Source organism: Autumnicola aciditolerans, assembly GCF_041679265.1.
Taxonomy (GTDB): Bacteria; Bacteroidota; Bacteroidia; order Flavobacteriales; family Flavobacteriaceae; genus Autumnicola.
In genome coordinates, this window is the sequence record NZ_JBGFSM010000007.1 from 171951 (window position 1) to 229621 (window position 57671).

At 40.6% G+C, this 57671-nt stretch carries 49 protein-coding genes (2 of these 49 cut by a window edge); 35 read left to right on the forward strand and 14 right to left on the reverse strand.

Annotated features, from left to right (window positions below; translation table 11 throughout):
• The 3 genes in view from AB8M93_RS09570 to AB8M93_RS09580 are tightly spaced (at most 3 nt apart) and all read right to left on the reverse strand, a layout consistent with a single transcriptional unit that may run on beyond the window.
• Positions 1-904, reverse strand: partial view of a succinylglutamate desuccinylase/aspartoacylase family protein gene (locus AB8M93_RS09570; protein WP_373057351.1) — the 5' portion only. 104 nt of this gene lie to the left of the window's left edge; only the first 904 of its 1008 coding nucleotides appear in the window; it begins with the start codon at positions 902-904; its stop codon lies off the left edge, out of view.
• 3 nt (positions 905-907) lie between these two features.
• Positions 908-1780 carry a 30S ribosomal protein S6--L-glutamate ligase gene (gene rimK, locus AB8M93_RS09575; RefSeq protein ID WP_373057352.1) on the reverse strand — a complete coding sequence of 291 codons (873 nt, stop codon included), beginning with the start codon at positions 1778-1780 and terminating at the stop codon, positions 908-910.
• Positions 1752-2201: an ATP-dependent zinc protease family protein gene (locus AB8M93_RS09580; protein WP_373057353.1), complete on the reverse strand. Its 450-nt coding sequence runs from the start codon at positions 2199-2201 to the stop codon at positions 1752-1754. Before AB8M93_RS09580 ends, rimK begins: the two co-directional genes overlap by 29 nt.
• Before the next feature lie 325 nt (positions 2202-2526).
• Between AB8M93_RS09580 and AB8M93_RS09585 the strand changes: the two genes are divergently transcribed.
• From AB8M93_RS09585 to AB8M93_RS09655, 15 genes are all read left to right on the forward strand, one after another.
• A complete protein-coding gene (locus AB8M93_RS09585; protein ID WP_373057354.1) occupies positions 2527-3072 on the forward strand; it encodes a gluconate 2-dehydrogenase subunit 3 family protein in 546 nt (181 codons plus the stop codon).
• Between the two features lie 2 nt (positions 3073-3074).
• Entirely contained in the window at positions 3075-4784 is a 1710-nt protein-coding gene (locus tag AB8M93_RS09590; RefSeq protein ID WP_373057355.1) for a GMC oxidoreductase, read from the forward strand.
• Between the two features lie 128 nt (positions 4785-4912).
• On the forward strand, positions 4913-6709 hold the full coding sequence (uvrC, locus tag AB8M93_RS09595) for an excinuclease ABC subunit UvrC (RefSeq protein WP_373057356.1): 1797 nt from the start codon (positions 4913-4915) through the stop codon (positions 6707-6709).
• A complete protein-coding gene (locus AB8M93_RS09600; RefSeq protein ID WP_373057357.1) occupies positions 6706-8925 on the forward strand; it encodes a patatin-like phospholipase family protein in 2220 nt (739 codons plus the stop codon). The genes uvrC and AB8M93_RS09600 overlap by 4 nt, the downstream gene beginning before the upstream one ends.
• A 151-nt stretch (positions 8926-9076) precedes the next feature.
• Positions 9077-10243 carry a homogentisate 1,2-dioxygenase gene (locus AB8M93_RS09605; protein ID WP_373057358.1) on the forward strand — a complete coding sequence of 389 codons (1167 nt, stop codon included), beginning with the start codon at positions 9077-9079 and terminating at the stop codon, positions 10241-10243.
• A gap of 45 nt (positions 10244-10288) precedes the next feature.
• Positions 10289-10522, forward strand: coding sequence for a four helix bundle protein (locus AB8M93_RS09610; RefSeq protein ID WP_373057359.1), 234 nt, complete (start codon positions 10289-10291; stop codon positions 10520-10522).
• Between the two features lie 173 nt (positions 10523-10695).
• Positions 10696-11838 (forward strand): 4-hydroxyphenylpyruvate dioxygenase, encoded by a 1143-nt coding sequence (hppD, locus tag AB8M93_RS09615; protein ID WP_373057360.1) that lies wholly within the window; start codon positions 10696-10698, stop codon positions 11836-11838.
• Positions 11839-12147: 309 nt separating this feature from the next.
• The gene (locus tag AB8M93_RS09620; RefSeq protein WP_373057361.1) at positions 12148-12927 is read left to right on the forward strand and encodes a DUF3108 domain-containing protein; all 780 of its coding nucleotides are present in this window, start codon (positions 12148-12150) and stop codon (positions 12925-12927) included.
• An 8-nt stretch (positions 12928-12935) separates the two neighbouring features.
• The gene (locus AB8M93_RS09625) at positions 12936-13895 is read left to right on the forward strand and encodes a tryptophan 2,3-dioxygenase family protein (protein WP_373057362.1); all 960 of its coding nucleotides are present in this window, start codon (positions 12936-12938) and stop codon (positions 13893-13895) included.
• 9 nt (positions 13896-13904) lie between these two features.
• Positions 13905-15137, forward strand: a complete 1233-nt coding sequence (locus AB8M93_RS09630; protein ID WP_373057363.1) for a M23 family metallopeptidase — start codon at positions 13905-13907, stop codon at positions 15135-15137.
• An 83-nt stretch (positions 15138-15220) separates the two neighbouring features.
• Positions 15221-16852: a glucose-6-phosphate isomerase gene (gene pgi / locus AB8M93_RS09635; protein WP_373057364.1), complete on the forward strand. Its 1632-nt coding sequence runs from the start codon at positions 15221-15223 to the stop codon at positions 16850-16852.
• A gap of 189 nt (positions 16853-17041) precedes the next feature.
• Positions 17042-19657, forward strand: coding sequence for a TonB-dependent receptor (locus AB8M93_RS09640; RefSeq protein WP_373057365.1), 2616 nt, complete (start codon positions 17042-17044; stop codon positions 19655-19657).
• 11 nt (positions 19658-19668) lie between these two features.
• Positions 19669-21384 carry a nuclear transport factor 2 family protein gene (locus tag AB8M93_RS09645; protein WP_373057366.1) on the forward strand — a complete coding sequence of 572 codons (1716 nt, stop codon included), beginning with the start codon at positions 19669-19671 and terminating at the stop codon, positions 21382-21384.
• An 86-nt stretch (positions 21385-21470) separates the two neighbouring features.
• Complete coding sequence (locus AB8M93_RS09650) at positions 21471-23117, forward strand: Ig-like domain-containing protein (protein ID WP_373057367.1); 1647 nt, start codon at positions 21471-21473, stop codon at positions 23115-23117.
• Positions 23118-23210: 93 nt separating this feature from the next.
• Complete coding sequence (locus AB8M93_RS09655) at positions 23211-23648, forward strand: hypothetical protein (RefSeq protein WP_373057368.1); 438 nt, start codon at positions 23211-23213, stop codon at positions 23646-23648.
• A gap of 103 nt (positions 23649-23751) precedes the next feature.
• On the opposite strand, the gene AB8M93_RS09660 is transcribed toward AB8M93_RS09655, so the two are convergent.
• Complete coding sequence (locus AB8M93_RS09660; protein WP_373057369.1) at positions 23752-24849, reverse strand: endonuclease/exonuclease/phosphatase family protein; 1098 nt, start codon at positions 24847-24849, stop codon at positions 23752-23754.
• Between the two features lie 88 nt (positions 24850-24937).
• Here AB8M93_RS09660 and AB8M93_RS09665 point away from each other — a divergent pair, with 88 nt between their 5' ends.
• From AB8M93_RS09665 to AB8M93_RS09680, 4 genes are all read left to right on the forward strand, one after another.
• Entirely contained in the window at positions 24938-27763 is a 2826-nt protein-coding gene (locus tag AB8M93_RS09665) for a carboxypeptidase-like regulatory domain-containing protein (RefSeq protein ID WP_373057370.1), read from the forward strand.
• Between the two features lie 403 nt (positions 27764-28166).
• Entirely contained in the window at positions 28167-28439 is a 273-nt protein-coding gene (locus AB8M93_RS09670) for a hypothetical protein (RefSeq protein ID WP_373057371.1), read from the forward strand.
• A gap of 12 nt (positions 28440-28451) precedes the next feature.
• The gene (locus AB8M93_RS09675) at positions 28452-29945 is read left to right on the forward strand and encodes a DUF5689 domain-containing protein (RefSeq protein ID WP_373057372.1); all 1494 of its coding nucleotides are present in this window, start codon (positions 28452-28454) and stop codon (positions 29943-29945) included.
• A 112-nt stretch (positions 29946-30057) separates the two neighbouring features.
• Complete coding sequence (locus AB8M93_RS09680) at positions 30058-30282, forward strand: hypothetical protein (protein ID WP_373057373.1); 225 nt, start codon at positions 30058-30060, stop codon at positions 30280-30282.
• 15 nt (positions 30283-30297) lie between these two features.
• Here AB8M93_RS09680 and AB8M93_RS09685 read toward each other — a convergent pair whose 3' ends face one another.
• Together AB8M93_RS09685 and mfd are read right to left on the reverse strand one after the other, a co-directional pair.
• On the reverse strand, positions 30298-31557 hold the full coding sequence (locus tag AB8M93_RS09685; protein WP_373057374.1) for a DUF389 domain-containing protein: 1260 nt from the start codon (positions 31555-31557) through the stop codon (positions 30298-30300).
• Positions 31558-31916: 359 nt separating this feature from the next.
• On the reverse strand, positions 31917-35327 hold the full coding sequence (mfd, locus tag AB8M93_RS09690; protein ID WP_373057433.1) for a transcription-repair coupling factor: 3411 nt from the start codon (positions 35325-35327) through the stop codon (positions 31917-31919).
• A 136-nt stretch (positions 35328-35463) separates the two neighbouring features.
• Here mfd and AB8M93_RS09695 point away from each other — a divergent pair, with 136 nt between their 5' ends.
• From AB8M93_RS09695 to AB8M93_RS09705, 3 genes are read left to right on the forward strand one after another with little or no spacing between them, the layout of a single operon-like run.
• Positions 35464-35889 (forward strand): DoxX family protein, encoded by a 426-nt coding sequence (locus tag AB8M93_RS09695; protein WP_373057375.1) that lies wholly within the window; start codon positions 35464-35466, stop codon positions 35887-35889.
• A complete protein-coding gene (locus AB8M93_RS09700) occupies positions 35867-36643 on the forward strand; it encodes an SDR family NAD(P)-dependent oxidoreductase (RefSeq protein ID WP_373057376.1) in 777 nt (258 codons plus the stop codon). The genes AB8M93_RS09695 and AB8M93_RS09700 overlap by 23 nt, the downstream gene beginning before the upstream one ends.
• A 4-nt stretch (positions 36644-36647) precedes the next feature.
• Positions 36648-38000 (forward strand): dihydrolipoyl dehydrogenase family protein, encoded by a 1353-nt coding sequence (locus tag AB8M93_RS09705; protein WP_373057377.1) that lies wholly within the window; start codon positions 36648-36650, stop codon positions 37998-38000.
• A 167-nt stretch (positions 38001-38167) separates the two neighbouring features.
• Here AB8M93_RS09705 and AB8M93_RS09710 read toward each other — a convergent pair whose 3' ends face one another.
• The 6 genes from AB8M93_RS09710 to AB8M93_RS09735 all read right to left on the reverse strand — a co-directional run bounded on the left by AB8M93_RS09710 (position 38168) and on the right by AB8M93_RS09735 (position 44377).
• Positions 38168-38953 (reverse strand): tryptophan-rich sensory protein, encoded by a 786-nt coding sequence (locus AB8M93_RS09710; protein ID WP_373057378.1) that lies wholly within the window; start codon positions 38951-38953, stop codon positions 38168-38170.
• A gap of 14 nt (positions 38954-38967) precedes the next feature.
• The gene (gene pdeM / locus AB8M93_RS09715) at positions 38968-39597 is read right to left on the reverse strand and encodes a ligase-associated DNA damage response endonuclease PdeM (protein WP_373057379.1); all 630 of its coding nucleotides are present in this window, start codon (positions 39595-39597) and stop codon (positions 38968-38970) included.
• A 49-nt stretch (positions 39598-39646) separates the two neighbouring features.
• The gene (locus tag AB8M93_RS09720) at positions 39647-40801 is read right to left on the reverse strand and encodes a methionine aminotransferase (protein ID WP_373057380.1); all 1155 of its coding nucleotides are present in this window, start codon (positions 40799-40801) and stop codon (positions 39647-39649) included.
• Between the two features lie 79 nt (positions 40802-40880).
• Positions 40881-41627 carry a succinate dehydrogenase/fumarate reductase iron-sulfur subunit gene (locus AB8M93_RS09725; protein WP_373057381.1) on the reverse strand — a complete coding sequence of 249 codons (747 nt, stop codon included), beginning with the start codon at positions 41625-41627 and terminating at the stop codon, positions 40881-40883.
• 71 nt (positions 41628-41698) lie between these two features.
• The gene (locus AB8M93_RS09730; protein WP_373057382.1) at positions 41699-43702 is read right to left on the reverse strand and encodes a fumarate reductase/succinate dehydrogenase flavoprotein subunit; all 2004 of its coding nucleotides are present in this window, start codon (positions 43700-43702) and stop codon (positions 41699-41701) included.
• Positions 43703-43714: 12 nt separating this feature from the next.
• Entirely contained in the window at positions 43715-44377 is a 663-nt protein-coding gene (locus AB8M93_RS09735; protein WP_373057383.1) for a succinate dehydrogenase cytochrome b subunit, read from the reverse strand.
• A gap of 275 nt (positions 44378-44652) precedes the next feature.
• On the opposite strand from AB8M93_RS09735, the gene AB8M93_RS09740 reads away from it, so the two are divergent.
• A complete protein-coding gene (locus tag AB8M93_RS09740) occupies positions 44653-45573 on the forward strand; it encodes a DnaJ C-terminal domain-containing protein (RefSeq protein WP_373057384.1) in 921 nt (306 codons plus the stop codon).
• The gene (locus AB8M93_RS09745) at positions 45570-45860 is read left to right on the forward strand and encodes a chaperone modulator CbpM (RefSeq protein WP_373057385.1); all 291 of its coding nucleotides are present in this window, start codon (positions 45570-45572) and stop codon (positions 45858-45860) included. Before AB8M93_RS09740 ends, AB8M93_RS09745 begins: the two co-directional genes overlap by 4 nt.
• A 2-nt stretch (positions 45861-45862) precedes the next feature.
• On the opposite strand, the gene AB8M93_RS09750 is transcribed toward AB8M93_RS09745, so the two are convergent.
• The gene (locus AB8M93_RS09750) at positions 45863-48709 is read right to left on the reverse strand and encodes a beta propeller repeat protein (RefSeq protein ID WP_373057386.1); all 2847 of its coding nucleotides are present in this window, start codon (positions 48707-48709) and stop codon (positions 45863-45865) included.
• A 123-nt stretch (positions 48710-48832) separates the two neighbouring features.
• Between AB8M93_RS09750 and AB8M93_RS09755 the strand changes: the two genes are divergently transcribed.
• From AB8M93_RS09755 to AB8M93_RS09770, 4 genes are all read left to right on the forward strand, one after another.
• Positions 48833-50125, forward strand: a complete 1293-nt coding sequence (locus AB8M93_RS09755) for an aminopeptidase P family protein (RefSeq protein ID WP_373057387.1) — start codon at positions 48833-48835, stop codon at positions 50123-50125.
• Positions 50126-50198: 73 nt separating this feature from the next.
• Positions 50199-50534: an alpha/beta fold hydrolase gene (locus tag AB8M93_RS09760; RefSeq protein ID WP_373057388.1), complete on the forward strand. Its 336-nt coding sequence runs from the start codon at positions 50199-50201 to the stop codon at positions 50532-50534.
• A gap of 71 nt (positions 50535-50605) precedes the next feature.
• Positions 50606-50968 carry a hypothetical protein gene (locus AB8M93_RS09765; protein WP_373057389.1) on the forward strand — a complete coding sequence of 121 codons (363 nt, stop codon included), beginning with the start codon at positions 50606-50608 and terminating at the stop codon, positions 50966-50968.
• Positions 50969-51041: 73 nt separating this feature from the next.
• Positions 51042-51299 carry a DUF1660 family phage protein gene (locus AB8M93_RS09770; protein ID WP_373057390.1) on the forward strand — a complete coding sequence of 86 codons (258 nt, stop codon included), beginning with the start codon at positions 51042-51044 and terminating at the stop codon, positions 51297-51299.
• Here AB8M93_RS09770 and thiL read toward each other — a convergent pair.
• Positions 51296-52357, reverse strand: coding sequence for a thiamine-phosphate kinase (gene thiL, locus AB8M93_RS09775; protein WP_373057391.1), 1062 nt, complete (start codon positions 52355-52357; stop codon positions 51296-51298). The two genes, AB8M93_RS09770 and thiL, sit on opposite strands and share 4 nt — an antisense overlap.
• Positions 52358-52656: 299 nt before the next feature.
• Between thiL and AB8M93_RS09780 the strand changes: the two genes are divergently transcribed.
• The 7 genes from AB8M93_RS09780 to AB8M93_RS09810 form a co-directional block, all read left to right on the forward strand.
• Positions 52657-52986: a HesB/IscA family protein gene (locus AB8M93_RS09780; protein ID WP_373057392.1), complete on the forward strand. Its 330-nt coding sequence runs from the start codon at positions 52657-52659 to the stop codon at positions 52984-52986.
• A gap of 35 nt (positions 52987-53021) precedes the next feature.
• Complete coding sequence (locus AB8M93_RS09785; protein WP_373057393.1) at positions 53022-53390, forward strand: four helix bundle protein; 369 nt, start codon at positions 53022-53024, stop codon at positions 53388-53390.
• Between the two features lie 28 nt (positions 53391-53418).
• Positions 53419-54864, forward strand: a complete 1446-nt coding sequence (sufB, locus tag AB8M93_RS09790; protein ID WP_373057394.1) for a Fe-S cluster assembly protein SufB — start codon at positions 53419-53421, stop codon at positions 54862-54864.
• 40 nt (positions 54865-54904) lie between these two features.
• Positions 54905-55285 (forward strand): hypothetical protein, encoded by a 381-nt coding sequence (locus AB8M93_RS09795; protein WP_373057395.1) that lies wholly within the window; start codon positions 54905-54907, stop codon positions 55283-55285.
• Between the two features lie 47 nt (positions 55286-55332).
• Complete coding sequence (gene sufC / locus AB8M93_RS09800) at positions 55333-56082, forward strand: Fe-S cluster assembly ATPase SufC (protein WP_373057434.1); 750 nt, start codon at positions 55333-55335, stop codon at positions 56080-56082.
• Positions 56083-56181: 99 nt separating this feature from the next.
• Positions 56182-57495, forward strand: a complete 1314-nt coding sequence (gene sufD, locus AB8M93_RS09805; RefSeq protein WP_373057396.1) for a Fe-S cluster assembly protein SufD — start codon at positions 56182-56184, stop codon at positions 57493-57495.
• A 49-nt stretch (positions 57496-57544) separates the two neighbouring features.
• On the forward strand, positions 57545-57671 hold the 5' portion of the coding sequence (locus tag AB8M93_RS09810) for an aminotransferase class V-fold PLP-dependent enzyme (RefSeq protein ID WP_373057397.1). 1112 nt of this gene lie beyond the right edge of the window; the window shows 127 of its 1239 coding nt (coding positions 1-127); it begins with the start codon at positions 57545-57547; its stop codon lies off the right edge, out of view.

The following is a 57671-nucleotide window of genomic DNA, read 5'->3' on the forward strand; positions in this document are numbered from 1 at the left end:
TTACATAACCTTCATTGGCGGCCTTTATTTTATGCCGAAATTTTCCGTAGGGATCTGTAATGGTGGCGATATATTCCCCTTTTTCAACATGCTTGCCACACTGGATCTTTACATGCAGCAATCCGCTGTACTTTGCCCGCATCCAGAAGCTGTTGTCAATAATAACCGTTTTGGTAACAGGATCGGGATAATCAAATTTAGAAGAAAGCATGTCCAGGTGGCTGAGAATCCTCATGGCGCCATCTACGCCGTGCCGGGCAATTTCCTTGTTGCTGTCTGAAGATTTTCCACCTTCAAAAAGCAATACCGGAATGCCGAGTTTTGAGCAGGTTTCCCGGTAAGATTTGGTAATAGTCTTAGAATTAATGGTAAAAGGTGCGTTAAAAATACTGGCGTATTTAAGACTTTGCTCATCGCCTTTCTTTACGCGAATTTGCGGGGCGTTAAACCTGCTGGCACCCCCGGTATGAAAATCCAGGCAAAAATCTGCAATAGGAAGGATTTTTTTCACGAACTGATAGGCAAACCGGCTGGCCAGTGACCCATGTTTAGTTCCCGGGAAAACCCGGTTAAGATCCCGCCCGTCCGGGAATTCCCTGGTAAGATTCAGGAAACCAAAAATATTGACCACAGGAATGCATATAATGGTCCCTTTTTGCGGCTTGTTGATTCCTTTGGAAATAATCTGGCGCACAATTTCCACCCCATTAATTTCATCACCATGGATTCCTGCAGTGATCAAAACCACCGGGCCGGGTTTTTTTGAACGTTCAATAATAACAGGAACCTCCACCGAGGTGGTGGTGTAAAGTTTGGCCATATTAAAATTGATGGTGGCATTTTTCCCAGGCAAGACTTTCTTGCCTAATATTTCCAGAACGTTGTGCTTATCTATTTGCGGCATAAATTATACATTTCTTTCAATGTACCTGATGATGGTTTTGGCGATATCCTTACCGGTGGCGGCCTCTATTCCTTCAAGTCCGGGAGAGGAATTTACTTCCAGGATAAGCGGCCCGCGTGCACTCTGCAGCATATCTACCCCGGCTACACCAAGGCTCATAGCCCTGGCTGCTTTAATCGCGGCATTCTCTTCTTCATCGCTTAACTCAATAATTTCTGCGGAACCTCCCCGGTGCAGGTTAGAGCGAAATTCTCCTTCTTTTCCCTGTCTCTTCATGGCGCCTACCACGTGGCCATCAACTACAAAAGCACGAATATCGGCACCTCCGGCTTCTTTGATGAATTCCTGGACGATCACCCTTGCCTGCAGGCCGTTAAAAGCTTCTATAACAGATTCTGCGGCATTATTGGTTTCAGCTAAAACCACTCCCAGCCCCTGTGTGCCTTCCAGAAGTTTAATAATGAGTGGTGCGCCCCCAACATGATCTATCACCTCCTGCACGTCTTTGGAATAATTGGTAAATACCGTTTTAGGAAGGCCAAGCCTGGCCCGAGAGAGAATTTGAAGGCTCCTCAATTTGTCGCGGCTTCTAACCAGTGCCTGAGACTCGGTAGTGGTAAACACGCCCATCATTTCAAACTGCCTTACCACTGCCGTACCATAAAATGTCACGGAAGCGCCAATTCTTGGAATAACGGCATCTGCCCCTTCTATTGCTTTTCCTTTATAAAAAATAGAAGGTTTTTTCTTTTCAATTACAAGATCACATTTTACAGGATCTATTACCTCTACTTCATGGTTGCGTTTTTTTGCGGCTTCTATAAGCCTTTGGGTAGAATAAAGGCTGCTATTTCTGGATAGAATTTTTAGTTTCATTTTCTTTTGAATTATGCGAGACGTCTATCAGTTCGGTATCTACTATAAATTTTTTGGTAAGGAATTTTCTCCCAATCAGGACGGGATATCTCATTTCCTGCCGGGAAGACAAAGAAAGTGAAATTTTGAAGACTTTTTCGAATAGCTTTATATTAGATTGAACCTGATATCTTTTTTGAATGATCCCGTTACTGCTGCGTACAAAAACGATGTCAAAATCCTCAAAAACAAATTCTTTGCCGTTGTAAAGAGGATGCTCATCATCAAGAAAAGTGCAGTACAGTTTGTTTTCTTTTTCTTCTATATTTTCACAGTGTATAGACGAGGTATATGCACCGGTATCTATCTTAACTGCGATGTCGTTTAATTTAAGGGCCGGGAAATCTGCTTTATCAAACCTTCCAATAACTTTTTTCTCCATAACCGCAAGATAATAAAATCACGTCCCTATCTTCTTAAGGATCGCAAAAATAACCCCGGGGATCATAAATAATTTATGTTATCAGCAGGTTTTGAAATGCCATTCCTGGACCCAATCTTTAAATGTAATTGTTACGCTTTTATTATAAGTTCTCTAATTTTACCTTATATTTATGGCGGATATTTGATTATTCATAGTTTGTGCTTCAGGTTTAAATAATACTGCAGTAGCTGCGCCTATATATTTGAAAATCCGAAATTTTAAAATGCTAATGAAATTCATTTTTATGAAGCATTAGCTGTTGAAAAATCTTAAAAATATAATCATGAACAGAAGAAATCTCCTTAAAGTGCTTGGGATATCGGCTGTGGGAATTGCTACAGTGCCTCTGTGGATGGATTCCTGGACCACAGAAAGCTTACCAGATAATTTTGTTGATATTAATGAAGATCAGGAAAAAATGCTTACTGCTATGGTAGATACCATCATTCCTTCAACAGAAACACCAGGAGCTAAAGCGCTTGGGGTGGATAAGTTCGTGCTCACTATGGTTGGAGATTGCTTTAGTGAAGAAGTACAACAACAGTTTATGGAGGGTTTTCAGGAACTAAATGAGACTTCAGACGAAGCTTTCGGAAAAGATTTCACCAAACTTTCTTCCACGCAGCGGGAAGAGGTATTAACCACTATGTTAAAGTCTGAAAATAACCCTGAAGAGCAAATGAATTTCGTGGCCTTTGTAAAAGGCTTAACCGTAGGAGGCTATATGAGTTCCGAATATGTAATGAAGAACCTGCTACATTATGAGCAGGTGCCTGCCCGTTGGAACGGAAGTTTCCCTGTAGAAAAATCTATTTATCATAACGCATAGAAATGGCAAATTTTAATATAGACAGCAAAGAAGAAAGAACTTTTGACGCAATTGTAATTGGTTCTGGAATGAGTGGTGGATGGGCAGCCAAAGAGCTCACCGAGAAAGGCATGCAAACCCTTGTACTGGAACGCGGGAGGGATGTAAAGCATGTGGTTGATTATCCCACCACAAATATGAGGCCCTGGGAATTTGAACACAGGGGCAGAATGCCTCTTGAGGTGCAAAAGGAGAATCCCGTGGTGAGCAGGTGCTATGCCTTTAGGGAAGATGCGGCTCACTTCTTTGTTAAAGATAATGAGCACCCATACGTACAGGAAAAACCATTTGACTGGATAAGAGGTTACCAGGTGGGAGGGAAATCCTTGCTATGGGCACGCCAGGTGCAGCGATGGAGTGATTTTGACTTTGAAGGCCCTGCACGAGATGGTTTTGCGGTAGACTGGCCTATTCGCTATAAAGATCTTGCGCCCTGGTACAGCTATGTAGAAAAATTTGCAGGAATTTCAGGGAATAAAGACGGCCTTGCCGAACTGCCCGATGGAGAATTTCTGCCGCCATATGAACTTACCAAAGTTGAAAAATATTTTCAGCAAAAGGTGGCAGATAAATATGATGATCGTCACGTAATAGTAGCCAGGTGTGCCCACCTTTCAGAGCAAAAGGAAATTCACAAAGAACAAGGAAGGGTGCAGTGCCAAAACCGTGTACTATGCCAGAGAGGATGCCCTTTTGGAGGCTATTTTAGCAGTAATTCCTCCACCATTCCATGGGCACAGAAAACTGGAAATATGACCCTGCAAACCAATTCTGTTGTGGAGTCTCTTATTTATGATGATGAAAAAGAGAAAGTAACCGGAGTACGTGTTATAGATGCTAAAACCAAGGAAGTGACCGATTACTTTGCGAAAATCATTTTTGTTAATGCTGCCGCAGCAAACACAAATCTTATTTTACTCAATTCCAAATCCAAGCGGTTTCCAAACGGCCTTGGCAATGATAACGGGCTATTGGGAAAATATTTTGCTTTCCATAATTACCGTGCGAGAGTACAGGCAGAATATGATGGTTTTCTGGATTTCACTACAGATGGAAAAAGGCCTACCAGTGGGTATATCCCTCGTTTTAGAAATGTACGGGAACAGCAAACCGATTTTCTGCGGGGTTATGCCTCGGGAGTAGGTGCTTACAGAAACACGATAAGAAATGAAGAAGGACTTGGAAAGAATCTAAAAAACAATCTTTCCGATTTAAAATTAGGAAACTGGACCATTGGAAGCCATATGATGGGTGAGACCATTCCAAAGGAAACAAACACGGTGAGCCTTGATAATACTAAAGATGAATGGGGGATGCCAAAGTTACAATTTGACGTTTCCTATGATGATAACGATGAAAAAATGATCAAGGATTACTTCGAGCAGATCTCGGAAATGTTTGAAAGTGCCGGATTTACCAATATTAAAACCCATGATTCCCATCAGGCTCCCGGGCTCGATATCCATGAAATGGGAGGAGTACGTATGGGAAAAGATCCTAAGACTTCGTTGTTAAATGAATGGAACCAGCTGCACAACTGTAAAAATGTGTTTGTAACAGATGGTGCCTGTATGACCTCTACCGGTACGCAAAATCCGTCGCTAACCTACATGGCCCTTACCGCCAGGGCTGCAGATTATGCTGTAAAAGAATTGAAAAAGGGAACCCTGTAGCAGGATAAATTTTTTTAAAGATTTATTTTCAATTAGAGAATCCGGTAACAATTTTGCCGGATTTTTTTATGCGCTAAAATTTAGCCGCCCGGTCGGCAATAAGCCTAAGAAATTTTATCTTTGGAGAGATGGAAAAGCCTGCTTTGGAAGTACAACTGCAAACCCTGCCGCATAGCCCCGGGGTTTACCAGTATTACGATAAGAACGGAAAAATTTTATACGTAGGGAAGGCCAAAAACCTGAAGAAAAGGGTGACTTCCTATTTTACAAAACGCCATGACAGCCACAGGATTGGTGTAATGGTAAAAAAGATAAAGGAGATAAAGCACATCGTGGTGGCTTCAGAAACCGATGCCCTGCTTCTGGAAAATAACCTGATCAAAAAACATCAGCCGCGATTTAATGTGATGCTTAAGGATGATAAAACCTATCCCTGGATTTGCATCAAAAATGAACGCTTTCCCCGTGTTTTTCCAACCCGTAGATTAATTAAAGACGGTAGTGAATACTATGGTCCTTTTACCAGTTTTAAAACGGTAAATACCCTGCTGGACCTTATAAAAGGCCTGTATAAACTAAGGACCTGTAACTATGATCTTGCTGAAGATAAAATCCGCCAGGGAAAATATAAGGTTTGCCTGGAGTATCATTTAGGGAACTGTGAAGGGCCCTGTGAGGCTAAACAGGCTGAAGAAGATTATAACAGGAACATAGAAGCCATAAGACAGATTGTAAAAGGGAATTTTAAAGATTCTTTGCAGCAGTTCAGGAACCAGATGAAGCGGCATGCTGAAAATATGGAATTTGAAGATGCCCAGCGAATCAAGGAAAAAATCACCGTGCTGGAGAATTACCAGTCCAAGTCTACCGTAGTGAACCCAAAAATCAATAATGTAGATGTTTTCTCTATCACTAGTGACGAGGGGTATGGGTATGTGAATTTCCTTCAGCTTTCCCACGGGGCGATTATCAGGTCGCATACTATTGAAATGAAGAAGAAACTGGACGAGACTGACCAGGAACTGCTGGAACTGGCAATTCCCGAAATCAGGCAGCGCTTCAGTTCTAATTCCAAAGAAATCTATCTTCCGTTTAAAATTGAATTTGCCGAAGATGTAAAAGTAACCGTTCCTAAACTGGGAGATAAGAAGAAAATAGTAGAATTATCCCTTAGAAATGCCAAATATTACCGGCAGGAACGCTTTAAGCAGATGAAGATTGTAGACCCAGACCGGCATGTAAACCGCGTGATGGCACAGATGAAGGAAGATTTGCGGCTAAGTGTGGAGCCCCGCCATATAGAGTGTTTTGATAACTCTAATATCCAGGGCACCAATCCCGTGGCTGCCTGTGTGGTCTTTAAAAATGGCAAACCCAGCAAGAAGGATTATCGCAAATTTAATATTAAAACCGTTGAAGGCCCTAATGATTTCGCCTCTATGGAAGAAGTAGTCTTCAGGCGTTACCGCCGGCTTCTAAATGAAGGTGAAGAACTGCCGCAGCTTATAATAGTAGATGGAGGGAAAGGACAGTTATCTTCCGGAGTAAAGGCATTAGAGGCTTTAGATTTACGCGGCAAAATTGCCATTATAGGAATTGCCAAAAGACTGGAAGAGATTTTCTATCCCGGAGACAGCATCCCGCTTTACTTGGACAAAAAATCAGAAAGTTTAAAGATTATTCAGCAATTACGAAATGAAGCGCACCGTTTTGGAATTACTTTTCACCGTAACAAAAGAAGTAAATCTACGTTAAATACAGAACTGGAAGCTATAACCGGAATTGGGGAAAAAACCGTGGTGGAGCTTTTAAAGCATTTCCGCTCGGTAAAAAGAATAAAAGAAGCTTCAGAAAAAAGTTTGAGTGAAGTGGTGGGAGCCTCTAAAGCCAGTATTATAAAGGAGTATTACAAAAATGAAACATGAAAAAATACCTGGCCATCTTTTTCTGCTTCTTTTGCCTTTTAGGGTTTTCTCAGCAGCAGGAGGACCCAAAAGTTGGGCTTGTTTTAAGCGGGGGTGGGGCAAAAGGCCTGGCGCATATTGGCGTACTTAAGGTTTTGGAAGAAGCCGGGGTACGTATAGATTACATTGGCGGCACCAGTATGGGGGCTATTATTGGAGGCTTGTATGCATCGGGATATACGGCAAATGAGCTGGATTCTATTTTTCAGGAAACTAATTTTAATATTCTTATCCAGGATAATCTCCCGCGTAGCGCAAAAACGTTTTATGAAAAAGAAGATACAGAGAAGTATGCGATAAGCCTTCCATTCAACCACTTTAAAATTGGTTTTCCTTCCAGTCTTTCCAAAGGCCAGAATATATATAATCTCATGTCCCGCCTTACCATGCATGTAGGAAATATTAGCGACTTCAGCAACCTTCCCATCCCCTTTTTTTGCACCGCTGCCGATATTGAAACGGGGGAAGAAGTGATTCTGGATGAAGGCTCCCTGGCCAAGGCGGTATCAGCCAGCGGGGCAATCCCTTCGTTGTTTAGTCCGGTTAAAATTAATGGCAGGCTGCTCACCGATGGCGGTGTGGCCAATAACTATCCCGTGGAAGAACTTAAAAAGCGGGGTGCCGAGGTGATTATTGGAGTAGATGTCCAGGATAGCCTTATCAACAGGGAAGATCTTAAAAGTGTATTTGATATTCTTGCCCAGATTGGGAATTTCAGGACAATTAGTGAAATGAAAGAAAAAATCCCGCAGACGGATATTTATATTAAGCCAGATATTACTAAGTTTTCGGTGCTGTCTTTTGGTGAAGGAGAGGCCATTATAGATTCGGGGCAGGTGGCTGCAAAACGAAAATACCAGGAATTGCTGGAACTGGCCGCCCGGCAGGACAGCCCTCCTGTAAAAGTTAAGAAGAAAATGCAGGATAGTTTGCGCATCAGCGGGTTGGAAATTGAGGGCAATAATACCTATCCGCGATCTTATATAATGGGCAAATTAAAGCTGAAATACAATACCAGGTTTACATTTAATGATTTGAATGTGGGAGTGAATAATCTTTCTGCCACAGGAAATTTTGACAGGATAAGCTATAATCTTGTTCCTAATGAGGGGCGGGAAGATTTTGTCATGAACATGCAAATTGAAGAAAGCCGTAATAAAACCTTCCTGCAGCTTGCTTTACATTATGACGAACTTTATGAAACCGGCGCCCTCATTAATCTTACCAGGAAAAGTCTTCTGTTTACCAACGATGTCGCCTCCCTGGATGTGGTGGTAGGAGACCGGTTTCGCTATTATTTTGATTATTATATAGACAAAGGATATTATTGGAGTATAGGGTTAAAGTCCCGCTATAACAATTTTAATAAGGGAATTTCTTTTGACTTTGCAAATGAAAATGCCGGTCTTGAGGGAATAGGCGTAAATAAACTGGATATAGATTACCGGGACCTTACCAACCAAATTTATGTGGAAACGCTTTTCCAGCAGGTGTTCTCCTTTGGGATGGGAGCAGAGCATAAATATATAAAGGTGACGCCGGAATCCCTTCTGGATGAAGAGGGAAATATTGAGCATCGAGTATTTGAAGATAACAATTACTTTAGTGCTTTTGGTTACCTGAAGTATGACTCTTATGACAACAAATATTTTCCCCGGAACGGGATCTATTTTGATGGAGACTTCCACCTTTACCTGTTCTCTTCTAATCCAGATTTTGCTGAATTTTCTATCGCTAAAGGAAAGCTGGGATATGCTTTCACCCCGGCAGCTAGCTTTGCTACCCGTATAACTACAGAAACAGGTTTTAAAATTGGTAATGATAATGTAAATACCCTGGATTTCTTTTTGGGAGGATATGGGAATAATCCCATAAATAATATCGTACCGTTTTACGGGTACGATTTTATAAGCCTTTCAGGAGATAGTTATATTAAAGCGCTTCTGGAAGTAGATTATGAAATCATGAGAAAAAACCATCTTATTGCCGGTGCTAATATTGCCAATGTGGGGAATAAGCTCTACAGCACAGGAAAATGGTTTTCGCTGCCAGATTATACCGGTTATTCTCTTGGGTACGGGCTGGAGACATTCCTGGGTCCGCTGGAAGTGAAATATACTTTTTCCCCGGAGGCAGCACAAAGCTACTGGTTCTTCAGCCTTGGTTTCTGGTTCTAACCCCCCCGTATCATCAAGCTGAATTTAGTCTTGTTTTAAGAATGTTTCAATTAAAATTAGCGATATTTGTTTTAATCGGAATTTCAGCTGAAAATTTCAGTTTTATCTAAGGTATTTTCTATAGCTGAAGGTTCCATAAAAATTTCAGCAGATGCCTTTTTATCACAAACTGGGAAAAATTCCGCATAAAAGACACACCATTTTTAAAAAGCCTGACGGGAGCCTGTATTATGAACAGCTTTTTGGAACCATAGGTTTTGACGGAATGTCTTCCAACCTATACCATGAGCACAGGCCAACACAAGTAAAGGAAATTAAAGGCAGCTACGATGCCCGCCCTAAAATTGCTAATAATAACAACCTGCAGTCTTACCGTTTTAAGGGATTTCAGGTAGTGCCGGCTCCAGATTACCTGGAAAGCAGGAAAGTAGTGCTTACCAACAGCGATGTGGATATTGCCCTTGCTTCTCCTCAGGAGTCCACCAAAGATTACTTCTATAAAAATTCTGATGCAGATGAGTTGCTGTTCATCCATAAAGGAAGCGGTAAATTAAGGACGCACCTTGGAAACCTGGATTTTAAATACGGGGATTATCTTTTAATCCCGCGAGGTATCATCTACAAACTTGATTTTGATGATGAAGATAACCGCCTGTTTATCGTGGAATCCCGAAGGCCGATATATACGCCCAAAAAGTACAGGAACTGGTTTGGCCAGTTACTGGAACATTCGCCGTTTTGCGAAAGGGATCTACGCCAGCCTTATGAATTGGAAACCAATGATGGAAAAGGTGATTTTCTAATCAAGATTAAAAAACAGGGGGAAATCTTTGATATGGTTTATGCCACACATCCTTTTGATGTGGTTGGGTATGACGGCTATAATTATCCTTATGCCTTTTCAATTCATGATTTTGAACCCATTACAGGGCGAATTCACCAGCCGCCACCGGTGCACCAGACGTTTGAGACCGATGCCTTTGTGGTGTGCAGTTTTTGCCCTCGTAAGTACGATTACCACCCGGAAAGTATTCCGGCGCCATATAGCCACAGCAATATAGATAGTGATGAGGTTCTATATTATGTAGATGGGGATTTTATGAGCCGTAACGATATTGAAGCAGGGCATATTTCGCTGCATCCTGCGGGAATTCCGCACGGGCCACATCCGGGAGCGGTAGAGCGAAGCATAGGCCAGGTGGAAACCGAAGAACTTGCCGTAATGGTAGACACTTTTAAACCATTAATGATTACTGAAGAAGCCATGAAAATTGCCGATGAATCTTATTATAAATCCTGGCTGGATGAGAATCATTGATTAGATAATTAGAAAATCATATCATTAGATATTGGAAAGGTTATTATGATAACATTTAACGAACGCTATAAGAATAACCTAATACTGATAAAGACTTTTGAGTTCGCAAAAAAGATTATTGAATATGCAGAATTATTAAATACAAAAAGAAGATTTGTACTCTCCAATCAACTTTTAAGGACCGGTACATCTATTGGTGCCAACGTTAAGGAAGCCCAAAATGGGGAAAGCAAGAAGGATTTTATTCATAAAATGAAAATTGCAATAAAAGAAGGATGAAACTGAATATTGGTTGTTTTATGTAATCCTTCTCCGGGGTATCCGAAATGTGACTATCTAATTACTGAGTTGGAAGTAATAGTTAAAATTTTAAATAAAATAATAAGTTCTTCAATGAGGTGAAGATTAAATTTCTGATTATCTCATTGAGGAATTATCTAAATTAAAATATTATGACTACAGATAACACCTCTTTAAAATTAAAAAAGGAAGTCCCTGAGGCAGAAGATTTTTTGCCTATCCTGGGGACAGATTTTGTTGAACTTTATGTGGGCAATGCCAAGCAGGCGGCTTATTATTACCAGCATGCCTGGGGTTTTCAGCCCGTAGCATACTCCGGGCTGGAAACCGGAAGAAAAGACCGGGTATCTTACGTGCTTCAGCAGGGGAAAATAAGGTTGGTGCTCACTTCTCCCATGCAACCAAAGGGAGAAATAAATGAGCATATAGATAAACATGGCGATGGTGTAAAAACTGTTGCGCTGTGGGTGGACGATGCCCGTAAAAGCTATGAAGAAACCACTTCCAGGGGCGCAAAATCTTATGTAGAGCCTTATTTGCTGGAAGATGAACATGGTTCCGTGGTCATTTCCGGGATTCATACTTATGGAGAAACCATTCACCTTTTTGTGGAAAGAAGCGATTATTCAGGCCCTTTCATGCCAGGCTACAGGAAATATGCCCCACTGGCCAAAGCTCCTGAAACTGGTTTAAAATATATAGACCACATGGTGGGAAATGTGGGTTGGAACGAGATGAACAAGTGGGTGGAATTTTATGCCAAAGTTATGGGATTTGCCCAGCTGGTGTCTTTTGACGACAAAGACATTTCTACGGAATATACCGCCCTTATGAGTAAGGTGATGAGCAATGGGAACGGCCGTATTAAATTTCCAATAAATGAACCTGCAGAAGGAAAGAAAAAATCGCAGATTGAGGAATATATAGATTTTTACAATGGCGCGGGCGTGCAGCATATCGCTCTGGCGACAGATAATATTATTGATACGGTAACAAAATTAAGGGACCGCGGGGTGGAATTTCTTCATGTGCCGGAAACCTATTATGAAGATGTACTGGACCGCGTTGGCGAGATAGATGAAGACCTGGAACCGCTGAAGGAACTCGGGGTTTTAGTAGATCGTGATGATGAAGGCTATTTGCTTCAGATTTTTACCAAACCCGTATTGGACCGGCCAACCATGTTTTTCGAAATTATTCAGCGAAAAGGAGCGCAGTCTTTTGGAAAGGGAAATTTTAAAGCACTTTTTGAAGCTATTGAGCGTGAACAGGATTTGAGAGGTACGCTGCAATAAGTTAAAATAATATGATACTTGAAGCTTAAATTTTAAAATTAGCGATTAAAAAGCAGGCTTTTAGTTAAAGTAACTTTTTAAGTTGCCGGTGTTGCAGAATAACCAGACTTTTGCACTCGCATTTTTGGAGTGGTTACCATTAAATGTAAAAATTTTTTTCATAATTTAAGTTTTAGTTGGTTAATAAGTCAAAAAGCCTCATCATTAATTTGATGGGGCTTTCTGTTTTAATACATTTGGAACAGTAATTGTAAAACTTTCGTTAATACATGAAAAATCCTCCCGGGACGGAGGTATTAAAATATCAGTATGAGAAGAATTATTGCAATTGCCTTTTTAATTTTTATTTTTTCTTCAGAACATTCATTTGCTCAAAAAGCAGCTTATGAGGCGGGAGAATGGTTTAAATTCCGCATACATTATGGTCCTTTTAATGCCAGTTATGCCACTCTGGAAGTTAACGAGGCCAGGCTCCGGGGGGAGCCGGTGTATCATGTAAAAGGCCGGGGGAAATCTACCGGAATGCTTCACTGGTTCTTTAAAGTAGACGACGATTATCAAACTTACATAGACCGCGAGTCCGGTATGCCTTATAAATTCATCAGAAAGATAGATGAAGGTGGCTACACCAAAGATCTGGAAATAGATTTTGACCAACGCCTTAATAAGGCCTACGTCCATGATAAAAAGCACGGGCAAAAGGAGGTTTACTCTACAGAAGAAAATGTACACGATATGTTATCGGCATTTTATTATATTCGCAACAAAATTAAAGCAGATCAATTGCAGCCGGGAGATGACATGCATCTCAATCTTTTTATTGATGATGAAAACATGAATTTTAAGCTTAGATTTTTAGGTCGTGAAGTCATTAAAACTAAATTCGGGAAAGTTGCCAGTCTTAAATTCCGCCCTTTTGTAATGGCGGGAAGGGTTTTTAAGGAAAAGGAAAGCCTTACCTTTTGGGTGAGCGATGATGCTAATAAAATACCCCTTAAAATAGAGGCAGATCTTGCGGTAGGTTCCCTGGATGCCGATCTTGAGGAGTATAAAGGGCTTAAAAATCCCTTTCCTATAATTATGGATTAGAATCCGTTATGGAGATAAAGCCCCACATTGCTGAACGAATCCTCAAGCTAGAGGAAAAATTTAAAAATTCCGGACAGGATTTGGGTTCTTATCTGGACGGCCTGCTTTATGACCGGTATTTAGCGTATTGGGATTATATTAGCCTGGATACGCTGCTTAGCCTTCAAAAAACCAGCACGCATTTTCCTGATGAAAAAATTTTTATCACTTACCATCAAATCACCGAGCTTTATTTTAAGCTTATTATCCACGAGCAGAGGCAAATTATAGAAAATGAAGGCCTTACGGCTTCTTTTTTTGTTGAAAAACTTGTTCGGTTAAACCGCTATTTCAGGATACTAATCGATTCTTTTGACGTTATGATTAAAGGAATGGAAAGGGAACAATTTCTGAAATTTCGTATGGCGTTGCTGCCGGCGAGCGGTTTTCAGTCTGCACAGTTCAGGATGATAGAATTATATGCCACTCCCCTTGAAAATCTTGTTCAGTATGAAGAAAGAAAGAACTTTTCCGAAGAAAACACTTTAGAAGCGCTTTTTGAAGAAGTTTACTGGAAGAAGGGAGGGATAGACCTGGAAACAGGAGAAAAAACCTTAACGCTGAAGCAATTTGAAGAAAGATATACGCCCCGTTTTATGAGAATTGCCAAAGAGGTAAAGGGAAAAACCATGTTTCATAAATTTGAAAAACTTCCGCAGGAGGAAAAATCTAATGAAAAGCTCAGGGAAGCACTGCGGCAGTTTGATGTTAATGTGAATGTAAACTGGTTACTAATGCATATGGGAGCTGCTTTTCGATACCTGAATAAGGATAAGGAAACAATTGCAGCCACAGGCGGGACTAACTGGAAAAAGTTTCTCCCGCCAGGATTTCAAAAAATAACGTTCTTCCCATCGCTTTGGAGCGAGGAAGAGTTTAACGACTGGGGCAAACAATGGGTAAACCACATGTTTAACAGCGAAAAATAAAAAAGTAAATTGAAAAAGTTAAATTTTCTAATCCTCATCATGTTGGCTTTTATTGCCTGTAATGATGATAACTCGGTAGAAAACATTCAGGAAGTGGCAGAGGTAAAACCAGCGCCTAAAGTGAAAAAGTACGGATTTGTACTAGATGATTTTAAAGTTGTAGAAGACACCATAAGGCCGGGGGACAGCTTTGGAAACCTTTTAGGTGAAGAAGGAGTAGGCCTGGCGAAGGTTTACGAAATTTCAGAAAAGGTAAAAGATACCTTTAATCCGGCACGTATAGTGGCCGGTAAAAAATATATGATTCTTAAAGCAAAAGATTCTGCCTTTACGCCGCAGTATTTTATCTATGAAGACAACAAAATAGATTATACGGTTGTGGGAATTGGTGACGAAGTTATAGCTTATAAAAAGAAGCGGCCGGTTTCCATAAAGAAACGTGAAGTTTCAGGAGTTGTTACCTCTTCCCTTTCTGAAGCTATGCAGGACCAGGGGTTGAGCAATATGCTGGTTTATGAATTATCTAATATCTACCAGTGGAGTATCGATTTTTTCCGCCTTCAGAAGGGAGACCAGTTTAAGATGGTATATAATGAAAAATATATTGACGATACTATTTTTGCAGGAATAGAAAGCGTGGAAGCTGCAGTTTTTAAGCATTCAGACAAGCCTTATTATGCATTTGAGTATGAGGTGGATAGCATTACAGGTAAAGCAAGTTATTATGATGAAGAGGCGAAGGCCCTGCAGAGTTTCTTTTTAAAAGCCCCGCTTGACTATAGCCGGATTTCTTCCCGGTACAGTAAAAGAAGGTATCATCCTGTGCAAAAGCGTTGGAAAGCTCATTTAGGAACAGACTATGCTGCCGCAACCGGAACGCCTATTGTGAGTACTGCAGACGGGGTGGTAATTGCCTCCAGTTACACTTCAGGAAACGGTAATTATGTTAAAGTAAGGCATAATAAAAAGTACACCACGCAGTACCTGCACATGTCCAGAAGAAATGTTAGGAACGGGCAGGCGGTAAAGCAGGGTGATGTGATTGGCTTTGTTGGAAGTACAGGATTGGCCACAGGCCCGCATGTTTGTTACCGGTTTTGGGTGAATGGAAGGCAGGTGGATCCTTACCGCCAGAATTTGCCTACAGCCAAACATATAGAAGATGTCCAAAAAGAGCAATATTATGCTTTTATTGAGCCGCTGCGTAAGGAACTTGATGAAATTCCTTATAAGCACATTTAAGATTATTTCCCCCTTAATGGGCCTAATTAGAAAAAATATGGTACTTTCTTAAGAGAGTGAAATATTAAAATTTAAAAATTCAGATGAAGAATATAAACCCAACAAAAACCGAAGCCTGGAACAAATTAAAAGAGCATTTTCAGGAAATAGAGCCACTGCACATGAAAAAGCTTTTTGCTGAAGATGAAAATCGATCTTTAGATCTTGCAATTAAGTGGGAAGATTTTTATCTGGATTACAGCAAAAACAGAATTACCTCAAAAACCAAAAATTTGCTTCTTAAACTTGCTGAAGAATGTAAGCTGAAGGAAGCAATAGACTCTTACTTTGGGGGAGAACCTATTAATAAAACTGAAGGGCGCCCTGTCCTGCATACGGCACTTAGAGCTGGAAAAGATGCTAAAATAGAAGTGGATGGCGAGAATGTGATGCCGGAAGTAGAGGAGGTAAAAGCAAAAATAAAATCCTTTACCAATGAAGTAGTAGAGGGAGGCCGAAAAGGCTATACAGGTAGTTCGTTTACCGATATTGTTAATATAGGAATTGGAGGCTCAGATCTTGGTCCTGTTATGGTAACTGAATCCCTTAAATTTTACCAGAATCATTTAAACGTTCATTTTGTATCTAATGTAGATGGAGATCACGTGCACGAGGTAATTAAGGACTTAAATCCTGAAACTACTCTATTTATTATAGTTTCTAAATCTTTTTCAACACAAGAAACGCTTACTAATTCTACCACTATAAGAAGTTGGTTCTTAAGGTCGGCGCCACAGGAAGCAGTTTCCAAACATTTTGTGGCGGTTTCCAGCAATGTGGAAAAGGTGAAGGAATTTGGTATTGATCCTGAAAATATTTTCCCCATGTGGGATTGGGTAGGGGGCCGCTTTTCACTTTGGAGCGCCGTGGGCCTTTCTATTAGTCTTGCTGTGGGATATTCCAATTTTGAGGCCTTGCTCAAAGGTGCCAGAAAAATGGATGAGCATTTCAAAAACACAGATTTTGCTGAAAATATACCCGTACAATTGGCGCTTATCAGCATCTGGTACAATAATTTCTTTGGGGCAGAGAGTGAAGCCTTGATCCCTTATACGCAATACCTGCACCGGCTTCCGGCCTACCTTCAACAGGCTACTATGGAAAGCAACGGTAAAAGCGTAGACCGAAATGGTAAAAAGGTAGATTATCAAACCGGAACCATTATCTGGGGAGAGCCGGGAACAAATTCACAACACGCTTTTTTTCAGCTTATTCATCAGGGCACTAAGTTAATTCCTGCAGATTTCATCGGGTTTAAGCACTCCCTTTTCCTGGATAAAGAGCATCATCATAAATTAATGGCCAATTTCTTTGCACAGACTGAAGCTTTACTACAGGGTAAGTCTGAAGAAGAAGTTCGTTCAGAACTTCAGCAAAAATCGTTATCAGAAGAAGAAATTAAGGAAAAGGTTCCATTCAGAGTTTTTGATGGGAATAAACCTACCAACACTATTTTAATTGAAAAACTTACTCCTGAAAGTTTGGGAAAACTTATCGCCATGTATGAACATAAGATCTTTGTTCAGGGCATTATCTGGGATATTTTTAGTTACGACCAGTGGGGTGTGGAATTAGGGAAACAATTAGCTTCTAAAATACTTGAGGAAATAGAAAATAATGCTCTACAAAATCACGATTCTTCTACTAAAAACCTCTTAAAATTCTTCATTAAATAATTTTTCATAGTTTGTTGAAAAGCTGTTGATATACATAAATATCATATAGCCAGGGTTTTGAAAAAATGCAGTAGTTTTGCGGCGCGACAGATGTTAAAGTTAAAAATCTTAACATTCGGGTAAACTTAAATGTTGGGCTTTTGACTTCTTTTGCCGTGAATTTTCTAATCAAAAACAAACAAAGAAAAAATGAGGAAATTATTAGCATTAGCGTTGTTTCTAACATCTGCTACAATTTTTGCTCAGGGAACTCTTACCGGTACGGTGATTGATTCCGAAACAGATGGTCCATTGCCAGGTGCCACAGTAATGGTAGTTGGAACAACCAGAGGTACCAACACAGATTTTGATGGTAACTTCTCTCTCGATGTTCGGAGGAGCACCGGAACTTTAAAAATTAGTTTTGTTGGATATAAAACTAAAGAGGTTCCATTTACAGTTGCAGATGGTGGGTCTGAAGATTTGGGTGAGATCATCCTTGTGGCCGATGATAACGCTTTAAGTGAAATTGTTGTTACAAGTTATTCACTTGCCATAGACCGTAAAACTCCTGTGGCTGTTTCTACCATTAAAGCGGAAGAAATTGAAACGAAACTGGGAAACCAGGAATTCCCGGAGATTTTAAATTCTACTCCCAGTGTTTACGTAACCAAAGGCGGAGGTGGTTTTGGAGATGCGCAAATGAGAATGCGTGGCTTTAGTTCTGATAACATCGCGGTGATGATTAACGGTGTTCCGGTAAACGACATGGAAAATGGCGCTGTATACTGGAGTAACTGGGCTGGCCTGTCAGACGTTACTCGTACTATGCAGGTACAAAGGGGGCTCGGTGCTGCTAAAGTGGCTGTTCCTTCCATTGGGGGTACTGTGAATATTGTTACTAAAACTACAGATGCTGAAAAAGGTGGAAACGTTATGGCTTCAACAGGTAACGATGGGTACCAGAAATTTGGTGCTACTGTTTCTACTGGATTAATGGATAATGGTTGGGCGGCAACAGTTTCTGCTTCAAAAACTTCCGGAGAGCGTTTTGCCGATGGATTGCAGTTTGAGGGATATAATTATTTTTTAAGCGTTGCGAAAAAAATAAATGAGAACCATGAGCTTTCCTTTACCATGTTTGGTGCTCCTCAGCGCCATGGGCAAAGAGAGACACAATATTCTATTGAAGATTACGAGAGAAGTGATAGGGGAATTAAATTTAACGGAGACTGGGGCTACAGGAATGGCCAGGTTGTAAACATTCAGGATAACTACTACCACAAGCCACAAATTTCTTTAAATCACTACTGGAACATCAACGATGATACAGAGCTTTCAACATCTGCTTATGTTTCTTTTGGAACAGGTGGTGGAGGAGGATATACCGGGGATGCTAATTTAAGAAGTGTAACTTCACCTTATAGAAGTGCACCATACCAACCCATAAATTTAGATCTTGTTGTTGCTGAAAATGCTGCAAATGGTATTGATGGTTCAGGAACAATTTTTTATAACTCCGTAAACAACCATAACTGGTATGGAGTTTTATCTACACTTTCTACTAGGCTTACAGAAGATATTGATTTGATGACCGGGATAGATTTAAGATACTATAAAGGAGAACACTACCAGGAAGTTAAGGATTTGTTAGGCGGCCAGTATTGGGCTGACGACAGCAATGCGAATAACCCTACTAATCTAGCCAGGACCGGAGATAAGATCAATTATTATAATGATGGTATAGTTTTGTGGGAAGGAGTCTTCGCACAGGCAGAATATTCTAAGAATGATTTCTCTGCTTTTCTTGCATTGTCTGGATCTAATACTTCCAATAAAAGAATAGATTACTTTACCTATGAAGATTCAGATCCAATCCAGGAGACAGACTTTGAAAACTTCCTTGGATTTATGGCTAAAGGTGGGGCAAATTATAACATTACCGATAATCACAACGTATTTGCTAACATTGGCTATTTTGAAAGGGCGCCGGACTTTGATGCGGTATTCCCAAATAATGAGAATATCGTGAATCCAGATGCTGTAAATGAAAAGATTTTTAGTATAGAAGCTGGTTATGGGTTTAGAAGTCCTAATTTAAGAGTAGATCTTAACGTATACAGGACCCAATGGTTGGACAAGTCACAGGTACAATCTATAGTTGTGGTTCCAGAGGATCCAAATGAAGAAGAGCAACAGTATTTTGGAAACCTTTTAGGCCTGGATGCCCTTCACCAGGGAGTTGAACTGGAATTTGAATATAAACCGTGGGAAATTTTAACCATAGATGGGATGTTCTCTTATGGAGACTGGAGATGGAGTGATGATGTAATGGATGTCCAGTTTTTTGATGAAAATCAAGACCCCGTTGGAGACCCGGTTGATTTATTTATAAAGGATACCCCGGTTGGTAACCAACCTCAAACTTCATTGGCATTAGGATTAAACGCAGAAGTTTTGCCAAGAACTTTTGTTCGTGGAAACTTTAATTATTTTTCAAGGATGTATGCACAATATGATCCAAGCTCAAGAAATGATGCGGAAGTAGAATTTACAGATCCTTGGGAAGTTCCGGATTATGGAGTGTTTGATGTTGGGTTAACACATAATTTCTCTTTTGGTTCTTTTGATGCCACCATTAATGCAAATGTTTTTAACTTGTTAGATACAGAATATATTTCTGATGCAACAGATGGTACAAGACAAGAGCAATATGTAGATTCTAATGGGCAAAATGTAACCAGACTAGTTTCAAATGCTCAGAATGCCGCCGTATATTATGGGTTTGGACGTACATATACAGTAGGAATGAAGATTAACTTCTAAAAAAAATAAAAATGAAAAAAGTACATTTAATATTCGCCTTACTGGGAGTCACTTTATTTTCTTGTGAACCCATGGATGATCTCCAGGCAGAGGCAAATGCAGAAATTGATAACACTTTAACTGAAGGAGAAGCAAATTACACTTTAGTTGAAGAAGACTATGACGAGGTTGGCCTGGAGATAACCACCGGATTTAGTTCTTATGAGCAGGCACAGGAATTAATCCCGGATGTTCTGAATAATGCATTTCCATTATATCAAAATGGAACTTCTATAATTACCTCATTTAATGTCTATGATCCAATTGTACCCACTGAATATACAGTTACAGAAGAAGATTACGCCGCTGTAGATAATAGCTCAGGGTATTTTGCTTCTACTTCACAAATTCAGTCATTTTTGGAATATAAATTTGATGGTGCCCAGAAGGGTGCAGTTGTAGAGTTAACCTATCAGGGGGTAGTGGCTAATGATTCTATACAAGTAAATGATGATGATTTTGATGCCATTGGTGAGGAATTTGCTGAAACCTACCCTGTTCCTGCATCTAGTGCAGCACGATACAGTAATTTTGATGCTCGGGAGGGAAATGATGCCTACTGGAGCGAGAGTATGATTGTAGAAGCATTAGAATTCTTGTTGCCAAATAAGATTGATGGCGTGGAAGGCCAGATCTATGAAGTTTATTACGAGACCTACGACGGGTCTCCAGGAATGGGTATGATGAATTTTGTTTTTGATGGAAATTCATTTTCTCTAGTAACCTTAGGATCAGATTATGTTCTTTCACAAGATAACTATACCTTAATTTCAAATGAATTAAGTGAGGATTATCCTGATCCATCAGAGAATCTTGGAGAGTATTATAGTTTTGATATTCGTCCAACCAATGCAAATTACTGGAACTCAGCGATGATTTTAGAAGCGGTAAATATTGCTCTTAAAGATGAATTCCCTTCAGCTTCAGAAGGAGATAAATTCTTGGTGGAATATGATATATACAATGGTAGCACCAGTGCAAATTCTATTGGTGTAGTTCTCTCAGATGGTGAATATGTTGTAGATGTGGCCGTATCGGTTGTAGAAACCACAAACCCATTTTATTTAGGTAATAGCGGTTGGAATATGCCTGTAAGTCTATCTCCAGAAGATTATACTGAGATGGGGCAAACTCCTTTTGCGAATTTTGATGATGAGTCAGAAGCATTATACAAGTTAGGTATTTTCCTTGGAAGGTTATATCCTTATGCCCAGGAAGGGGATTATGCAGTTGTAGAATATGCCTTCTATGATGGTAGTACAAATACTAGATATACAAGCTTCACCTTCCAGGATGGAAAATGGGTTGGTGCGCCTCGTGTGGTAGAATCTACACTACAATTTGCCAGGACAGAGGGCGTTTGGGTTCCAGACAACACCATTAAATACGCTTTAACCGGAGCAGATTATGGCACTATAGCTGCTGCTTTGGAAGATGAGTATCCAGATCCTGTAAGCAGTATGGAAAACTACAGCAATTTTGACAGAAGGAATGGTAATGCCGCATACTGGAGTGATGATATGCTTGAGGAAGCGATGATAATTCTGCTTAATTCAATAGCGCCTAATGCAGAAGTTGGTCAAAAGTATGAGATCACTTACGATGTTTATAATGGAAGTAATATAACCGAAACTATTACTCTAATTAAAAACGATGCGGGTAATTGGGTTAGGTTTGTAGAGGAATAAAATTAATAAATAGTATATAGTTATAGTTTTAGCCTCTTACCTTTTAATTTTAAGGTAAGAGGCTAAATGTTTTAAAATAATTAAGTATGAAGAACAGATTTGTAAATTTATTTTTGCTGATTTTTATAGCCAATTTCCTTAATTCTTGTAGTGGTGACGATTCGGTTACGGGTGGCGAACAACCAGATAAAGAAAATATAACATTAAATGCAGTTGATGATGAACTTTCAGCGAAGGAAGGGATGCCGCTCATTTTAGACGCGTTGCTTGATAATGATGCATTGGTGGGAAACGCAAGGATTTTTTCTTTTGATTCAGATACCAGTGAAGGTGGAACGGTTGAAGATAACAGAGATGAAACCTATACTTATACGCCTCCAGAAGGTTTCCAGGGAGATGATACTTTTACGTATACTATCTGTATTCCTGGGAATGCAGATGTTTGTTCCACCGCTACAGTTACAATCACAGTAGGGGATGCAGGAGAACCGGTTGCGGTTGATGATACTTATGAAACCGACGAAGATAAGGTTTTAACCATAAAAAATTATATGAGTAATGATGATGCAATTGATCATGCAACCATATCAGAAGTAAATACAGAGGGTACAAACGCATCAGTTGTTATAGAAGATAATGGAGATTTAATCTACACCCCTGCTGAAGGTTTCTCAGGGGAAGATAGTTTTACTTATACCATATGTGACGATGATGAAATTCCTAATTGTTCTACAGCTACCATTATGGTTACTGTTCAGGATACTGGATCTCCAACAGCAGAAGATGATAACGCAGTAATGGATGCCGCCAAATCCGAAAGGATTTTTAGTAACCTCTTAAGTAATGATGATCTTCTTGATGATGCCACAATCTCTTCAGTAGACGGAACTCAAAGCCAGGGAACGGTTGTTCTTAATGATGATGGTACAGTAACCTATACTCCCGCGTCCGGCTTTACAGGCGAAGATACCTTTACCTATACTATTTGTGACGACGATGCTGAGGCTACCTGTTCTACCGCAACAGTTACGGTCTCTGTTATTGAAGCCATAAGCTTTAATATTCCTTCAGAACTTGAAGATTATTATGAGGATATGGCATTTTCTACAGATGCAGATCTTACTTATCAGTCACTTTCCCAGTTTACAAATGAAATGCATACCACTCAGCTCGCTTATACAGACAGGCATGATTATTTGTATGATGCCGATGCAGACCCTAACGATCCGGATAATGTAATTTTAATGTATTCTGGGGAACGCCGTCCAGATGATGAATTTCAATTAGGAGATCTTGACGATGGTGAAACTTATAATACAGAACATATCTATCCTCAGTCTAAGCTTAATTATGAGATAGCTGAAAACGATCTACACCATATGAGGGTAGCCGATGTAAATATAAATTCTGAAAGATTAAATTATCCTTACACTGATGGTAATGGAACATATAAATTGGTAGACGGGAACAAATGGTTTCCGGGAGATGACTGGCGTGGCGATGTGGCCCGTATGGTGATGTATATCAACCTTAGTTATGGCGACTCTTTTGATGAAGTAGGCTCTCTTGATCTTTTCCTGGAATGGAACAGGGAAGATCCGGTTTCTGCTTTTGAAATTCAGAGGAACAACGTAATAGAAGGTGCGCAGGGCAACCGTAATCCGTTTATTGATAATCCATACCTTGCCACACTTATCTGGGGCGGGCAACCTGCAGAGAACCGTTGGGAATAGGGTTCTTCAAAATCGAATAATTTCTAATATTTCAAGCCCCGGTTTTCGGGGCTTTTTTATTTTAATAGGTATCTTTACCTCAAAATTTATTCTATGTACACTACTATTCAGTTTATACATTCTTACTGGGCATATTTAGTTCTTATTGTGCTTCTTGTTGCCGTTTTTAATGCAATTATAGGCTTCGCCAGCAATAAGGAATATGGCGCTACTAACTTTAGGATTGCCCTCTTTACGCTTATTGTTTCTCACATTCAGTTGTTAATAGGGATCCTTTTATACTTCACTGCTCCGTATTTTAAAATGTGGGCCCAGGAAGGAATGGGCGGTGTTATGGGAGATGATACTTTGCGTTTGTACAATGTAGAGCATCCTTTAATGATGATTATTGCAATTGTTTTAATTACTATTGGATATTCCAAACACAAAAAGAAATTAACTTCCAGGCCTAAATTTAAAATCCTGGCTATTTTTTATACCCTTGCTTTACTGGTAATATTAACAAGGATTCCCTGGGCGGCCTGGTTTTAATGGATCCCGGCCTTTCCCGTGTAAGGAGTGTTGAATACGTGAAGGTTAGAATGATGTTTTTCTTCTCCCCGAATGGAATTAAAATTTTTCCCGGAAGATTGGTTTATCCTCCCCCTTCGGGGGAGTTAGAGGGGGATGAGGATTTAATTAAATAAACAAAAACAGGAAAATGATCGCTGTAGCCGCCGGTATAGCCACTATAACCATAACTGCGAAAAGGATAACCTTTGTATTGGCCGTTTGAGGTGATAAGATATTCTTTATTGAAAATTCCCGCTTTATAAAATTTAAAGCTGCTAAAATCCTTTCCCGTTAAAGCCTGGGATAAAATTATCTGATCGAATAAATTCCAGCTGTCGCGATATGCCAGGGTTCCATGGCCTTCCTTCAGCATTTTTTCCATTGGGTTATATAATTCCTGAAATTGTAGGTTTTCCTTCGATACCTTTGTTTGCAATACTTTTTTAAAGCTTCTATTTGTGGGATCATCGTTAAAGTCGCCCATACTTATAATTTTAGCGTAAGGATCAATCTGGTAAAGGGAATCAATAATTTGTTTATTCAGAAAAGCCGCCTTTTCCCGCCGGTAACTGCTTTTAGCCTCGCCACCACTTCTTGAAGGCCAGTGGTTCACTATAAAAGTAATTTCTTCTCCATTCAGGAGTCCGCTAACCACCAGCTGATCTCTTGTATATACCCTTTTTGAAGGATCTTGGGCTTCATAAAGCATCAGCCGTCTGGACTGGGAATTAAGCGGACTAAAAATTGCCTTTTTATAAAGGAGTCCCACATCTACTCCGCGGCTGTCTGGTGAATTATAATGAATGATGCCGTAGTCCTGTTCAGAAAGATTGGAATGGCTTACCAGGGCTTCCAGTACCTCAAGGTTTTCAATTTCACATATTCCAATAATTGCAGGAGAACTTCCTGTAACTTCCGCGCCTATTTCAGAAAGTACTTTGCTTATATTGGCAATTTTATCGCGGTACTTTTCCTCAGTCCAAAAATCCTTTCCGGTAGGCGTGCGGTCATCATCAAAAGTAAAGGGATCATTTTCAATATCGAATAAATTTTCCACATTATAGAATGCCACAGTTAAAATATCGTAGGATCTGGTTTCCTGCCCCAGCGTGATTTGAACCGGAAAGAAAATGGCGATAATCAAAATACCCAATAAATACGGGCGAATACATTTTTTCATTTAGTAAGAAAAATAGTGCTTTTAAGTTATTGAAAGTATGAAAGTTATATGAATTAATTATTTATATTCGTCTGCTTTTTATGCATGAATGGGAAAAAAATTAATTCTGATTCTGCTGCTTAATTGGTTTCCCTACATTTCAACTTCGCAGTCGGCTTCCATAGAAGGTAGTGTGGCAGATAGCTACACACTGGAAGCAATCACTTCGGTTAAAATTTTAATTGAAGGCACCTTTCTGGAAACAGAAACTGATGCCGCAGGCCAGTTTATGTTTACTTCTGAAGAAATTCCGGAAGGAAACCAGGTTTTAGTTTTAACAAAATCGGGCTATGAGATACAGCGGATTCCCATTGTGATTGAAAACAGTAGTAAGGACTTTGGTCTTATTTTACTCACTCCCAATTTTTCTGAAGAGCAGAGGCAAATGAATACCATAAACCTTTCCGATAGCGAACTTAATGAAGAGGAGGGAAGCTACGATAATCTCTCCGGACTCCTTCAGGCCTCCAGAGACGTTTTTTTAAATGCAGCGGCCTTTGACTTCAGTGCCACCTTTTTCCGGCCAAGGGGTTTTGATAGTGAGCAGGGGAAATTGCTCATTAATGGTATAGAAATGAATAAAATTTTTAATGGCAGGCCGCAGTGGAGCAACTGGGGCGGGCTCAACGATGTGCAGCGTTCCCAGATTTTTTCTATGGGAACTTCTCCTTCTGAAGTGAGCTTTGGAGGCCTGGCCGGCACCACGAATATCATCATGCGGGCATCTGAATTTGGAGCTGGAGGACGTATTTCTTACGCAGCATCAAACCGCAGTTATACCGGCAGGGTCATGGCCACCTATAATTCCGGCGAACAGCCCCACAGCTGGTGGTACTCTGTTTCAGTCGCAAAAAGGTTTGCTGAAGAAGGATATGTAGACGGGACGGTTTATGATGCCAATTCCTTTTTCCTGGCAGTGGAAAAAAAGCTGAATTCAAGGCATTCCATCAACTTCACCGGTTTTTACACTCCTAACATTCGCGGAAAATCTTCAGCAAATACTGAAGAGGTTTTTGAGCTGAAAGACCGCCGTTACAATTCCTTCTGGGGCTATCAGGATGGGGAGATCCGCAATTCCAGGATCAGGGAAATTAAAGAGCCGGTTTTTATGCTGAACCATTTCTGGCAACTTTCAGATAAAGTTCAGCTCAATAATAATCTTTCGTATCAGTTTGGTAGCGTTGGTAATTCGCGGATAGATTTTGGGGGGACAAATCTGTCGGTTTTCAATGGACAGGAAAGTTATATCGGGGGCGGTGCAAATCCAGATCCTGCATATTATCAAAAGCTCCCCAGCTATTTCCTGCGTTTTAATGATAATACCAATTATGAATCGGCGTATCGGGCGCAGCAGGAATTCACTGAAAATGGCCAAATAGACTGGCCTGCTGTGTATGCGGCAAATATTAGTTCTGCTGAAGCCGGAGGAAATGCAATTTATGTTATTGCTGAAGACCGCAATGATGATCGCTCTGTTACCGCCAATTCCATACTTACAGCAAGACTTAAAGAAAATATTGAACTGAATGCAAAAGCTAGTTATACTTCTTTAAAAAGTGAAAATTATGCTGCGGTTAAAGACCTTTTAGGCGGAACGGGATATCTGGATATCGATTTTTTCGCGGAAGGAACTGCGGAAATTACTGAAGCCGATGCCGCTCAAAGCGACCTTCAGAACAGGAATAATATTGTTGGCGAAGGAGACAGGTTTAAATACAATTACGAACTGGAGGCGAAAATAGCCGAAGCTTTCACTCAAATTCAGTTTAAATTCAATAGGATTGATTTTTATTTTGCGGGTAATCTTTCAAATACCACTTATCAGCGAATCGGGATTTTTCAAAATGGAACCTATCCTGAAAATTCTTTAGGAAAAAGTGAGCTCCTCAATTTTACCAATTTTGGTGCGAAAGCTGGTGGAACTTATAAATTCTCTGGAAAACATCTTATTACTTTAAATGCCGCTTATTACACCAAAGCTCCAAACCTGCGCAATTCTTTTTCTAATTCACGGCAAAATAATGAAGTGCTTGAAGGCCTGGAAAGCGAAACGCTGCAATTTGGCGATTTAAGTTATCGCTTCCGATCTCCCAAACTTAATCTCCGGCTTACCGGCTATTATGCTGAAATTCTTGACGCCACCGAAATCTCTTTTTATTATGCCGACGGACTTTCCGGATTAGGCCGAACCGGCACAACAGCTTTTGTACAGGAAGTTTTAACTGACATTGATAAGCAACATTTTGGATTAGAATTTGGCGCTGAAAGTCAGCTCACTTCCACCATCAAATTAAAGGCAGCGGCGGCAATCGGGCAGTATATTTATACCAATAATCCGCATCTTTACCTCACTTCCAGCAATTTTGAAAGTGCGGTGGATTACGGCCGGTCGTATTTAAAAAATTATCACATAGCCGGCGGCCCGCAACGTGCGGCGCAAATTGGATTTGAGTATCGTGATCCCGATTATTGGTGGTTTGGAGCCACGGTAAATTTCTTTTCTCATGGCTTTGCCGATGTGAGTCCGCTAAGCAGAACGGCAAATTTCAGAACAGATGTAGACGGGCTGCCGATTTTAAGTTATGATGAACAGCTGGCGCGGGAGATGCTAAGGCAGGAACAATTTCAAGATTATATTCTCGTGAACACGATAGGCGGTAAGTCCTGGAGGATTAAGGAATACTACCTGGGTTTCTTCTGCAGCCTGAATAATATTTTTGATGTCTTGTACAAAACAGGGGGCTTTGAACAATCCCGCAATGCTAATTTTTTAAGCCTGAAGGAAGATTATGAAAGAGATCAGCCGCTTTTTGGCTCCCGCTACTGGTATGGTAACGGCAGCACGTATTATGTAAATTTTTATGTAAGATTTTGAAAGTCCTGCGAGGGATTTAGAACCTCGTAGGTAAGAAACAAGTAGAATAGATGCTAATACAGGTTAATTCGCAGAAGTACCTACAAGGTCCAAAAGACCTTGCAGGAAAGGCTGATGGTTTCAGAACAAACTTCTCCTGCGAGGTTTCCAAAACCTCGTAGGTATATTAGGAATCATGAAGCTGACTGAAGCTTGAAATAGGAATTTTAGAAGAGATGGCGATTTATAGAGAAAAGAAATTATATCAGAAGAAACTGAAATCAAAAAAGAACGAGCTCAGGTTCTAAATACCTATGTGGTCCAAAAGACCTTGCAGGAAAGGCTGATGTTTTCGGGACAAATTTCTCCTACGAGGTTTTCCAAAACCTCGTAGGTTTATTAGGAAGCATAAATTGACTAAAGAATGAAATATGGAATTTTAGAAGAGATGGCGATTTATAGCGAAAAGAGATTATATCAGAAGAAACTGTGGCCTCAGGTTTTAAGATACCTACAAGGTCCAAAGACCTTGCAGGAAAGGCTGATGGTTTTAGAACAAACTTCTCCTGCGAGGTTTCCAAAACCTCGTAGGTATGAAACAGGTAGAACAGATGCTAATTTTTACAGGTTAGTTTGCAGAAGGACCAATGGTCCTAAAGACCTTACAGGAAAGATCGGGGAATTTGAATGTGATTAAAAATCATGAAATATGAGAGATTATAAGTTAATGTTGGACAATTATATATTTGAAATTTGGAAAAACTCCCGGTTAAAAACCCTTAAGACTGGTTATGTCTTTTTAGGAAGAGGAAGGAAATTTTACCTGAAGTCTGTTCCTGGATTGATAATGCTCATTCTTCTAAATTCCTGCGTTCAAACCGATGATTTCGACCTGCCGGAGATTCAGGAAAGTGAAATTACAGTAGATGGAAATCTAACCGGCATTACAGCGGTCAAGGGAAATTTTAATGCTGAAACTGGTGAAATTTACACTTTCCGGGATACCGATACTTATTTTGAAGCTTATGTGGTGTCTAGTGATGAAGGTGGGAATTTTTATAAAGAGCTTGTACTTCAGGACAAACCGGAAAACCCAACCGCGGGAATTGTAATTTTGGTAGATGACAATTCCCTGCACGATACTTTCAACTTTGGAAGAAAGGTTTTTGTGAAGTTAGACGGACTAAGCTTATGGTACAACAACGGGGTGCTTCAGCTTGGGATTCAGAATAGGGGAGATGTGGTGGCCATTCCCAATTCTTTAATTGATGAGCATCTCATACGCTCTGAAATAACCGCGGAAATAGTTCCACTAAAATTAAAAATTACCGACTTCAGCGAAAATTATAAAAACCTTTACGTGCAGGTAGATCATGTACAATTTAACCGAAACCTGGTAAGGGACGAGCATATTTTTTCTTTTGCTTCAGAAAATATAGATGAATATGATGGAACCCGGCAGCTGGAAAGCTGCGAATCGGGTTCTACGACTACCTTAAGTACAAGCAGTTTTGCGGACTTCAAATCTTTATTGCTTCCGCAGGAATCCGGAAGTGTAAAGGCCGTTCTAAGCAGGGATTTTTATGACGATTTTTACGTGTTGGTGCTGAATTCTCCGGAAGGTTTAGATTTTTCAGGAGAAAGATGTGATCCTGAATTTTTTAAATGTGCAGGGAATATTGCTGAAGGGCCGGAGGTAATATTTAGTGAAGATTTTACCGAAGTTACCACGTTAACCGCATTGGCCAGTCGCGGGTGGCGCAATGTGAATGTTAGTGGCGGCAGTGAAAAATTTAAGCCGGGCACCAGGAATGGGAATCGTTATTTTAGGATTTCAGCATACAACACTACCGAAAATCTTCTGGAAGCCTGGTTGGTAACTCCGGGAATTGAGCTTGATTCAACAAGGGGCGAAGTGTTTTCTGCAGATGTAATGGCTTCTTTTGATAATGCCACGATTTTGAATATGTATGTTACTACCAATTTTACCGGTAACCCGCTTACAACAGATTGGCAGCTTCTGGAGGCGAATATCCCGGTAGGGCCTTCCAGCCAGAATGCCATTGCCTACACCAATACAAAAATTGATATTTCCTGTCTTGAAGGTACTGTTCATTTTGGGTTTCATTATCTTGGAGGAATTCCCGATAAAACCACCACTTATGATGTGGATAATTTGAGGGTGACGGGTTTTTCTAATTAAATCAGGAGCTTTCTATCCCAAAATTAACTTTTAGAGATAAATTTTTAAAATAATCCCTTTGGGTAGAGAAAATTGAGAAGAAAATATTTACTACTTTTAGAAAATATATTAAATGGAAACAATTCGAATTGACATATTGGATCCAAAAACTAAAAAATTATTGAAAGATTTAGCTGATAGGGACCTGATCAAAATCAGGAAAGAAAATACAACTGATTTTGGAGATCTTCTTAAAAAAATACGATCTAATTCAGCAGACAAATTAGGCCTGGAAGAAATTACCAAAGAAGTAGAAAGCGTGAGGGATTCACGTTATAAAGATGAAAAGAGCCTTTAAGATAATCCATTAAAATTATTCCCTTACCACCCCTATTTCATAAACTTTATGAAGATTATCTTCTTGATAGTTAAGACTTTCTTTTAAATGCTGGATAATAGCCGATTTTAAAGCCTCATCAGAAATAACCGTGTCTTTGGGTAAAACAGTGGCCTGGAAATTCACCGTAGGCTCCCCGTTAATGGTCGTGTTGGTAAAAACCACATTTTTGTTAATAATTCTTATATAATCCAGCTCTTTAAGACGCTTGTCCAGCGCTTCGGTAAGTTCGGTATTCATGCTTGCCTTCCGCAGGAATGGCGGCTGACTAAATTGCCAGAACATCATGACAATAATTCCAGTAAATGCTATTGCACTGGTGATGAGCATCATTTTCCTGCTTCCTTTTAAAAAGCGAATTCCGTGGGGAGTTACTTTTCCGTAGAAATAAAATACGAGAGTCGCGGCCAGATGAATCCCGAAAAGCTGCAATATGATCTTAAAGGCACTGCTGGTAACAATTCCCCAGTCCATTAAATACAATCCCACACCTACCAGTCCCACCGGCGGCGCAAGAGAAGCGGCCACCAGAATACCCACGGCAGCGCCAGAGACGAGGCTATCTCTCTCCGACTGGCATATATTTATTCCCCCGGCAAACCCGGAAATAAGCGGCAGGAGCAAAGATACTTTTGACACATGGCTCACCTCTATCATTAGTGGTGTGAGGGTTTCAAGAGGAAAAATTACGGTAAGCAAAAAACTGGTAAGGGCTCCTGTGCCAATGGCCAAACCATATCGGAAAAGACTGGATTTTAAAAGAGGCATTTTGCCTGCTGCAGTGGCCAGGGCCGCATTCATGGCCGGCCCGGCAAAAGGTGCTACCAGCATCGCTGCAATCAATAAGTAAGTAGTAGTGGTGTAAAGGCCAATCCATACAATGATTCCCGCTGCAAAAGAATAGCCTATAAGGCCAAAAATTGAGCCCACACTCTGTATCCCACCCAAATAAATTTCCATGGAACTTTTGGGTTTTACATCGGCTACCTGCTCCGGTGCTTCAGATGCGGGAGGATAAAGCGTAATGACACCGCGCGGGATTAAACTTATTTCTGGTTCTTCAAAAGCGTCCAGCTTCTGTAAAAATTCGTCCACCTTGTTGTTGGGTAGGTAAATAAGAAAAACATCTTCTTTTTCTGAAGAAAGGTTGATGGTATTTTTACCCTTAAATTCTGAAACGGCATCTAAAACCTTTTCTTTATGCCCTTTCGGAATTTTAATTGTAAGCTGGCGCATATTTTTCCGGATTAACTAAAAATCTTCTTTAAGATAGAAAATGCGGAAAAGATGGGCAGCCCGATTAAGGGAATTTTAGGGTTTAAATCATTTCTGTCCTAATAAATTTCAAAATGATTTTCAGTACAAATCTTCTTGTGAACTTTTTCTTTTTTGCATCGCCCAAAAAAGAACCAAAAAGATCCAGCCTTATTAAGGCTTGTCTAAATTTTTTGTTCAGCACCTAAATTTTAGAAACTCGCCACTGTAATTCATAAAAAAAGAAAAGGGTCAGGCTCAAACAACCTAAAATTTTACAGTCTTTCACTTCAAATTTTTCGATAAACTTTTGGTAGGCCGGAGAAAATTTTAAAAACTGTTTAAGCCTCTACATCTTCCTCTTTCTTCACCCTGAAATCGAGTGGTTCCAAAACTTTTAAAGCGGCTTCTATAGAAGTTATTTTATCAAAGGTGAGCAGCAGGCGCAGTCCGGCGCGGGTCTTCTTCTCCTTCATTGTGCATTTGTTGCGGTGCGTTTGCACATATTGAAGTACTTTGGTAAAGGCATTAGTCTGATAGAACCTGGACTGCTGGTCGGCAATAAAATAACCAATCATTTTGCCCTGTTTCAGTACCACTTTTTCCAGCCCTATTTTTGAAGCGATCCATTTAATGCGCACGCTGTTCAGCAGGTCAACTGCCTGCGTGGGAAGTTCCCCAAAACGGTCGGTAAGTTCGGCCTCAAATTTCTGCAGTTCTTCTTCCGAAGCAATATTGTTAAGTTGGGTATATAGGTTCAGCCTTTCCGAAATATTATTGATATAATCATCGGGGAAGAGAATTTCAAAATCGGTGTCAATTTGCGTGTCTTTCACAAAAATTTTGTCCTCCACATTTTCGGTTTCACTGTAGAGCTCCTGGAATTCATTTTCCTTGAGTTCTTCTATAGCTTCGTTCAGGATTTTCTGATACGTGTCAAAACCAATTTCGTTGATGAATCCGCTTTGTTCGCCCCCCAGCAAATCGCCCGCTCCTCGAATTTCAAGATCTTTCATGGCGATATTAAAGCCGCTGCCAAGTTCAGAAAATTGTTCCAGCGCCGTCATTCGCTTTCTGGCATCTTCAGTCATTGCAGAATATGGCGGAGTGATAAAATAGCAAAATGCTTTTTTGTTGCTTCGGCCCACGCGCCCCCGCATCTGGTGCAGGTCCGAAAGCCCGAAATTATTGGCATTATTGATAAAAATAGTGTTAGCATTGGTTACGTCCAGCCCGCTTTCCACTATAGTAGTAGAAACCAAAACATCAAATTCCCCATTTATAAAGCTCAGCATTAACCTTTCCAGTTTTTTTCCTTCCATTTGTCCGTGGCCAATACCAATGCGGGCATCGGGCACCAGCCGCTGGATCATTCCCGCCACTTCCTTAATATTTTCTATGCGGTTATGGATAAAGAAAACCTGCCCGCCACGCTGAATTTCATAGGAAACAGCATCGCGAATGGTTTCTTCGGAAAATCGTATCACGCTGCTTTCTATGGGATAACGGTTTGGGGGCGGAGTGGTAATGGTAGATAAATCCCTAGCAGCCATTAAGCTGAATTGAAGCGTACGTGGGATTGGCGTTGCCGTGAGCGTTAAAGTATCTACATTTTCCTTTATCGTTTTAAGCTTATCCTTAACGGCAACTCCAAATTTCTGTTCTTCATCTACAATGAGCAGTCCCAGATCTTTAAATTTCACTGCTTTATTTACGAGCTGGTGCGTCCCAATGACAATATCTACTTTGCCACTTTCCAGATCGGCCAGAGTTTCCCGGCGCTCTTTTGCAGTCCTAAACCTGTTAAGGTACTCTACAGTAACCGGAAAATCTTTTAATCTTTCAGAAAAAGTCTGGTGGTGCTGAAAAGCGAGAATAGTGGTTGGGACCAGAACAGCTACCTGCTTGCCGTTATCCACTGCTTTAAAGGCTGCCCTAATGGCAACTTCCGTTTTTCCGAAGCCAACGTCCCCACAAACCAGTCGGTCCATAGGCCGCTCGTTTTCCATATCTTCCTTTACCACCTGTGTTGCCGTGCTTTGGTCTGGTGTGTCCTCATAAATAAAGGATGCCTCCAGTTCGTGCTGTAAATAGGAATCTGGCCCGTAGGCAAAACCTTTTTGCAGCCTTCGTTTGGCATATAATTCAATAAGGTTATAAGCGATATGCTTAACCCGTGCTTTGGTTTTATTTTTAAGATTTTTCCACGCGTTGCTTCCCAGTTTATAGATTTTGGGCGGTTTGCCGTCCTTTCCGTTATATTTTGAAATTTTGTGTAACGAGTGGATGCTGAGGTACAAAATATCGCGTTCCCCGTAAATCAGCTTAATGGCTTCCTGCATTTTGCCTTCCACATCAATTTTCTGGAGCCCGCCAAATTTTCCAATTCCGTGGTCAATATGGGTGACGTAATCGCCTACTTCCAGGTTGGTAAGTTCCTTTAATGTGATCGCCTGCTTTTTGGCGTAGCCATTTTTTAAATGGAATTTATGATACCGCTCAAAAATCTGATGATCGGTATAACAAACATTCCTGGCATCTTCATCTATAAAACCCTGGAACATGGAGAGGACAATAGTTTGATACTTTACTTCCCGTTCCTGGTCATCAAAAATATCATGAAATCGTTTCGCCTGCTGCTCACTTACGCAAAAAATATAATTGGTGTAGCCGTTTTCCTGGTTTTCAATAAGATTATCAATTAGTAAATCAAATTGCTTGTTGAAAGAAGGCTGGGGCTTGGTGTTAAATTCAATACTTTTACCATTATTTGCCGCCGCATTTTTTAAAAATGGCTGGTTGCTGAGCTCTACGACCGCGAAATCCAGCAGCTGTTTTTTGATAATTTCAGCATTGCAGAAAAGTTCTACCGGCGCGCTATGCTTTACTTCTTCTGAAAGTTTTTTAAAGGCTTCTTCGGCTTTGCTGAAGAGTTTATCGAGTTGTGCCGAAAAAAGGTCCAGGTTTTTTACAAAAACAATCGTATTTGCCGAGATATATTTCAGAAAACTCTCTCTCACCTCGTCCAGGCGTTTGTTTTCCACATTCGGCATAATGGAGATTTTCTTCACCTTATCTGTAGAAAGCTGGGTTTCCACATCAAAACTCCTGATGCTGTCTACTTCATCTCCAAAAAATTCGATGCGGTAAGGCTCATCATTGCTAAAGGAAAACACGTCAATAATCCCTCCCCGCACTGAAAATTCCCCGGGTTCGGTAACAAAATCCACCCGTTTGAATTTGTATTCAAACAAAACTTCATTTACAAAATCTATGGAGAGTTCGTCGCCAACGGCAATTTTTAATGTGCTTCTGTCCAGTTCCTTCCGGGTAACCACTTTTTCAAAAATCGCATCGGGATAAGTAACAATTACCGCGGGTTTTTTTCGGGAATTGATGCGGTTTAAAACTTCAGCCCGAAGCAGGACATTGGCATTATCGGTCTCTTCAATCTGGTATGGCCTGCGGTAACTGCCGGGATAAAAAAGCACATGTTTTTCACCAATAAGCTGTTCCAGGTCATTCAGGTAATACGCGGCTTCTTCTTTATCATTAAAAACCAGCAAGAACGGGTTTTCGGATTCTTTAAAAGCGTTGGCAACCACAAAAGAAAGCGAGGAGCCAACAAGGCCTTTTAGATGAAGTTTCCCTCTACCGGAATCTTTGGAAAAATCGAAAGAGGCAATGGCGTTTTGCAATTCCTGCTGTGGCAGGGATTGTGCAAAGCTTTGGGCAATAGCAGATTTACTCATTCCCGCAAAGATAATTCCTGATATTTTGTCATCCAACACCTCAACATATTTTTAACTATTCTGTTGAAGCATAAGTTTTACCATTTTCATAACACAGGAAGTTCAATAGCTTGGTTATTTTCAGGAAAAATTATTCATGTCCAGCCAGCAGCTTGCTTATATTCTTGCCAGGATTACCCTGGGCCTTAACTTTTTTATGCATGGCCTGGTGCGTATTCCAAAATTGGAAGCTTTCGCTAAAGGATTGGCATCAGGCTTTGAAGGAACTTTATTGCCTGCAGTAATTGCCGAAGCCTTTGGCTATGTTTTGCCATTTTTTGAATTAATTATTGGAGCCTTGATCCTTCTTGGTTTTAAGACAAAGCAGGTACTCGCGGCAGCAGCCATTCTTATTATGCTACTCATTTTTGGCAGCGGATTAAAAGAGGATTGGGGCGCCGTGGGAACACAAATGCTCTATGCATTGTTCATATTTTTCCTGCTGTTTCACCTTGAATATAACCGGTTCGCGCTGGACGCTAAATCACAAAAGAAAATAGATGGATTTACAACTAAAAGATAAACAGGTATTTATTTCAGGCTCTACCAAGGGGATAGGCCTGGCAATTGCCAAATTATTGGCTTCAGAAGGGGCCAATGTAATCATAAATGGCCGCTCGCAGGATTCGGTGGATAAAGGCTTAGCTGAAATAAAAGAAGAAATTTCTTCCGCAGAGGTTAAAGGTATAGTCTGCGATTTTTCCAAACCTGAAGAGATTAAAGGCCTTATTGCTGAAGTGGGAGATGTGGATATTCTCGTGAATAATGTTGGGATTTTTGGCAATAAAGATTTTATGGACATTACCGACGAAGACTGGAAAACTTTTTACGAAATAAACGTGCTTAGCGGAGTGCGGCTTTCCAGGGCATTTTTACCTGGAATGCTGGAGCGTGACTGGGGCAGGATTATTTTTATTTCCAGTGAAAGCGCATTTAATATCCCGGTGGAAATGATCCATTACGGAATGACCAAAACCGCACAGCTTGCTATTTCCCGGGGCCTTGCTGAAACCACTAAAGGCAGCAATGTGACTGTAAACAGTGTGCTGCCTGGCCCAACTTTTTCTGATGGTTTGGAGGAAACTGTTCCTGAGGATGAATCTAAAGAAGAATTTCAGAAGGAATTTTTTAATGAGGTAAGGCCAACTTCCATTATCCAGCGGTTCGCCGACCCTAAAGAAGTTGCAAATATGGTGGCATATATTGCCAGTCCTCTAGCTTCAGCTACAAACGGGTCTTCTCTAAGAGTAGACGGCGGAGTGGTGAAATATATTTAATTGAATGGGAGTCAGGGAATTTGATGTTTTTGTAATTGGCACCGGGACGGCCGGCAAAATTGTTGCCACAAATTGTGCTGCTGAAGGGCTTAAGGTAGCCATTGCCGATAATCGTGAATTTGGCGGCACCTGTGCCAACCGCGGTTGCGATCCCAAAAAGGTATTGTTTGGACTAACTGAAATTCTTGACCGTGCTGAAAAGATGAAGGGTAAGGGGATCACTAAAATGCCTGAAGTAAGCTGGGAAGATTTAATGGCATTTAAAGAAACTTTTACCAGCGCTATTCCTGCTGCGACTGAAAATGATTTGGAGGAGCTGGAAATTGAAATGTACCACCAGTCGCCTATATTTCTGGATGAAAACACACTTTCTGTAGAAGGAAAGACGGTAAAAGCAAAGAAAATCGTAATTGCAACAGGAAATAAGCCAATGCCGCTAAATATTCCAGGGGAAGAGCATGCACTTATCAGCGATGACTTTCTGGAATTGAAAGAGCTGCCTGATACCATGATGTTTATAGGAGCCGGATATATAGGGATGGAATTTGCCCATATTGCCGCGAGAATGGGAGTGAAAGTGACCGTGGTGGAATTTGCACCGCGAATTCTTACCAATTTTGATGAAGATATGGTAGCTCATCTTCAAAAGGCTTCCGAAGATCTGGGGATTAATTTTATTTTTAATGCTGAAGTTTTCGAAGTTGAAAAGCTGCGGAAAAACTACAGGGTTAAAGCTAAACAGGCTGGAAAAGAAATCGAAGTTAAGGCTGAAATGGTTTTTAACACCGCCGGCCGCGTTCCTTCAATAGAAGAACTTGACCTGGAAAAAGGAAATGTGGCTTTTTCAAAACAAGGAATTGAGGTAAATGAACATTTACAGAACACCACTAATAAATCTGTTTATGCCTGTGGCGATGTGGCTGCGAGTGCAGGCCTGCCTTTAACACCGCTTTCGTCAAAAGAAGGGCAGATAGTTTCTGCTAATATCATAAACAAAAACAATCCTGGAAAAGCCAGTTATGCCCCACAGCCTTCCGTGGTTTTTACACTACCAAATCTTGCTTCCGTAGGACTTTCCGAAGAAGATGCGAAAAAGGATTATGAAATTCGTGTGGAAAATAAGCGGGTATCGGACTGGTTTAATGCCAAGCGCATCAACGAAAAAGTGTATGCTTATAAAACCATTGTAGACACGAAAACTGGCAAAATCCTGGGCGCACATTTAGTAGGTCCTGAAGCCGCCGAAGTGATTAACCTTTTTGCGATGGCTATGGCTGCAGAGATGGACTGCGAGGCAGTCAGGAATGTGATTTTTGGCTATCCTACCTGGGGAAATGATATACAGGGAATGCTGTAGATTGTTATTTTGAATTTTGAATGCTGAATGTTGAATGCTGAATGTTGAATTCTGTAGGTTTGATTCCGCAACATAGGCTAAATTTTCCCATTCTTAATTTCCTATTTCCTGTCTTTAAAAAAGATTTATGCTGATGTCAAAATTCAAAATTTAGAATTTAAAATAGCTCAGGACTTCTTCATCTTAGCCAGCGGACTTGTTTCTTTATTTTTATACCCGTGATAACCGGCGGCTAAAAAGAGAATTACTGCTCCTATTATCGCGGCCCACGCAATGCTTTCATTTTCTGCAGAATGTCTTACATAAATGGCCACAAGGGCCCATACCCCAACAAGGGCGAATTCCCTCATGTTGCGGGTGTAGATAATGGCAAGATTAAGAATTGTTGCCACAGCAATCATTACAATTGTCCATTGCACTTCGTTTAAAAACCAGCCGTCCCATTCTATTTTTGAAAGGTACGCTGCAATATTGGCGATAGTTGCCACGGCAATCCAGCCGGAGTAAAAACAAATGGGCCACCATACAAAAGCGATAGTCGTTAATGGGGCGTCCCATCGTTCCATATTGGTGTTCAAGATTATTTTTATCAGTGAAAGAAGAATAATCAGCATGATAATTACGGAAAGCCCCGTGGCTTCATAAAACCAGGCAAAGATCCAGGCGGCATTGCAGAAATTAGCGATGGCGAACCAGGGGCCGGTTGCGAGGATATCTTCTGTATCTTTGTTTTTAAAGGCCCGGTAAAGCTGAAATCCGCAGTACGCCAAAAGCGCAAGATAAATTATTGCCCAGATAGAAAAAGCGTAACCCGCAGGAGTGAAAAGATTAAAATATTTTTCACTCAGGCTTTGCATGGTATTGCCGTTAAGTTCTACAGCCTGGGTGTAATAGCTGGCGAAAATGGCAATAATTACAGAGATAAGGTTGAGAATTGCATATCTTTTTGCCATAATTTCTTCTTAATTTATGCTATTAAAATTACTTCATTTTTTGTGATTGCAAATACCTTGTCTTCTTTTTCCGGCTGCATCATGTAGTTTCCGGTAAATTCTCCAAATGCCGGAAGGATAAGCTGATGCGGCGATTTGTAAAAACAGCGCAGCTTCAGTACCTGCCGCCCTCTTCCCCTTAACCTGAAACCCGGGTGGATATGGCCGCAAATATTAAAAAAACCTTCTCTTTCTTCAGGATGGTGCGTGAGGAGAAAATTGTCAATTATTAATTCTTTAAATATACTGATGCCAATTTCTTCATATTTGATCGGGGAAATTACATCATGGTTTCCCGCGACAAGAATAATTTCTGCGGAAACAGATTTGCTCCAGTACTCAAATAAATCCCATTCCCGGTTCATCACGCTGTGGAAAAGGTCTCCCAGAAAGCACACCTTCCCGGGCTGAAAGCGATTGGTAACCGCATTTAATTCATCAAAATTCTTTGAAATTGCCTTATGCGGAACCGCGCTTCCAAATTTCCTGAAATGGCTTATTTTACCAAGGTGTACATCGCTAATAAGCAACATATCCTGTTCCTGCCAGTAAGCCGTGCCGCAAGGATGAAATTGAAAATGGTTATTATTGATCTTAATTGTCATTCGGGGATATTCTGTCAGGAAAATTGTAAAATCCTAAGGTGGATTATATTTAAAATTTATGAAGAATTTCAGCTGCTTTTTCTAAAGTTTCATCGGTTTTAGCAAAACAGAACCTTAGCTGTTTGTTATCCTTCTGTTCAAAATTAAAAACGGAAACAGGAATGGAGGCAAGGTGGTGCTCTATGGTTAAACGTTCAGCAAACTCCGTGTCCTTTTCTGTAGTGATTTCAGCATAATTTAAAACCTGGTAATAGGTGCCTTTCGCCGGGATTCCGGTAAATTTGGAACCTTGCAAAAGCTTCAAAAATTTGTCTCTTTTCTCCTGATAAAAGCTGCCCAGGTTGAGGTAATTTTCCGGATTTTTCAGGTATTCAGCAAAAGCTTTTTGCATGGGATGATTTACACAGAAAGCGGTAAGCTCGTGTATTTTCCAAATTTCCTTCATCAATTCTTCAGGCGCCACGCAATAGCCCATTTTCCAGCCGGTGTTATGGAAAGTTTTTCCAAATGAAGAACAAACTATAGCCCTTTCCGCTAAACCTGGGAAACGCGAGGCGCTTTGATGTTCAATAGCGTCAAAAATAATATGCTCATAAACCTCGTCGCTTAACAGGATAATATCTGTTCCCTTAAGCAGCGCTTCCAGTTGCTGCATATCTTCTTTTGTAAAAACAGTGCCGCTTGGATTGTGCGGGGTGTTAATAATGAGCATTTTGGTCCTGTTATTTATTTTTTCCTTTACTTCCTGCCAGTCGATTTTAAAATCTTTTCCCTTCATTTGTACCAGCACGGGTTTGCCGCCATTAGATTTTATAGTGGGTTCATAACTGTCGTAAGCTGGTTTAAAAACAATCACTTCATCTCCCTTATTTACAAAGGCCGTTATTGCATCGTAGAGAGCGCCGGTAGCACCGGCTGTTAGCGTAATTTCAGAATCCACTTTGTATCTTACTCCGTATAAAGCTTCAATTTTGTCGGAGATCTGTTCCCTTAATTCAGGCACGCCATTCATAGGAGGATATTGATTATAACCTTCCTTCATGGCGTTAAAAACCAGTTCTTTAAGCTTAGGATCGGTATCAAAATTGGGAAAGCCCTGTGACAGGTCTATGGCATTGTGCTTTCTTGCCAACTGACTCATCACGGAAAAAATACTCGTTTTTGCTGTTGGTAATTTTGAAGGGAGATTCCTAAAATCAGGCATGGTTATTTTTTAATTAAGATGCATAAAAAATCCCGAATTCTGAAAGAATCCGGGATTGATTTCTATTTGAAGTAAAGGTTTATCCTTTAGTGGTAGCTCTCATGAACTCACGGTTCATCCTGGCGATGTTCTCTAAAGAAATTCCTTTAGGGCATTCAATTTCACATGCGCCGGTATTGGTACAGTTCCCAAAGCCTTCAGCATCCATTTGCCTTACCATTGCTTTTACACGCTCGGTAGCTTCAACTTCTCCCTGCGGAAGTAAGGCATATTTTGAAACCACTGCAGAGGTAAACAGCATGGCGCTGGCATTTTTACAGGCCGCCACACAGGCTCCGCATCCAATACAGGTTGCTGCGTCAAAAGAAGCGTCGGCATTGGATTTTTCAATTGGAGTGGCATTGGCATCTACGGTATTCCCTGAAGTATTCACAGAAATATATCCCCAGGCCTGCTGAATCCTGTCAAAAGCACTGCGGTCTACAATTAAATCTTTGATCACAGGAAAAGCTTTTGCCCTAAAAGGCTCAATTACAATCGTATCTCCATCTTTAAAGGAGCGCATGTGTAACTGGCAGGTGGCGATAAGCTTGTCTGGCCCGTGAGGTTCGCCGTTGATTTGTAGGGAGCAGGAACCGCAAATTCCTTCGCGGCAGTCATGATCAAATTCCACCGGTTCTTCACCTTTATTTACGAGGCTTTCATTCAGCACATCCAGCATTTCAAGAAAAGACATATCGTCTTCAATCCCGTCTATTGGATAATCTACCATTTTGCCTTTGGCACTGGCATTTTCCTGGCGCCATATTTTTAAGTTAAGCTTCATATCTCGAAAAGTATTGAGTATAGAGTATTTAGTATTGAGTAAACAAGATTCTCACTACTTAAATCTCAATTCTATTTATAACTTCTTGTTTTTAATTCGATATTGTTGAATTCCAGTTCTTCTTTATGAAGTCTGGCCTCCCTTATAGTTCCTGTATATTCCCATGCGGCAACATACCTGAAATTTTCATCATCTCTTAATGCTTCTCCTTCTTCGGTTTGATATTCTTCGCGGAAGTGTCCTCCGGCAGATTCATTTCTATGAAGGGCATCTTTTGCAAACAATTCTCCCAGTTCAAGGAAATCTGCCACTCTGCCTGCTTTCTCAAGTTCAGAGTTCTTTCCGTTTGCTGTTCCGGGAACTTTTACATTTTTCCAGAAATCTTCTCTTAAAGCAGCAATTTCTTCCAGGGCTTCTTTTAGTCCCTGCTCATTACGGGCCATTCCACATTTATCCCACATGATGCGGCCCAGCTTTTTATGATAAGAATCTACAGAGTTCTTGCCCCCGGCATTCATCAGTTTTTCAATACGTGTCCTCACATCTTTTTCCACAGCGTCAAATTCGGCAGAATCGGTTGGAATTTTTCCTGTTCCAATATCCTTAGATAGGTAATCTCCAATAGTATATGGTAACACAAAATAACCATCGGCAAGTCCCTGCATTAGAGCAGAAGCTCCAAGGCGGTTGGCACCGTGATCTGAAAAATTAGCTTCTCCGGCCGAATAACAGCCCGGGATGGTGGTTTGCAGGTTATAATCCACCCATAGTCCGCCCATGGTATAATGCACCGCAGGATAAATCATCATAGGCGTTTCATACGGATTTTGATCTACAATCTTTTGATACATATCAAAAAGGTTTCCGTATTTAGCCGCTACCGCTTCTTTCCCTAATTTTGTGATTTCTTCTTTGGAAGGACTTTTATGTCCCATGGTAAAGGCTTTTTCTTTTCCGTAACGCTGGATAGCCGTTGCGAAATCAAGATAAACCGCTTCCCCGGTTTTGTTTACGCCATATCCCGCATCACAACGTTCTTTAGCGGCCCTGGAGGCCACATCCCGAGGTACAAGGTTACCAAAAGCCGGATAACGTCGCTCTAAATAATAATCTCTTTCATCTTCGGAAAGATCGGTCGGTTTCTTTTTTCCTTCTCGTATGGTTTTTGCATCTTCTTTTTTCTTCGGAACCCAGATCCTTCCATCATTCCGAAGAGATTCAGACATTAAGGTGAGTTTAGACTGATGGTCTCCGGTTACCGGAATACAGGTGGGGTGAATTTGCGTATAGCAGGGATTGGCAAAATAAGCGCCCCTCCGGTGTGCTCTCCAGGCCGCCATAACGTTACTTCCCATAGCATTTGTGGAAAGATAGAAGACGTTCCCATAACCTCCTGATGCCAGTACCACTGCGTGCGCCGAATGTCTTTCAAGCTCGCCGGTAAGCATGTTACGGGCTATAATTCCTCTTGCCTTTCCGTCAACCAGTACCAGGTCCATCATTTCATGACGGTTAAAGGAAAGAATCTTTCCACGGTTAATCTGGCGGTTCATAGCGGAATAAGCACCTAGCAATAACTGTTGCCCGGTTTGTCCTTTGGCGTAAAAGGTACGGGAAACCAAAACTCCACCAAAAGAACGGTTGTCCAGTAATCCGCCATATTCGCGGGCAAAAGGAACTCCCTGTGCCACACATTGGTCAATAATATTTCCTGAAACCTGGGCGAGGCGATAAACATTTGCCTCGCGCGAGCGGTAATCGCCTCCCTTTACAGTATCGTAAAAAAGGCGGTAATCTGAATCTCCGTCTCCCTGGTAATTTTTTGATGCATTAATTCCTCCCTGTGCCGCAATAGAGTGCGCACGTCTTGGAGAATCCTGGTAGCAGAAGGTTTTTACGTTATAACCCAATTCTGCTAAAGTGGCTGCGGCACTACCGCCGGCCAATCCCGTTCCCACTACAATAATATCGATGTTACGCTTGTTAGCAGGGTTAACAAGATTAATGTTATTTTTATGTTTTTCCCATTTTTCCTCTAGAGGTCCATCCGGGATTTTTGAATCTAAAACTGCCATAAATCTTACGTATTAAACGTTATTAAAATAGTGAAAAAGGGCTATGAAAATGAATCCCAGCGGAACAATAATCGAAAAAGCCACCGTAAAACCTCTTAATCCTTTAGAATATTTGTTGTGCCATCCTACAGATTGGAAAGAAGATGAAAATCCATGCCAGAGGTGAAGGGCCAGGAATATGAAAGATAGCACATATAAACCTGTTCTTATTGGGCTCTGGAATTTCGCGATTAGTTCAGGATAATATCTGGCGGTATCCTCGGGATGTGTCTCAAAATATTTATGCGTGATTTCCGGAAACCAGAAATCGTAAAGGTGAAGCCCTAAAAAAGCCAGAACCACCAGTCCTGTAAACAACATATTTCGGGACATCCAGCTGGTATTTGTGCTGGGCCTGAAACTTACATATTTAATATTCCTGGCCTGCCTGTTATGATATTCCAGAACAAACCCCAGGATAAAGTGAAAAATAACACCGGCAATTAAAACCGGCTGAAGTAAAAATTGCACATAAAAATTAGTTCCCATAAAATGGGAAAACTGGTTAAAAACATCTGCGCCAAAAACCGAAGTCAAATTGATGATTAAATGTTGAGCTAAGAACAGGACTAAAAAAAGTCCGGACAAGGCCATAGCAAATTTTCTTGCTATTGTAGAATTGAGAAAACCACCCATTATGAAATTTTAAGAAATTTAACCGCAAAAGTAAGTCTCATTCTTATTTTGGGCAAGTATTAAACCTTATATTCCCTCTTATTTAGAACGAATTTAAAAAGTCTGAAGGCTTTCCAAACTTTTTAAAACGAAGTCTTTAAGGTAGATACTTTTTGTGCGACTTAATTAGTTTATACCTCTTCATTTTGCAAAAGCTTAACGTGGTGAAATACTTAAAATGCTTAATTTCAACTGCTGAATAATTCTTCGGAAGAAATTTTAAACCTTATTCTTCAATGGAATTTATAGACTACTACAAATTATTGGAACTTGATAAATCGGCAAGCCAGGCAGATATCAAAAAAGCATACAGGAAGCTGGCGCGAAAATATCATCCAGATCTTCATCCAAATGATAAGGAGGCGCAGGCAAGATTTCAGCAAATAAACGAGGCGAATGAAGTGTTGAGCGATCCTGAAAAACGAAAAAAATATGATGAATACGGAAAAGACTGGAAGCACGCCGAGCAGTTTGAAGAGGCCAGGAAACAACAGTCTGCTGCGGGAGGTTCTGGTTTTGGAGGTTTTGGTGGCGGCCAGGGCTACACGTATTCAGGCAATTTTGAAGACGATACTTTTTCAGATTTTTTCGAGCAGATGTTTGGAGGGGGAGCAAGAACAAGGGGAGCGGGCAGAAGGCCGCAGTTTAAAGGCCAGGATTTTAATGCTGAACTTCAGCTAAATCTTAGCGATATTTATACCAGCCAGAAGCAAACACTTACCATAAATGGTAAAAATATCAGGCTTACTATTCCTGCGGGAGTAGAAAACGGCCAGACCATCAAGATAAAAGGCCACGGCGCTCCCGGCATACAGGGCGGCCCAAAAGGAGACCTGTTTCTTACTTTTAATATTGTGAATGATACAAAATTTAAGCGGGAAAAGGAAAATCTTTACAGTACCGAAGAAATTGATTTGTATACTGCGCTTCTTGGAGGGGAAGTTACCGTGGATACTTTCAGCGGAAAAGCGAAACTAAAGGTAAAACCGGAGACCCAACCGGGAACAAAAGTGAAATTGAAAGGAAAAGGTTTTCCAAAGTATAAAAAAGAGGGGCAGTACGGGGATTTGTACATCACCTACAAAGTAAAAATGCCAACCCGTTTAAGCGAGAAGGAAAAAGAATTGTTCAGGCAACTTCAAAAATTACGCTCATGAATTTAGACGAACTTATCCCGGCAGAGAAAATTTGTACACAATACCAGGTGGAGCATACTTTTATCCATTCGCTGCACGAGAGCGGGCTCATTGAGATTGTTACGGTGGAGGAGACCCAGTATGTGCATTGCGACCATTTGCGAAATTTTGAAAAAATGATGCGCCTCCACCGTGACCTTCACATCAATATTGAAGGTTTAGAGGCAGTGCAGCAGCTGCTGGACCAGGTACAACAATTACAGCAACAAAACCAAAAGCTCCGTAACCGCTTAAATTTGTATGAATAATTTTATTTAATGCTGAAAGATTTTTCAGCGGAATCACCTTTCATTTTAACTTCAATTGTATAATTGCCCTTTGGCAGGTAATACTTTTCATCTTCTGAAGCAGTAATTTTTTCTTCAAGGTTTTTATTGAAACGCGCTAAGTTTTCTTGAGCAATGGAAAGATCGTAATCTACTTCGTTAAAACCTTTTTCGGCTTCCACTTCAAAAGATTTAAGCACGAGCCCTTTTTCAGCCTTAATATTTATGGTTGCAGTTCCCGAAGAAACAGAATAAAAAGTAAACTCGGTTTCCGGGGTATAGGGATCCAGCCAATTGCTATAGCTGTTGCCCCACCTGGCAGAAAACTGGATATCTGCCACCGGTGCAATCCAAAGCTTCTTGGAAATCTTTTCCTTACTCATTTTAGAAATAGGCGAAATATCGGCCAGGTAGAGTGAGCGTCCGTGAGTGGCAACAATCAGGTGATTTTGGTCTTCCTGGATGCGCAGGTCATGGACCGGAACATTCACAAAGCCGGCGCTAAATGGTTCCCATTCCCGGCCCTGGTCAAACGAGAGGTAAACCCCATCATCTGTGCCTACATATAGTATATCTTCATTTTCAGGATCTTCACGAATAACGTTTACCGGCGCGAGCGGCAGGTTTCCTGCAATATTTTTCCAGGTGTTGCCGTAATCTTCAGAAACATATATGTAAGGTGTGAAATCGTCCCAGCGATAACCATTCAGCGTTACATAAACCCGTTCTTCTTTATGTTCAGAAGCAATAACGCGGGAAATCCATAAATTTTCAGGAAGCCCGGAGCTGATATTGTTCCAGCTGCCACCGCCGTCTTTGGTTACCTGAACAAGCCCGTCATCGCTCCCGGTATAAATAAGCCCAAACTTCAATGGGGATTCACTTATTGTCGAGAGTGTGCCATAAGGAACATTGCCTTCTTTTCCTCCGGCAGTAAGATCTTCTGAAATTACGGTCCAGTCATCGCCCTGGTTCATGCTTCTAAGCAATTTGTTGCTGCCCATATAAAGAATGTCCTGGTTGTGTGGAGAGAGCAATATTGGGGTTTGCCAGTTGAAACGGTATGGCTTTTCTCCCAGGTTATGCTTAGGTTGGATGTATTTACGTTCCTCGGTTTCGCGATTAATTCTGAAATAATTTCCAAACTGGAAACCTGTGTACACAATTTGCGGATTGTTACTGTTAATTTCTACCTGCATTCCATCTCCGCCCATTAATCGTTTATAAGGATAATTGCCGTTTACCTGCCAGCCCGGATTTGCCTCGCTGGTATGTGCGCCCATCCAAACCCCGTTGTCCTGAAGCCCTCCATAAACATTATAAGGTTTGGCATGATCTACATTCACAGAATAAAACTGGCCCACAGCAGGGCTGTTTCTTATCATCCAGTGCTCCCCGTCATCATAGGTAATGTTCACCCCGCCATCGTTGCCATCAATTATGTGTCCGCTCATATTGGGGTCTATCCATAAAGCATGATGGTCTGCATGTACATTTTCTCCATCAATGGAGGTAAAGGTTTTTCCTCCGTCTTTAGATTTAAGGATTGGCACTCCATAGATATAAATGGCATTTTCATCCCGTGGATCTACGTGTATCATCCCAAAATAGTACCCGTAGCTGTAGTACAGGTCGTCCAGGTAGTCTTCGTGAGTTTTTTTCCAGGTTTTGCCTCCATCTTCGCTTTTATAAACCTGTGCGCCAATCACGGGAGTTTCAAATAAATCTGAATTAGCGTCTTCCAGGTAAAGTGCAAGGTCGAGAGGCTCTGCTTTTCCTTCTTCAACTAAAGATTTTACCGTTTCAGCGGTGTATTTCTCCTGAAAGTTATTCTTCCGAAGAAATGCTTCCAGGTCTTCATTTTTAATATTCATGAATTTTTTGGTGGAAATATCTTCAAAATCGGATTTTTTCAGGCCTTCTTCCTTGTCCTGTTTTTCTTCCGCAGGGCGATGATTCTGATTGTCTACTATTGCATACACTGTACTTTCATCAAAAACGGAAAGCCCAATCCTGCCAACGCCTTCTCCCGTGGGAAAACCGGAATTTTTATCGCTGAGTTTCGTCCAGGTATTGCCGGCATCTTCACTTTTATAGATCCCGCTGCCATCTCCCGAACCTCTAAAATCCCAGGCTTTCCTGTCTTTATCCCAGGCTGCCGCGTACATGGTGCGGTAATTTCCAGGTACGTATGCAATATCTATAATCCCGGTATGGTTATTTATAAACAGGGTTTTGTTCCAGGTCTCGCCGCCGTTGGTAGTTTTGAAGATGCCTCTTTCCAGATTGGCAGAATATAAATGGCCGGTCACGCCTACCACAATCTCGTCTGGATCATTGGGATTTATAAGGATGCGGCTAATGTGATGAGAATCTGGAAGGCCCATAAACTGCCAGTTTTCACCATGATCTTCAGATTTTAAGATCCCAACTCCGGCATAAGAAGACCGGGAAGCATTTACTTCGCCAGTTCCCAACCAGATGGTTTCACTTTTCCAGTGTACCGCCACATCGCCAATATTTTGAGTGGGCGCAGTATTGGTGACAGGAGTAAAGGAATTCCCGTTGTTATTGGTGTACCAAAGTCCGCCGGTGGCATAAGCAACGTAGAATTCCGTGGGATTCTCAGGATTTACAGCAAAATCTGTCACCCTGCCACTCATAATTGCCGGCCCTATATTTTTAAGCGGAAGGTTTTTTACGGTGGAAGTTTTGTCCAGCCGGGATTTATTTTCGATAGCCGCTTGAATTTCAGCTCCCGAGGAAGCCTGTTGTGCAGACGAGAAAACAATAGTGAAAAACAGGAAAAAAGGGAGTAGAAATCGCTTCATTTTATGAAATAAGAATTAAGCAGATTAAATTATACAAAAGCTGCTCAGGAACAAAATTTTTATTGCTGTTAACAGCATTTGCCTTTAAAACTTTTAATTTTGAGGAAATTGAAAAAACAGACCATGAAATACGATCAAATCGATTCCAAACTCTTTATAAAAAACCGCAAAAACTTCATGTCTAAGATGAAGTCTTCAAGCCTTGCGGTTTTTAATTCCAATGATATTTATCCCATTGGGGCAGACAGCACCCTGCCTTTTGAACAAAACAGGGACCTTTTTTATTTAAGCGGGGTAGACCAGGAAGAAAGCATTCTCGTCCTTTTTCCTGATGCTCCCAAGCAAGAGCACCGGGAAATGCTTTTTTTAACTGAAACCAATGAGCATATTGCGGTTTGGGAAGGAGAAAAGCTCACCAAGGAAAAAGCTTTTGAAGTAAGCGGGGTGAAAACCGTTTACTGGATGAAGGATTTTGAGAAGATCTTTTTTGAAGTAATGACGCAGTGTGACACAGTTTATTTTAACACCAATGAACATTACCGCTCGGCACATAAAACCGAAACCAGGGATATGCGGTTCATTAAATGGTGTAAGGATAAATATCCCGCGCACCAGGTGGCAAAAAGCAACCCAATCCTTCAGCGTTTGCGCTCTGTGAAAGACCAGATTGAACTGGACCTGATGCAAAAGGCCTGTGATATTACTGAAAAAGCCTTCCGCAGGACTTTAGGTTTTGTAAAACCCGGAGTTTGGGAATATGAAATTGAGGCGGAGTATTATCATGAAATGATCAGGAACCGTTCAAGAGGATTCGCTTATACTCCAATTATTGCCAGCGGGAAAAATGCCAATGTGCTGCATTATATTGAGAACAACCAGCAGTGTAATGAAGGAGAGCTAATATTATTGGATACGGGAGCAGAATATGCCAATTACGCCAGTGATTTATCCAGAACTATTCCTGTTTCCGGGAAATATACGAAAAGGCAAAAAGAAGTTTATAACGCGGTGAATAAGGTGAAGAAGGAAGCTACTAAAATGCTTGTTCCCGGCACTATGTGGGCTGAATACCATAAAGAAGTTGGGAAATTAATGACTTCAGAATTGCTGGACCTGGGATTGCTGGATAAGGCTGATGTTCAAAATGAAGACAAAGACTGGCCGGCATACAAAAAGTACTTTATGCATGGCACTTCCCATAACATTGGACTGGACACTCATGACTACGGAATTTTAACGGAACCCATGATGGCAAACCAGGTGTACACCGTAGAGCCGGGAATTTATATCCCAGATGAAGGTTTTGGGATTAGGCTGGAAGATGACGTGGTAATCCAGGAAAAAGGAGAGCCGTTTAATCTTATGAGAAATATTCCTATTGAGGCAGATGAAATTGAAGAGTTGATGAACTCGTAAACTTTTGCAATAAAAAATCCTTAACTGCCACGAATCTGCTTTCGGTGAATTCGTGGCTTTTAATTTTAATATTATGATGGTGAAATACAGAGGAGCTGATATTCATTTTACTTCTCATGGCAGTGGAAATCCGTTGATTCTTCTCCATGGTTTTATGGAATCTTCCAGGATCTGGGAGCCCTTTCTCCCCACGCTTTGCGAGCATAGGCAGGTGGTATGTATAGACCTTCCGGGCCACGGGGAATCCGGTTGTTTTAATGAAATTCACAGCATGGAAGATATGGCCAAAGCCGTAAAGGAAGTTTTGTGGCACCTGGAGATTGAAAAAGCTGCGGTAGCCGGTCATTCTATGGGAGGTTATGTAAGTTTGGAATTGAACAAAATTTTTCCTACACTGTTAAAAGTTTAACACTGGTAAATTCAACTCCTGAAGAGGATAGTGAGGAAAAGCGAATTAACCGGGATCGTTCTGTGAAATTAGTGAAGAAGAATAAAGATGCCTTTGTGAAAATGGCTATTTCTAATCTGTTGTCGCAGGATAATTATAAAAAATTTCGCCCAGAGGTGGAAGCCCTCATTGCTGAAGCACGTAAAATGAGTGTTCAGGGAATTACGGCGGCTACTAAGGGGATGAAAATTCGTACAAATAACGTACAATCTCTTTACAGGATGAAATTTTCAAAATATATAATTGCGGGAAATGATGATCCGCTAATGGATATTAATCATCTTAAAACCCTTGCGAATACTACAGGTGCAGAGTTAAGGTCACTTTCAGGTGGTCATCTTTCCTATATTGAAGATAGGGTATCTTTACTAAAATTTTTACACTTTATCGATTAAATTAAGCTTTTTGTCTTGGTTGTTAACTTTTTTTTATAATTTTAGAACTCAGAAACAAGAAAATCAATCCTTTATGAAAAAAACCAGTCCAAAGTTATTTTCGTTTTTAAAGGTTTTGTGTAACCTGTTTGGCCATAAACTTAGAGTGTCAAAAAATGTTACCGAGCATATACATGAATATAAGTGTGCAAAATGCGGAATGGAAATGACAGATACGGCCAATGGTTTCCTGGCCCGGCTAACCCCCAAATTCAAGGAAACGAACGAATATTTGGCTCAAATCCATAAAAGAAGAAGAAACCGCCGCCGCGTTTTCGCAGAAGCCTCTTAGTTCTCCTCCTCTTCTTTTTCCATAGAATTCCAGCCCCGGGCGATCAATGGAATTTTAGTGTTTGCGCGGGTTATTAAATGCATTCCTTCGCTTTCTTCGGTCATATGGCCTATTACGGTCATATTAGGATTGCCTTTTATCTTATCGAAATCGGCCTGGGAAATGGTGAAGAGCAATTCATAATCTTCTCCGCCACTAAGGGCAATAGTGGTGCTGTCTATATTAAATTCTTCACAAACCGAAATAACCGCGGGATCAAGCGGGATTTTATCTTCATATAAATTTACGCCGGTTTTGGAATTTTTACATAAATGAATCACTTCAGAAGAAAGCCCGTCGCTAATGTCTATCATAGCAGTGGGTTTCACTTCAAGCTCCTTCAGTAAAGGCGGCATATCTTTTCTTGCTTCCGGTTTAAGTTGCCTTTCAATTAAATAAGTATATTGGTCCAGGTCTGGCTGGGCATTAGGATTGGCTTTAAAGACCTGCTTTTCCCTTTCCAGGATCTGCAGCCCCATATAGGCCGCTCCCAAATCCCCGGTAACTACCAAAAGATCATTGGCTTTAGCGCCATTCCGGTAGGTGATTTCTTCAGCCTTTGCCTGCCCTAAAGCAGTAATGCTAATCATTAATCCCGAAGTGGAAGAGGTGGTATCCCCGCCTATCACATCAATATTATAAATTTTAGAAGCCAGCTGTATGCCAGCATAAAGTTCCTCAAGAGCTTCTACAGGAAACCGGTTGGATACTGCTATGGAAACGGTAATTTGTGTGGCTTTGCCATTCATCGCGTAAACATCAGAAGCATTAACCATAACGGCCTTGTAGCCAAGATGTTTTAGCGGCATGTAAGACAGGTCAAAATGCACCCCTTCCACCAAAAGATCTGTGGTGATAATGCATTGCTTATCTTCAAAATCCAGCACTGCCGCATCGTCGCCTATCCCTTTTTTAGTGGAATTTTGTTTTAAGGTGAAATTCCTGGTGAGGTGATCTATAAGTCCAAATTCCCCTAATTCTGAAAGGTTGGTCCTTGTTTCCTGACTATTATCAAACATAAGATTGGTGTTTATAATGCAAAATAAATGAATATTAATTCAAAAGCCGATTATTATAGGTTGTTTCTGTGGTTAACCTGCAGAATCCTGCTTGTTTGGAAATAGTATTTACAGGGTTTTATCTCTTCATCTGGTGAAATTGCAATATATTGTTTATCAATTAATTAAGTTAAAATTATAATATGTGCACCTAATTGATTGCACTTATTAACCTATTCTTAAAACAAATGCTTAGACTATGGTAAAACGGCTCTTTTGTAGTATATTTGTGCCCAATTTAGAATTAATCTTTTTAAGCTATGATTAAAGTAAGCGAAGACGCTAAAAAAAAGATTGCCGCTTTAATGACGGAAGAAGGTTTTGATAGTATTCAGGACTTTGTACGCGTAGGCGTAAAAAGCGGTGGCTGCTCAGGCTTATCTTACGAATTAAAGTTTGATAAATCGAAGGCAGAAGACGACAAGTTATTTGAAGACAATAATGTGAAAATAATTGTGGATAAACGCAGCGTTCTCTATCTGGCTGGAACCATTTTAGAATATTCCGGCGGACTAAACGGGAAAGGATTTGTTTTCAATAATCCAAATGCACAACGCACCTGTGGGTGTGGGGAGAGTTTTTCCTTATAAGTTCCAGGGTTTAAAAGTAAAAAGTTAGAAAGTGGATGGCAAAGTTTAATTCCTTTGAAGAAATTTTTGCCTGGCAGAAGGCGCGGGAATTAAATTCTGAAATTTACCGAATTACAGGTATTGGTTCTTTCGGACAGGATTTCGAACTGAGAGGACAGATTAGGAGGTCGAGCATTTCAATTTCCTCAAATATTGCTGAAGGTTTTGAAAGGGGAACGGCAAAAGAATTTATACGGTTCCTTTATATAGCTAAAGCTTCAGCTGGAGAATTTCGTTCCCAGTTATACTTAGCTTCAGATCTTAAATATTTGGAAAATGAGGAGTTCGTAAAGACAAAGGCAAAAGTTAACGAGATATCGAAGTTGATTAGTGGACTAATAAAGTACCTGCATTCAACTTTATAACTTTTAACCTTTCAACAAAAACAACAAAATGGCATATACTGAAGACGATTTAAAAAAAGAGCTCGAAACCAAAGAGTATGAGTACGGATTTTATACAGATATAGAATACGATACTTTTCCTATTGGTTTAAATGAAGAGATAGTTCGGGCTATTTCAAAGAAGAAAGAGGAGCCGGAATGGATGACGGAATGGAGGCTGGAGGCCTACCGGGCGTGGGAAAAAATGGACGAGCCGGAATGGGCTAATGTTCATTATGAAAAACCGAATTTTCAGAATATTTCTTATTATTCTGCTCCAAATAAAAAGCCAAAATATGATAGTCTAGATGAGGTAGATCCGGAATTGCTGGATACCTTCAAAAAACTTGGTATCTCCATAGATGAGCAAAAGAAACTTGCCGGGGTGGCCGTAGACGTGGTGATGGATTCTGTCTCCGTAACTACTACTTTCAAAAAAACACTTGCTGAAAAAGGGATAATTTTCTGCTCAATTTCAGAAGCGATTAAAGAGCATCCCGAGCTGGTGAAAAAATATATTGGAAGCGTGGTGCCTAAAAAGGACAATTTTTACGCTGCTTTAAATTCAGCAGTTTTTAGTGATGGTTCCTTCTGTTATATTCCAAAGGGCGTAAGGTGTCCAATGGAACTTTCTACCTATTTTAGGATTAACCAGGCGGGAACCGGGCAATTTGAGCGGACTCTTGTGGTGGCAGAACCGGGAAGCTATGTAAGTTACCTGGAAGGCTGTACTGCGCCAACCCGGGATGAAAACCAGTTACATGCCGCAGTAGTGGAGCTTGTTGCCCTTGACGATGCTGAAATCAAGTATAGCACCGTTCAAAACTGGTATCCTGGGAATAAGGAAGGAAAAGGTGGGGTGTACAACTTTGTGACCAAACGTGGTTTGTGTGAGAAAAACGCCAAGATCAGCTGGACTCAGGTGGAAACCGGTTCGGCAGTTACCTGGAAGTATCCTTCCTGTGTGCTCAAAGGAGATAATTCTGTTGGGGAATTTTATTCTATCGCAGTCACCAATAACCATCAGCAGGCAGATACCGGTACCAAAATGATTCATTTAGGTAAGAATACCAAAAGTACCATTATTTCCAAAGGTATTTCTGCCGGAAAATCGCAGAACTCTTACCGTGGGCTTGTTCAGATAAACAGCAGGGCAGAGAATGCTAGGAATTTTTCCCAGTGCGACTCTCTGCTTATGGGTAATAAATGTGGTGCGCATACCTTCCCGTATATTGAAGTGAAAAATAAATCTGCGCAGGTAGAACATGAGGCAACTACAAGTAAAATTGGAGAAGACCAGATATTTTACTGTAACCAGCGGGGGATAGATACCGAAAAGGCTATTGCATTAATCGTTAATGGTTTTAGCAAAGAAGTGCTGAATAAGCTCCCTATGGAATTTGCGGTGGAAGCCCAGAAATTACTGGAAATTTCCCTTGAAGGTTCTGTAGGATAGAATCGAAAATTGTTGAAGAAAGAGAAGAATGAAAAAATTGATGAGCCTTCTAATACTGTTACTGGTATTGGTTGGATGTGAGGATGAAGATCGCCGGGATTTAGTGCCTGAACCTGAAGTTGAAGAAGTCATAGACAGCATTCCCACCCTGCAAGGGGAGTATGTTTTTGTGGCCGATGAGGGAGTGCTGCGGGGAAAAGATTTTGTATATGGAGTAAAAAATGATTCACTGGCGCAGGTGCTTACTGAAACAGTAAAACCTTATAAGAACGATGAGTTTGATATGGTTGATGTAAAAGTAAAGGCCAAAATTGAACCCAGCCGTCGCCAGGAAGGCTGGAAAGAAGTGATAGAAATACGAGAAATTTTAGATGTGATGGAGGATGCAAAAACTCCTGAAGATGCTCAAACAAAAGAATAGTTTAAAAATCAATCCCAAATTGTCACGGGATGCATACCATAAAAGACATGCTTAAAATAAAGAATTTACACGCGAGTATTGACGATAAGGAAATTTTAAAAGGAATAAACCTGGAAATTAATCCCGGAGAAGTTCATGCTATAATGGGCCCAAATGGTTCAGGAAAAAGCACGCTTTCTTCGGTGATCGCGGGCAAGGAAGAATTTGAAATGACGCAGGGCGAAATCATTTTTGAAGGCACCAATCTTTCTGAGCTGGATCCTGAAGAAAGGGCGCATAAAGGGATATTCCTTTCTTTCCAATATCCTGTGGAAATTCCGGGAGTTTCGGTAACCAACTTTATGAAAACTGCCATTAATGCCCATAGAAAAGCAAATGGACTGGAAGACATGCCTGCAAATGAAATGCTGAAGCTTATCCGTGAAAAGTCTGAAATGCTGGAAATTGATCGCAAATTTTTATCCAGGTCTTTAAATGAAGGTTTTTCCGGAGGAGAGAAGAAGCGTAATGAAATCTTCCAGATGGCCATGCTGGATCCCAAACTTTCCATTCTGGATGAGACAGATTCAGGCCTGGATATTGATGCTTTGCGCATTGTGGCAGACGGGGTGAACAAACTGCGCAATGAAAATAATGCGGTGTTATTAATTACACATTATCAGCGCCTTTTAAATTATATAGTGCCAGATGTTGTTCATGTGTTGGTAGACGGAAAAATTGTAAAAACCGGTGGAAAAGAGCTGGCCTACGAACTGGAAGAAAGAGGTTATGACTGGGTGAAGCAGGAAGCGGTATAAGCAATTTGAGAATTTGAAGATTTTTCAATTTCAAAATTGAGGTTCAAGGTTTAAGGCAGCGCCTTTAAACTTTAAACTTTTCAACTTTAAACTAACAAAATGGAATTAAAAGATAAATTAATATCCTCATTTCTGGCTTTTGAAGAAGATTTTGGAGCAGAAAGTGAGGTACATCAAATAAGAACACAGGCAATTAAAGAGTTTGAAGAGCTTGGTTTCCCTTCCAGGAAAGAGGAAGCCTGGAAATATACATCTCTCAATTCGGTTTTAAAGCATGACTACAGTGTTTTTCCAAAAAAAGAGGAAGCTATAGAATATCGTGATATTAAGAAATATCTTATTCACGATATAGATACTTATGATCTTGTGTTTATAGACGGGATATATTCTTCCCATCTTTCCCAAACCACGCACGATAAAATAGATGTGTGCCTTATGTCTTCGGCTTTAAATAAACCGCAGTACAAGCCAGTAATCGATAATTATTTCAATAAGATCGCGCCAAAATCTGGGTTAAATGCCTTAAACACTGCTTTTGCCAAAGAAGGTGCTTTTATCCATATTCATAAAAACAAGCTGGCGGATAAGCCCATCCAGATCATTAATTTTTCCACCGGAAATGAAACTGCATTAATGGTGCAGCCACGAAACCTTGTTGTGGTAGATGAAAATTCACATGTGCAGATAATAGAACGTCATCAAAGCCTTACAGATCATCCTGTGCTCACCAATTCGGTAACTGAATTGTATGCTGATAAACGTGCCATTGTGGATTACTACAAGATCCAAAATGACAAATCCAGTGCTTCGCTTATAGACAATACCTTTATTGAACAACAGTCTGAAAGTGTTGTTTCTGTACATACCTTTTCATTTGGGGGACGCCTTACCCGTAATAACCTTAATTTTTATCAAAAAGGGGAGCGCATAGATTCAACCCTTAAAGGAGTAACTATAATTGAAGGAAAACAGCATGTAGATCATAATACGCTGGTGCACCATATAGAACCAAATTGCGAAAGCCACCAGGATTATAAAGGTATCTTTGCAGACTCCTCTGTAGGAGTGTTTAACGGGAAAGTAGTGGTAGAGAAGGAAGCACAAAAAACCAATGCTTACCAGTCCAACAACAATATTCTTGTTGACGATAAGGCCACTATCAATTCCAAACCGCAGCTGGAGATTTTTGCAGATGATGTAAAATGTAGCCACGGCTGTACTATCGGGCAGCTGGATGAAGAGGCTTTATTTTATCTTCAGTCCCGCGGCATTCCACGAAAAGAAGCCCGGGGTCTTTTAATGTATGCTTTCGCCAATAATGTGCTGGAAAGCGTAAAAATTCCCGAAATCAAAAAAAGAATCAATAAGCTTATCGCTTTAAAACTGGGAGTGGAATTAGGTTTTAACCTGTAATTGCTGCTGGAAAGTAGCAAATGAAACCAATCCTTAAAACAAAAACAGAATGAGCATTGCTACTGATAAAATAGCTTTTGATGTAGAAAAGGTCAGGAAAGATTTTCCCATACTTCAGCGCGAAGTGAATGGATATCCCCTGGTGTACTTCGATAACGCAGCAACATCCCAAACGC

Excerpts from the sequence above, each read along its gene's own strand:
- sufD (WP_373057396.1), top strand. The coding sequence starts at position 56,182 with ATGGAATTAAAAGATAAATTAATATCCTCATTTCTGGCTTTTGAAGAA.
- AB8M93_RS09785 (WP_373057393.1), top strand. The coding sequence starts at position 53,022 with ATGGCAAAGTTTAATTCCTTTGAAGAAATTTTTGCCTGGCAGAAGGCG.
- AB8M93_RS09585 (WP_373057354.1), top strand. The coding sequence starts at position 2,527 with ATGAACAGAAGAAATCTCCTTAAAGTGCTTGGGATATCGGCTGTGGGA.
- AB8M93_RS09740 (WP_373057384.1), top strand. The coding sequence starts at position 44,653 with ATGGAATTTATAGACTACTACAAATTATTGGAACTTGATAAATCGGCA.
- pdeM (WP_373057379.1), bottom strand. The coding sequence starts at position 39,597 with ATGACAATTAAGATCAATAATAACCATTTTCAATTTCATCCTTGCGGC.
- AB8M93_RS09640 (WP_373057365.1), top strand. The coding sequence starts at position 17,042 with ATGAGGAAATTATTAGCATTAGCGTTGTTTCTAACATCTGCTACAATT.
- AB8M93_RS09780 (WP_373057392.1), top strand. The coding sequence starts at position 52,657 with ATGATTAAAGTAAGCGAAGACGCTAAAAAAAAGATTGCCGCTTTAATG.
- AB8M93_RS09665 (WP_373057370.1), top strand. The coding sequence starts at position 24,938 with ATGGGAAAAAAATTAATTCTGATTCTGCTGCTTAATTGGTTTCCCTAC.
- sufB (WP_373057394.1), top strand. The coding sequence starts at position 53,419 with ATGGCATATACTGAAGACGATTTAAAAAAAGAGCTCGAAACCAAAGAG.
- AB8M93_RS09660 (WP_373057369.1), bottom strand. The coding sequence starts at position 24,849 with ATGAAAAAATGTATTCGCCCGTATTTATTGGGTATTTTGATTATCGCC.
- sufC (WP_373057434.1), top strand. The coding sequence starts at position 55,333 with ATGCTTAAAATAAAGAATTTACACGCGAGTATTGACGATAAGGAAATT.
- AB8M93_RS09670 (WP_373057371.1), top strand. The coding sequence starts at position 28,167 with ATGAAATATGGAATTTTAGAAGAGATGGCGATTTATAGCGAAAAGAGA.
- AB8M93_RS09795 (WP_373057395.1), top strand. The coding sequence starts at position 54,905 with ATGAGCCTTCTAATACTGTTACTGGTATTGGTTGGATGTGAGGATGAA.
- AB8M93_RS09675 (WP_373057372.1), top strand. The coding sequence starts at position 28,452 with ATGAGAGATTATAAGTTAATGTTGGACAATTATATATTTGAAATTTGG.
- AB8M93_RS09605 (WP_373057358.1), top strand. The coding sequence starts at position 9,077 with ATGCCTTTTTATCACAAACTGGGAAAAATTCCGCATAAAAGACACACC.
- AB8M93_RS09590 (WP_373057355.1), top strand. The coding sequence starts at position 3,075 with ATGGCAAATTTTAATATAGACAGCAAAGAAGAAAGAACTTTTGACGCA.
- thiL (WP_373057391.1), bottom strand. The coding sequence starts at position 52,357 with ATGTTTGATAATAGTCAGGAAACAAGGACCAACCTTTCAGAATTAGGG.
- AB8M93_RS09730 (WP_373057382.1), bottom strand. The coding sequence starts at position 43,702 with ATGGCAGTTTTAGATTCAAAAATCCCGGATGGACCTCTAGAGGAAAAA.
- AB8M93_RS09650 (WP_373057367.1), top strand. The coding sequence starts at position 21,471 with ATGAAGAACAGATTTGTAAATTTATTTTTGCTGATTTTTATAGCCAAT.
- AB8M93_RS09735 (WP_373057383.1), bottom strand. The coding sequence starts at position 44,377 with ATGGGTGGTTTTCTCAATTCTACAATAGCAAGAAAATTTGCTATGGCC.
- AB8M93_RS09745 (WP_373057385.1), top strand. The coding sequence starts at position 45,570 with ATGAATTTAGACGAACTTATCCCGGCAGAGAAAATTTGTACACAATAC.
- AB8M93_RS09580 (WP_373057353.1), bottom strand. The coding sequence starts at position 2,201 with ATGGAGAAAAAAGTTATTGGAAGGTTTGATAAAGCAGATTTCCCGGCC.
- rimK (WP_373057352.1), bottom strand. The coding sequence starts at position 1,780 with ATGAAACTAAAAATTCTATCCAGAAATAGCAGCCTTTATTCTACCCAA.
- AB8M93_RS09645 (WP_373057366.1), top strand. The coding sequence starts at position 19,669 with ATGAAAAAAGTACATTTAATATTCGCCTTACTGGGAGTCACTTTATTT.
- AB8M93_RS09720 (WP_373057380.1), bottom strand. The coding sequence starts at position 40,801 with ATGCCTGATTTTAGGAATCTCCCTTCAAAATTACCAACAGCAAAAACG.
- AB8M93_RS09610 (WP_373057359.1), top strand. The coding sequence starts at position 10,289 with ATGATAACATTTAACGAACGCTATAAGAATAACCTAATACTGATAAAG.
- AB8M93_RS09695 (WP_373057375.1), top strand. The coding sequence starts at position 35,464 with ATGTCCAGCCAGCAGCTTGCTTATATTCTTGCCAGGATTACCCTGGGC.
- hppD (WP_373057360.1), top strand. The coding sequence starts at position 10,696 with ATGACTACAGATAACACCTCTTTAAAATTAAAAAAGGAAGTCCCTGAG.
- pgi (WP_373057364.1), top strand. The coding sequence starts at position 15,221 with ATGAAGAATATAAACCCAACAAAAACCGAAGCCTGGAACAAATTAAAA.
- AB8M93_RS09620 (WP_373057361.1), top strand. The coding sequence starts at position 12,148 with ATGAGAAGAATTATTGCAATTGCCTTTTTAATTTTTATTTTTTCTTCA.
- AB8M93_RS09680 (WP_373057373.1), top strand. The coding sequence starts at position 30,058 with ATGGAAACAATTCGAATTGACATATTGGATCCAAAAACTAAAAAATTA.
- AB8M93_RS09705 (WP_373057377.1), top strand. The coding sequence starts at position 36,648 with ATGGGAGTCAGGGAATTTGATGTTTTTGTAATTGGCACCGGGACGGCC.
- AB8M93_RS09700 (WP_373057376.1), top strand. The coding sequence starts at position 35,867 with ATGGATTTACAACTAAAAGATAAACAGGTATTTATTTCAGGCTCTACC.
- mfd (WP_373057433.1), bottom strand. The coding sequence starts at position 35,327 with ATGAGTAAATCTGCTATTGCCCAAAGCTTTGCACAATCCCTGCCACAG.
- AB8M93_RS09750 (WP_373057386.1), bottom strand. The coding sequence starts at position 48,709 with ATGAAGCGATTTCTACTCCCTTTTTTCCTGTTTTTCACTATTGTTTTC.
- AB8M93_RS09725 (WP_373057381.1), bottom strand. The coding sequence starts at position 41,627 with ATGAAGCTTAACTTAAAAATATGGCGCCAGGAAAATGCCAGTGCCAAA.
- AB8M93_RS09685 (WP_373057374.1), bottom strand. The coding sequence starts at position 31,557 with ATGCGCCAGCTTACAATTAAAATTCCGAAAGGGCATAAAGAAAAGGTT.
- AB8M93_RS09600 (WP_373057357.1), top strand. The coding sequence starts at position 6,706 with ATGAAAAAATACCTGGCCATCTTTTTCTGCTTCTTTTGCCTTTTAGGG.
- AB8M93_RS09710 (WP_373057378.1), bottom strand. The coding sequence starts at position 38,953 with ATGGCAAAAAGATATGCAATTCTCAACCTTATCTCTGTAATTATTGCC.
- AB8M93_RS09760 (WP_373057388.1), top strand. The coding sequence starts at position 50,199 with ATGATGGTGAAATACAGAGGAGCTGATATTCATTTTACTTCTCATGGC.
- AB8M93_RS09770 (WP_373057390.1), top strand. The coding sequence starts at position 51,042 with ATGAAAAAAACCAGTCCAAAGTTATTTTCGTTTTTAAAGGTTTTGTGT.
- AB8M93_RS09625 (WP_373057362.1), top strand. The coding sequence starts at position 12,936 with ATGGAGATAAAGCCCCACATTGCTGAACGAATCCTCAAGCTAGAGGAA.
- AB8M93_RS09755 (WP_373057387.1), top strand. The coding sequence starts at position 48,833 with ATGAAATACGATCAAATCGATTCCAAACTCTTTATAAAAAACCGCAAA.
- uvrC (WP_373057356.1), top strand. The coding sequence starts at position 4,913 with ATGGAAAAGCCTGCTTTGGAAGTACAACTGCAAACCCTGCCGCATAGC.
- AB8M93_RS09655 (WP_373057368.1), top strand. The coding sequence starts at position 23,211 with ATGTACACTACTATTCAGTTTATACATTCTTACTGGGCATATTTAGTT.